Source organism: Kiloniella spongiae, assembly GCF_001026905.1.
GTDB classification, from domain to species: domain Bacteria; phylum Pseudomonadota; class Alphaproteobacteria; order Kiloniellales; family Kiloniellaceae; genus Kiloniella; species Kiloniella spongiae.
Genome location: NZ_LAQL01000018.1, coordinates 1 through 57,671 on the forward strand (window position 1 = coordinate 1; position 57,671 = coordinate 57,671).

Here is a 57,671-nt window from a genome sequence, read left to right on the forward strand (position 1 = left end):
CAGCAAGATCTTGAATTGGGTTCACACCCTAGCAATTTAGTGGATTGATAATTGATCTACTAAGTAGCTGAATTTAGAATCGAAATGTTTGAATAAAAATAGTGAAAGCATAGTTTTATTACATTTCAATGGCCCTGTTTCTGTGTGCTTTCATAGAAAGTACATTTTTATGTATTTTTTCACTTTACAGATTTGATGTAAGACCTTAGTAATTCGGCTATTCACTCATTGTGGAGAGTTGGCCGAGTGGCTGAAGGCGCTCCCCTGCTAAGGGAGTATACGTTAATCGCGTATCGAGGGTTCGAATCCCTCACTCTCCGCCATTTTCTTACAAGCGCTTTTAAGGCGCTTTTATTGTATCTGGTCTGTTCCACTCAATTCTGTGGTTTTTACAGTTTTTATCTCATTCGTGAATTAATTACTTTTTTTGAAAGAAGTTGATTGAGCGGGTAGAAAAGCTTAAATAGTAAGATAATTAAAAACTTAGGAATAGATTTGTTTATGTTATCTGCTTTGATCCTTTTTGTTCTCCGGGCCTTTCAATTTTCATCCGAGCCTGCACGGGCGGTTGTACCAGTGCGTATTAGACGTCGCAGTCAACAATCATCACAAAGATATTCTCGTGATCGCTAGTTACTAAAAACTCTATCATAGGGCGGTGTTTCTATTGATCAAGAGATCATAGTTTGATGATAAAGCTGACTTTCCAAGAGTCTCTATGAAAAATTTAGAGTTTCTGAAGCAAGCACAAAGGTTCTGGTCTTCAGATCATGAGATCCTTCGTTGGTGGCATTTGCTATTTACGTTTAAGCGGGCGAAAAACTCTCTTGCTAACCACTCATCCGGGATTGCTCGACTAATGCCTGTTTTATTACTCGTCGCGTTGGGCACGTTGTTTGCTGGCTTAACCATCCCAATTCTCAGGGTCGAGAAGTTTTTTCTTTTTGAAGATCTTATATCTATTTCCGGTGCGATAGGTCAGCTTGCCGATAGTGGTGAATATCTTATCGCTGTTATCATTTTATTATTTTCTGTGATTTTCCCAACACTTAAGATCCTGGTTGCGAACTATATCTGGCGGGCGCGTTCTGTTGACCATAAATCAGTTCGACGGGCTGTGAAGCTTATTGATCTTTTGGGAAAGTGGAGCATGCTTGATGTTTTTATTGTCGGCATGATTGTTATTTCCGCCAAATCATCTGGTATGGCAAATGCAACATCACAACCGGGAATGTACTATTTTGGGGCCTCTGTCATTTGTTCTATGGTTGCTGTTATTCTTCTCAAACGTTCTATTGATAAAGTAACGTCAGAAAGTTAGCTAACGCCCATTTCGATTGAGTTTACTTTCGAAATTTTTTCCAAAGCCTCCCGTCAATTGCGGATAGTCCGATGGCAATAAAGGCCATGCCGATGAAGTGAGAAATATCCAGTTTCTCATTTAAAAACAATGCGCCGAGTAAAATTGCTGAAACGGGGACGAGTAATGTCACGAGCAACAGGTTTGTCGCACCAGCCCTTTCCAGAATTTTGAAATAGAGAATATAGGCAACTGCTGTTGAAAGAAGGGCAAGTGCAATTAAAGACATCCATGTTTCATTTGAGACGGTTTGTAAAGACGGCACCCCTTCGATCATATAAGTAATGGGGACGAGCAGCACTGTCGCCCCTGTGACTTGCCCTGCTGCGGTTACGATAGGGTTTATTGCCATTGCTTTAAATCTGCGACCAAAAACGCCAGCAAATGCATAGGTCAGTGTTGCGCCCAGAATAGCGAGCTGTGCCAGGAAATTTTGGTTGTCATCAGGCAAACCAAACATGAGAACCACCCCGAAGAAACCGACGATAACCCCCACTACTTTTAAGGCCGTGGCCTTTTCGTCTGGTAAAAATAATGCAGCAACAATAACACCGAATAGGGGCGTGGTTGCATTTAAGATCGATGCGAGGCCAGAGGGAATGTATATTTGCCCCCACACGATCAGGGTAAAGGGGATGACATTATTCAACAGGCCCATAATCAATAGTGCTTTCCATGCCTTGATTGTCGTTGGCAAGGACATTTTGAGGGAAAAAATCACCGCCCATAACGCGACAGCAGCAAACCCAACGCGAATGGTTACAATCGTAAAAGGTGGGAGTTCGGATACTGCCACGCCGACAAAGAAAAAAGACCCGCCCCATAAAATGGATAGGATAATTAACATAATCCATTCGCTGATCCCCATAGAGGTCTTGATCGATGTATTCATGTAAATTTCCTTTTGGTCTATACTGGTTCAATAATGATCTAGAGCAATGTTTTAACCTAAACTATCTGTTTCTTGCTTTTATGTTTTTGGGTATAGTTAATGCCTGTGGATCATAGAAACGCGTTTCTTATCTAGCTTTTAGCACGGGGTAAATTATTGACCATTAACCAAAGCATCTTTCATATCATAATTTGGGGGTTGGCGAGAACAGTTTCAAAAAACTCTTTGAGTGTTATTGCGCTTGTCTGCTTGTTGTTATGGCCAGATTCTACCTATTCTAAGCCGCGGTTTATTATTTATTATAACAGTGATGCTTCTGCTTTAGTCGATGTTACCGAGGCTGATTATACCCATGTCATTTTGTCTTTCCTTGGGGCTGATATTAATGCGGATAATACAATTGTTTTGAACCCTCCTAAAAAGATGGCTGATCAGTGGAATACAATTAAAACGATAAGGACGAGAGGTGTTAAGGTACTTGTTTCTTTTGGCGGTGGTCTTGCGACATCAAAAGATTATGCGAAGTTTGTCGGGCGAGAAAAAGAACTGGCCATTGAGATTGCTACTTTTATTCGCGCAAAAAACCTTGACGGCGTAGATATAGATTTTGAAGCCAGTGATATGCTTCACAAAGTACGTAAAGCCGGTGTTGCTGATGGCAAAAGCTTTTTGGTCAAGTTGACAAACGCTCTAAGACGGGAACTCCCAAGCCCCACGTTTTTGATCAGCCATGCGCCGCAATCGCCTTATTTAAATCCCGAATGGCACGGTGGTCCCTATCTGGGTGTGTTAAGATCGTTGAGAGAACAAATCGATTGGATTACGATACAGTATTACAATAATCCCGGGCAGGATGGCCCTGTGGATACAAAGGTCGTAGGATTTAAAAAAGATGCTTATAGCACTTCATATAGAGGGTTAACCTCCAAGGGCGGAGTTCTGGCCTGGCCAAGTGAGAAAATTGTTATTGGCAAGCCGGTGTATAAGGCAGATGCCTTCAGCGGACATATCTCGCCGCAAGATATAATCAAACACATTATTAATCCCCTGAATGCACAATATGGTGATGCTTTTGGTGGTATTGCTGGGTGGCAATTTTCAACACATACAGAAGATCATCGGGATTGGAATAGTGAGATTGGTAAAGCACTGTTCAGATGAATTAATGTGTAATTTAAAGAGTATATTTTGTCAGTATTTCAGCAGCGTATCATTGTAGGAAGCGGCAGGTAAATTATATCTAAAGTGTTCAATTTTAATATCAAGAACTTAACATGATACGGAAGTTATCATGTTTTTCTAATAATTTACTGGATTTCTATAATGCCCTACGTGAATATAAAAGTTACTGATGAAGGCGTCACCAAAGAACAAAAAGCTCAGTTGATTAAGGGCGTCTCAGATCTTTTGCAAGATGTGTTGGGCAAAGATCCGAACACAACCTATGTTGTTATTGATGAAATTGCGCTTGAAAATTGGGGCACGGGTGGTTTGCAGACCGATGAGTATCGGAAACTTCATTCCTCCTAGCGGTCAAAATAAGCATTGGAATAAATAACAAAACGGCACAGAATGTTTTTAAAAGTATTGGGGCCGTTTTTTATATTGAATGTTTTTGGCTATATTTTCTGAGAATCTCTAATGAGACCCGCATTAATATGGTTCTAAAATCTGATATGTATTATGTGGTGCAGGTTTATTTTCCAGACCGCTTGCAAGAGATTTGATTATATCTACTGAAAGTTCTTCTGTGTAGTGTAGCGGGTCCCAATAATTCTCATCTTTGTTTGTTATTATAGATGGAATCATAAAGTCAATCAGGAAGGAGTTTTTATTGGCTGCACTGATTGCTGTTATACGCTTTTTACATTCTTTCCATTGAGCAGCAGATAATGAGCCTGGTGAGGCTTGTATATAGCTATGGTACGGAACGAACATTAGGATTTTCTTTGTCTCGGCAGGAGTTTGGTCTAGCATACTTTTCAGATAGTCGTGGCTTGGATAGCTAAAATTGTCAGCATTGTATCGGGCTATTTCGCTTGGAAGGTTTTTTTCTTTAGGTGTTTTTGAGCCGTAAATATTCATACGGGCTTTGCCTAAATCATACTCTTCAATTGAGGGAAGAAAATTTGCATATCCAGTTGGCTGGTATTTTGCGTCTTTAATCCCGATTAAATATCCAGCTTGTTTGCCTAAAGTTTCTAATGTTTTAAAGTTGAGCATATGCGAAATATCATTCCATGGATTGTCGTCGTACATCCATTCGGGAAAGGCGCGGAATGTATATTTATCAGCCGCTTTATCGGCGTTACACCATGTAATGTCCAGGCCAATGATTATGTTTTTTGGGGTTGAATGTGCTTTTATATATACGTCAAACAAGCGAGATTGTTCATAGGAAGTTGCACTGTTCATAGATAGATTGGCAAAATTCCCACCTATATATTCATTTAGGTTTTCGGGATTAAGCAGGCGGGTTGTTGATGTGCCAAAAACAGCGCTATCAAATCGATCTTTTCGGGCGATCGCTGGATAAGAAAAACGCTGATTACTTGCCATTGCTGTTCGTTTAAGATCAGGTGAAAATGGTAAATTATCATAAGGATCGATGATGGCTATCATGAGTAAAATGAAAGCCATTACAATAACAGAGGTTTTGCTTAAGACTGTCCAATAGGATTTCCAGATCATAACCTCGCCTTTAAAACTGAAAATAAATAAAGTCAGGATGTGTCTGTGATCCGACTTCTATTATAATTAATACCAGGGCTAGTGCTATTGGCGCAGCGATGAAGGGAGTGTTGTAATTCAATTTTAAAGCTATTTTTTGACTTGTTGGGCCGATAAGGGCGGTCCCAGCCGCTAAAACAAGAAGAAGAGGAGAGGCGCCATAATTACCTGTTACTACACCGAATTGATGCACTTCAATCAGGCTTTGAAGCATACCGATTGCAACATTAAAATCTGGGGCACGAAACAGTATCCAGGCGATCATGACAAAGAGTAAAGTGAATATCCAGCTAATGGTTTTGGGAAATTGGATATTTGTGGTTTGCCAGATAGTACACAACCCTAATGCGAAACCATGCATTAATCCCCAGACAACGAAAGTCCAACCAGCTCCATGCCATAAACCACCCAGGAACATTGTGATAATGAGAGCAATCATTTGACGAGAGATCCCGGAACGGCTTCCACCCATTGGTATATAAAGATAATCACGAAGGAAATGTGAAAGAGTGATATGCCATCTCCGCCAAAAATCTTGAATTGAAACCGCGCGATAGGGAGCGTTGAAGTTTATCGGTAACGTAAATCCAAACATTAACGCCATACCAATCGCCATGTCTGAGTAACCAGAGAAATCAAAATAAATTTGCACCGTAAAAGCAGCAGTCGCGAGCCATACGTCGATAAAGGGTAATTGGGTGATTTCTGCTGATTGAAATAATGGATTTGCGATTTTTGCTGCTGTATCTGCAAAGAAAACTTTTTTAATCAAACCAATAGTCAGTAATGTTGATCCTCGAGATAGCCGTTCATAAAGGCCTTCACGAATAGGGGAAAGCTTGAGTTGGTGAATGAACTCGTTATGTCGGACAATTGGACCTGCAATTAATTGCGGAAAAAAACATACGTATAAAAAATATTCCCGAAAACTATAAAGTGGGGCTTTTTCTTTATACCGGTCAATTAGATATGAGATTTGTTGAAATGTAAAAAAGCTAATCCCTAGAGGGAGAATAATGTTTAAGGATTGGTGTGTTTCCCCCTGAAACCAAGCGAAGGACTCTGCAAAAAAATCTGCATATTTAAAAACCCCGATGATACCTAGATTAACTATTATACCAATAATAACAGTCAATTTTTTTTGTGATGATTTGAGGGTCCTGGATAAAAGCCAATTAATGAGAATTGAAGTTATTAACAGAGGGATTAATCTGAAGTCCCAATATCCATAAAATACGACAGAAGCTAGAATTAACAACCATTCTCTAACTTCTGAGAGCTTTGATGTGTAATAATACCCCAATAAAGTCAAAGGCAAAAAAATTAACAAAAATATTTGGGAGTTAAAAAGCATTGGTTTTATGTACGGAAATTATTCAAATTTGAGTATAAGTATTTGAGTTATTATAAAAACACGGATTTTAGTAAAGCACACTTTCATGTATTGTTTTTAGAGATTTACATCTTAATTGGAAAGAACATTTGAGTATAAATTCGCATAACTCTGTCTCAAGAGATTTTTCTGAACTTTTCCCATTGTATTTCTAGGCAATTCATCGATAAAGAAAGTCGATTTTGGCTGTTTAAACCGTGCTAGCTGAACTTTTAAATGATCAAGAATATAATCTTCGTGTAAATCGCGTGTATTATCACCGATAATAACGGCAACAACGGCTTCACCGAAGTCTGGATGCTGGACACCAATAACTGCTGATTCCTTGACACCATCAATAGTATCAATAGCTTGTTCTATCTCTTTCGGATAGACGTTGTATCCGCCACTGATGATTAGATCTTTGGCGCGGCCGACAATAGCAACACGATTATCTGCGGAAATCGTTGCGATGTCGCCTGTTATAAAATAGCCATCTTCGGTGAACTCTTCTGCGGTTTTCTCGGGCATTTTCCAATAGCCTTTAAAAACGTTTGGGCCTTTGATTTCGAGAATACCTATATCTCCGTCTATGGTATCATCATCTGTTATATTTGGATCTGGGGTATCTTCGATTGTCGTGTTTTTTGATAATCGTGCTTCAATACCCGGAAGTGGATAGCCAACGGTTCCAGCAATGCGGTCACCATCTAGGGGATTAGAGGTAATCATGCCCGCTTCTGTCATGCCGTATCGTTCCAGAATGGTCATGCCGGTACGTTTTGAAAATTGCATAAAAGTATCTTCCAAAAGCGGGGCTGATCCTGAGATAAATAACCTTATGTTCTGGCATGTAACATCATTGAAATCCGGTTGATCCAGTAAACGGGTGTAAAAGGTTGGTACTCCCATCATAACGGTACTCTTGGGGATGAGATTAATCATCTCCTTCGCATCAAATCTTGGCAAAAACCACATCCCAGACCCATTCATCAGAACACAGTGGATCGCCACGAAAAGACCATGGACGTGGAAAATCGGCAAAGCATGTAATAGGATGTCATCTGGAGCCCATCCCCAATATTTGTGTAAAACCGTTGCATTACTGGCTAGGTTGTCGTGGGTGAGCATGGCTCCTTTTGATCGTCCTGTGGTTCCCGATGTGTAGAGTATTGCAGCGATGTCATCACCGGAAACATCCTTGATTTCATTATGGGGCAATGCCTGTTCAAACTGATCGATCAGGCTGCCCGTTTTCTGGTTGCTCAAGGTAAGAAGATGAGGAACTGAATTTTGCTTCGTGACGGCTTTAAGCTGTTTGTATTTTTCAGGCGTGCAAACCATGACATGCGGCTGTGCGTTCCCCATGAAGTAATCAAGCTCATCAGCGGTATAGGCTGTGTTCAATGGCAGATAAATAGCACCGATCCGTAAACAGGCCAAATAGAGAATAACGGCTTCTATTGTCTTCTCAACCTGAACAGCCACACGCTCACCAGCGACAACGCCCAGAGAGGATAGAGCCCCGGCCATTTGAGCGGTTTGTCGATCCAGTTCGCCGTAACTTAGGTTATTCCCATCGGGTGATTTAATAAAATCTGATGACATGTCATCAGGGAAACGCGACTGGAAAAGGGCATAGAGATTTTTAGACATAAATAAGCTCGTCGAAGAAAATACGTTTTAATTTGGTTATCTTAATCAGTGTGTCGAATTAAGCAGATTGATCGATCAAATCCATAGGCAGGCTAGCAAGAAAATCATTAAAAGATCCTCGTTGGACAGTAACGTGTGTACCCAAAAGCTGTTCCGCCATTTCTTTGTTGCCGCTTGTAATGGCTTCGGTAATTTCAGCGTGTTCCTGAAATGAGTTATTGAGACGGTTGCTTTGGCGTAGCTGAAGACGTCGATATGGGGTTAGCCGATTTCGCAGGCTTTTTGTTTGATCACTTAGGAAGTCATTATGGCTTCCTTTGTATATTGCTTCATGAAAAGCAACATTTGCCCGGTAATAGCCATCGTAGTCCTTGTTCTTGACAAGGGGCTCTGTAATCAGATGTAGTTCTTTAAGTTTATCGCGCTCTTCGTCGATCATACGATCAGCAGCCAATTTGCCACAAGTGCCTTCCAATTCCGCCATAACTTCAAACATGTCCACGAGTTCTTTGAGACTCATTTTTTTGACAAAAGCACCGCGTCTGGGGCGAATTTCGACCAGTTGCATCATACTGAGTTGTTGCAGCGCTTCCCGTACAGGGGTTCTGGAGACTCCAAATCGTTCCGTTAACGCAACTTCGTCCAATCGTGTGCCTGGTACAATTTCTCCAAGGACAATTTCATGCTCAAGCTGTCTTCTCAAGTCATTTGACGACATATTCGCCACGCGCAGGACTCCTGATATTTTATTGTTTTTGCTCTATTGCCTTTAAACAAACTTTATCTCTCAAAAGTAAAAGGAATGGAAACTATAATACAGGTTATTTTGTATATTTAAATATAAATATTGTATACAAGAATTGTTGACTTGTATTTTAAAGCTGGCTTATTGTGTTTAAAAATTGAAGTTGGAATTCTATAAAAACAACGGGTCATGTTCTCTGTTTTGGGGATTAATTGACCTAAACAGGGAGACGACCAATGAAAATTTCAAAAAAGGCGCTGGGCTTGGCGCTGGGCAGCTTTGTGCTGACAGGTGGGTTACTTGCTGAAACAGCAATGGCGAAAAGCTTGAAAGCTTCGCATCAGTGGCCCGGTGGCAAAGGGGATGTGCGCGATGAAATGGTTCAAATTATTGCGCGTGAAGTCAATGCAGCCAATGTTGGTCTGGATATCAAGGTTTATCCGGGCAAAGCACTGTTCAAGCCCAAAGAACAATGGGGAGCGATGGTAAAGGGGCAGCTCGATATTTCTGCTTTTCCACTGGCTTACGCTGCGGGACGTCACCCGGAATTTAACGCTACAAATATGCCGGGGTTGGTTAAAAATCACGATCATGCGACACGGTTGAATAAGTCAGCCTTTATGGCTGACATTAAGAAGATCATTGATGATGCAGGTGTTGTTGTCCTAGCAGATGCCTGGCTTGCAGGTGGTTTTGCGTCCAAAAAACAATGTATTCTCGGACCTGATACCATGAAGGGGCAAGTCACCCGCGCGGCCGGTAAATCTTTTGAGCAAATGCTGGTTGGGGCAGGGGCGTCTATTGCGTCGATGCCGAGTTCTGAAATTTATTCTGCGATGCAAACCGGTGTGCTTGATGCGGCTAATACCAGCTCCGGAAGCTTTGTTTCCTATCGTATCTATGAACAGGTCAAATGCCTGACTGCCCCCGGCGATAATGCACTGTGGTTTATGTATGAACCACTCCTTATGTCAAAGAAAAGCTGGAACAAGCTTAATAAGGAACAGCAGGATGCTTTGATGGCTGCGGGTAAAAAATCTGAAGATTTCTTTATTGATGCCGCCAAAGGGCTCGATACCAAGCTGGTTGATGCCTACAAAGGCGCTGGGGTTGAAGTTGTCACAATGAGCAACGATGATGCAGCTGCATGGCTCGCAATTGCCAAGGAAACGTCTTACAAGGCCTTTGCAGAAAAAGTGAATGGCGGAGAAGAGTTGATCAACAAAGCTCTTGCTGTTGAGTAAGTTCTCTATGCATGCCTCACAGTATAGCTGTGGGGCATCTTCTTTGCGTTGATTTGTTTTTTCGTCTGGTCAGTTCAGTATGAATTTGTTTATTGATCTCGTGCGCCAACTCTCTCGTGTGTGTGGTGTATTTGCTTCCATTCTTATTGCCTCGGCAATTGTCGTGGTCTGCCAAATGGTTGTTCTGCGTTATTTTCTACAGGCATCTACGGTATGGCAAACCGACTATGTTACCTATGCGTTGGTGGCGGCGACATTAATCGGCAGTCCCTATGTCTTGTTAATCAAGGGACACGTCAATGTCGATTTATTACCGCATTATTTAAATCTGTCTTCACGTAGAGTTCTGGCCTTTATCGCCAGTGTGTGCGGCTTGGCTTTTACGCTGTTATTGGCTTGGAAAGGTTACGAGCTCTTTGCCGAGGCATTGAATGGCGGATGGGTAACCGATACGATTTGGGAACTGCCTTTGTGGATACCCTATCTGTCTCTTCCTCTTGGTGTTGGCTTGTTATCCCTGCAGTATCTTGCAGATATTCTGGCGTTATTGAGTGGGCGGGATATGCCCTTTGCAATGAACAGTCACAGTTCATTTGAGGGGGAATAGCAATGGATCCACTTTATATCGGCCTGCTGGTTGCCATTGCGACTATTGTCGTTCTTTCTTCTGGAATTCCTGTCGCCTTTGGTCTTGGGTTGATCGCTGTTGTCTTCCTCTTTGCTTTCGAAGGTTTTGATTCTCTGGATGTCGTAGCTGAAACTTTCTTTTCCGGTCTGGCCGAGTTTGCATTGGTCTCAATTCCCATGTTTATTGTTATGGGGGCTGCAGTTGCTTCGTCACCGGCGGGGAAAGATTTGTACGCTGCACTTGATCGTTGGCTCAATCGTGTGCCGGGTGGGTTGATCATCTCTAACATTGGGGCCTGTTCGATTTTCGCGGCCTTGAGTGGCTCATCGCCCGCTACTTGCGCTGCAATCGGGAAAATGGGTATCCCTGAAATGCGTAAACGTGGGTATCCCGATGGCTTGGCGACAGGTTCAATCGCGGCGGGGGGAACCCTGGGTATCCTTATTCCGCCGTCTATTACCATGATTGTTTATGGTATCGCGACAGAGACATCTATTGGTCGCCTTTTTCTGGCTGGGTTGTTACCGGGATTACTTCTAACCGTTTTGTTTATGTGCTGGTCGCTCTACACGGCATGGCGAAATGGTTATAGTTTTAAAACGCAGATTGGCGGGTATAGCTGGCGTGAAAAGTTTGAGGTTTTGCCCCGTGTTTTCCCTTTCCTTGTCATTATTGTCGGGGTGCTTTATGTGCTCTACGGTGGTGTTGCGACCCCGTCAGAAGCCGCTGGTGTAGGGGCTCTTTTCTGTTTGGTATTGGTTGTTGTCATTTATGGTATGTGGCAACCGCGAAAGATCTGGGCTATCTTGTCTGATTCCATGAAAGAGTCTGTGATGATCCTGATGATTATCGGGGCCTCGGCATTGTTCAGCTATACACTTTCATCACTTTTTGTTACTCAGTCAGTAGCAGAGTACATCGCCAGTCTTGACATTGGAAAATGGCAGCTACTGATTATTATCAATCTGTTTTTACTGGTTGCCGGGTTTTTCCTGCCACCTGTTGCAGTGATCTTGATGACCGCGCCAATTCTTTTGCCAATTATTATTCAGGCAGGCTTTGATCCCTATTGGTTCGCGGTTGTCTTTACCATCAATATGGAAATTGGCCTTATTACACCGCCTGTGGGCCTTAATCTTTATGTGATCAACGGTATTGTTCCGGATGTATCGCTCCCCACCATCTTGAAAGGCGCTCTTCCCTTTATGCTCTGTATGGTTCTGGCCATCGCCATTCTTTGTGTCTTCCCCGAGATTGCAACATGGCTGCCCAATTACCTGATGGGTGGAGGATAGCAGCGGAAATCGCGATTTAATGAGTTGGTGATAAAAATCGGCTGATCGGTTTGGGTCAGCCGATTTTTTATTTTGAAATCCCTAAATATTTGAGCTGTGATATGTATGCAAAAAAAGTGGCGATTAGGAATACCTCATCGCCACATCAAGTTTGCACAGGGGGATAATCTAATATTTTTTAAACCGCGGTACGCTTATTAAGGTCGTCGATTAACTGATCCCAAACTTCAATATTGGCATGCAGGGAACGCCAGAAGCTCTGAGAACGACGACTTTCGAATTCTTCAAAATCTACATCTTGTTGTTCAACCCATGTGTAATAACCGAGATTGAAAATACGATTTCGTTCGGCACGATTGAGCTCTAACAATTCGCTGTTGTTTATGGCGCGTAGGTGTTCACCACATATTTCGGCGGCATCAACGGCTTCAAAAGTACCGTGGTATTTTTCATCAATGGTTTGATCGATTTGACTTTTGTACAGTTCGGCACTGTCTGTTGCGACAGTGACCACAATGTCATCTCCTTCAAGGTTGTGATGCCTTGCGTAACGACAAGCTGCGAGCACGTTGGCAACACCAGAAAGACCTAATTTGGACAGATCATTTAGCTCTTGTTCGCTAAGGCCCTGACGGGATTTCAGATAATTTCGACCGGCATCGGAATTAAGAAGCAGATACACACCATCACTTGATTGATCTGAAATACCAACAATGCAGTCAGTATTCATAACGTTATGGATATAGGGAATATGCTTGTCGCCAATTCCTTGTATGTTGTGCTCTCCAAAACCGTTATGCAACATGGTCGGACATTCGGTTGCTTCAACGGCGACGATATCTGATCCATGGTGCTCTTTCAGATAATCGCCTGCACCAATTGTTCCCGCGGACCCTGTTGCAGAGACAAAGGCACTTAGTTTTGTGTTCTCGTGTTCATCGCTCAGTGTCTGGAACAGGTGTGATGCTGCCCGTCCTGTGCAGTAATAGTGGCCGAGATAGTTACCGAATTCAGCAAATTGGTTGATAATAACATTCTGGGCATCTTTTGATTGTTTGGCACATTCATCATAGATTTCTTTGACGTTGCTTTCGCTACCATAGGTCCGGATAATATCGCTCGGTTCGGTGACCCATTCTTCCAGCCAGTCAAAACGTTCCTTGCTCATACCTTCTGGAAGCACAGCGACACTTCGACAGCCAAGAATGCGGGAAATGGCTACGCCACCGCGACAGTAATTTCCTGTAGACGGCCAAATCGCCCGGTGGTGTGTCGGGTCAAACGTGCCTTGTAATAAGCGAGGCACCAGGCATGTATAAGCGGGAAGGACCTTGTGAGCGCTGATCATTGGGAACTGATCCCCCAGCATGACAATGATACGGGCATTTACACCGCTAAAGGATTTTGGAATTTCGATATAATCCGGGGTGGCATTAAATTGTCCGGTATCATTGTTATTATACCAGTTGACCCGAAAGAGGTTCAGTGGGTTGGCTGAGTGACGATCAACAGAACGCAATTGATCAAGGATATCCTTTGAGATTGTCCAAGGCTCAGCCAGTTCAGAAAACTTGGGTAAACGTACGCCGCGCTCTTTGAGATACTGGACGATTTGTTCGGGAACTTGCTGGTGAATACTCATATGGAAAATCCTTGATTGATACAAATTGACTTATAGGTGCTTGGATTTTGTTGTCTTTGAATACGTTCATTATTTTGTATCAAGAATAATGTGATTAATTTAATCTTGTTTTTATTGATATGAATTGAATTTAGTTTTTCATTGGCTATTATCTTATTAATTATGGTTTTGATACTAGAGGTCAGGAGTATTACCTAACATTAATGGCATCCCTAGTTTCTGGGGTGATGGTCTTTTGGAGGTGCTAAAACCTGAATAAATGGGTTGCAATGAAGTCTATCTTCTTTATTGATTTGGACATTCACGGTTCTGTTCGCCCTGCTTGTTATAGTGCAACATCGAACTTGTTTCTGTTTCTGGCTAATTAAATGACTCTTGATACCATTGATTTTTCTGGAATTCTCGAAGAGATCAAAGAAGAAGTGTTCCCCTTTTTTGGCAAGAGCAAACAGGCTGATTATATACCTGCGTTGGCTAAGGTTCCTGGTGATAAATTTGGCATGGCTGTGCGAACTGTTGATGGACAAGAATTTGTTGTTGGGGATGCCAAAGAAGATTTTTCCATTCAATCGATCTCAAAGCTTTTTACCCTCATGCAGGTTTTGGGTTTAGGGGACGAAGATATTTGGCCGCGCGTTGGGCGGGAACCATCCGGAACAGCTTTTAATTCATTGGTCCAGCTGGAATATGAGCAGGGAATTCCCCGTAATCCCTTTATCAATGCAGGGGCTATTGTTGTAACCGATATTCTTGCGGGCCGTTCAGCAGATGCATCTCGTCGAATTGTTGATTATTACCGGATGCTCTCGGGCAATGAAGAAAATCGCCCCGATGAAGAGGTTGCGATCTCTGAAAAGGAATGTGGTTATCGCAATGCTGCCTTGGCGAACCTGATGTGCAGTTTTGGAAATATCCATACCCCGATTGCGGACCTGTTTGATGTGTATTTCAGACAGTGTGCTTTGACCACATCTTGTTTGGATCTTGCCCGTGCGGCCATGCCACTGGTTTGTGGGGGGTATTCACCGATTGCCGATGAACAGGTCATGACAAGCCGGGATGCTAAACGGATTAACGCATTGCTGTTAACTTGCGGTCTTTATGATGCAGTGGGGTCGTTTGCCTATACCGTTGGGTTACCCGCAAAAAGCGGTGTTGGTGGGGGCATTGTTGCGGTGTTGCCAAAGGCATTTTCTGTTGCCGTATGGTCCCCGGAACTGGATCGATATGGTAACTCCTTCGTTGGCGGAAAAGCGTTAGAGCTATTTACCACCAAAACTGATCTTTCTATTTTTTAAATCCGTCCTCTACTGCGTCCAATGGTCCCATTAGAGTTTTGGGTCTTTTAAGTTGACTTCGTTAGCTTCATCTATAAAGATATATTTTAAATGAATGTTAAAAAGGAAATCAGATGACTTTTCTACATTGGCTTGAAGTTGCGTTTCTGTTCCCTGGAAATGTTGTGGTTCAGAAGCTGGGGATTAGCCTTGAAGAAGACGGCGGTATTCTTCGGTCTTTTATCAATATGTGTGTTTGGGGTGTTGTTACAGGCACAATCGCCTTTTATGCGCTATAGGTTCTGAGATGATTTATCGTCCTGAAATCTTTGCTTTACCAACGTCATTATCTAGTGATGAGACGCATCAGGTTTTCGATAGGGCCACGTGTGAAGAACTTGGAATATGCCCAGATATAAAGAGTCGTAGCGATCAGAAAAACCCCAGAAGCAATAATTGCATCATCTGTGGTTCCAGATGCATTCTGTCCGTCAAGAAGTCCTAAAGCCTCTAATGTTCCCATGCCCAATAGTATATGGGCAACGTAAAGGGTCAGTGTCTGGCGACCTATATTATTACAGAGCCTGAGCCCCGCTGTTTTCGACAAGCCAATGGCTTTTGAACTGACCCATAAGCTAAAGGCAAGTACCATACAGGCGCTCGCCATCCCGGCGATCATATAATAGGGCATCGGCGGCAGAGGCTCTGTTGTTGCGATATCGAGTAAATCCTGTTCTGCACCGGCAAGCAGTGCGAGGGTTAAAAGTGATAATCCCTCGACAGTCAGCAACGCGATGAGGCCAAAAATAAATAGCTGTAGCTGTGTCTGGATCTGGTTCAGGGACAAACGGCTGAGAAGAATGCCGAACAGGAAGAAGGCCAGCCAGGGCACAACGGGGTGCCAACCATTAAAAAACAGGTTGCAAACAAAGCCTTCCAAGGTCCAGAAATTCTTGTAAGTATAGGTTTTCCAATCCCAACCCACATCGTAGTCCAGCGTGAGTAACATAATCACAAATCCCACGAGCAGGGCGACAATAGAAAAGATCAGTCCCGCGGAACTCATACGGATAAAAAAGACACCAAAAAAGAAATAGAGTGCGTAGTAATGCAAAATGTCGGCGTCAAAGATGAGACTGTTCAAAAGGCCAAGAGCAAGCAGAAATAAAGCACGTTTACTGGTGAGCCAAATCAGGTGATCATTAAAGTCGTGCTTATTTGCGGCTTTGTTTGCTGCCAAGCCAAGGCCAATACCCGCCAATACAACAAATGTCGCCGCAGCACGCCCTTCCAACGTGCCGACAAAAGTTGTCGCCAGAAAAGACCCTTGCCCTTCCGCCCCCATCGCGACCGTGAAGTTGACCAGTACCATGCCAACAAAGGCAATAAAACGAGCGAAATCTAATCCATCCAGACGTGCAGACGTTGGCATTAATCTTTCCTGTGTAATGACTTTAAGCAGTATCCCGATGTTGATCTGTTTCACAGAACAATTTGATAGGTATTAGATAGGTGTCATACGCGAACCAAGCTGACAGATTACTGACAACCAACAGGAAAGAACAATACCTCGGGTATAATTGATAAAGGCTTACATTTTTTAAGAGAGAGTGACTGCCCATATAACACACAAAAGCAACCATTTGAAATGGCTGCTTTTGTTCTGCAAATGTTAGATATTTGGTTGATTAGCCAGACTGGGCCAGAGTAATCATCGTTTCCATTGAACTTTTTAAAGTTTGTAAATCCGCGCCTTGTGGAATTGCCTGCTGCGTGCAGTTATTCAGGGCAACGACATGATCCATGAAGATACGGTTTTGTGGATACTTTTGATTATAAGCATTTACGACCGTATGTTTGTAAACATCCACTTGCTCTTGAAGTTTGGATGCTTTTCCTTGGTCGCCATTGCTGAATTTTAATAGACCGGGCGTAATGATTTCATTTTGTATATAACTGTTATAAACATCCAGACCATCCCGAACTTTGGCAATATCGGATGAGCCATAGGATGCCTGTTCAAGCTTGGCATCAATAAAGTCGATTAGAGCCTGACATCCTTGCATGTTATTGATGGATGGTTCTGCTAACGAGGGTTGACTTAGTGTTACAAGTGCACCGAAGGCGAGGGAAGAGATTGTTTTCATTGTGGTTTCCATTGTTGATAGAATAAAGAGATTGTGGTGAAAAATTTTAATTTTAAACAAAGCAATCCTGTTCACAAAAGATCGCGTGACTTTGTGATGAAAGAACTTTCCTAAACCGGGGGGTGGGGCTGTTTATACTAAAGCGGGGTTATATAATTGGAAGTGTTGGGTCTCCACCTAAGATAGGGTCTGAGCCTAAAACGGTTTCCAAAATAGTGCCTCCGCCAGTATGAGTGACAACTACAAAACCATCAGTACTTACGCTAGTTCCCGTTTCAGGATCTAATGGAGTAGTGGAGAACCCTGCACCTATTAAATCGCTCAAAGGTATAACTGACGTTGTGACCTCATCTGATACAGAGGTCTCATCTATCTGTTCTTCTTTCCCTATCGATAGAGGTGCGATGCTTAATAAATCAGTGGGGTCCAAGACCCCTTGTGTGCTCAATAGTTCAAGAATGGTGTCAATATTTTGATGGTATTGTCGTTCACTGTGACTATTTGTTTCTTCTTGCTCTAAGGCTGTTTCTTCTGGTCGGCCTGTTATGATCAGAGAGGCCAGCGGATCGTTAAGCTCCTCGTCCAGAAGGTTGAGTTCACTTACTTCTTCCAAATGCGGCAGGTTGTTGTTTAGAGCAATAGAAAGGTGTTCATCTCGAAGTTCAGAAAGCCGTTCATCCCTGTCTTCTTCGAGTTGGCCAAGCGGCCTTGTTTCAGTTAAAGCCAGATCTTCGTGATTTCGAAGGGTCGGGAACGTGTCGAATAGGCCTTCTACCCCTAAAATGACAAAAGCAGCATGCAGCTGATAGTCATAGGTATCGTTTTGTGTACTCTTCTGACGGTTTTTATAATAGAGAGATAACAGATCAGCTCTGTTTTGTCGCTCATCTCGTTTTGAATTTGATGTGATGACAGAAGAGCTTTGGTCCGAATTTGTGCTTTCTTGCGTTTTGTCTTTCTGGAGGTTGGAATTTGCAAAAAGAGCATCTGATAAATTATCTGTGTCATCAGAATTGTAAAATACAGGAGGGATGAACATAAAGATAAACTCTTCCCCAAGCTGTAGTTTCTCTTTCAGGCGTTTTCTCGCACGTGACAAGCGACTCATCACGGTACCAATAGGGACGGAAAGGCTTCTGGCTGCTTCTTCATAGCTATGGCCAAAGGAAACGATTTGTTCCAGAACTTCCTGATCCTTTTGCGGCAGGTTCTTTAGAACATCCTGCACACGGTTAAGGAGAGACCGGTGTTCGATTTCCTTGGCGAAACAGATGTTGTTCTGGAGATTATCATTTTCGATCTCTGTTTGGGATTGCAGCTCCTTTTGTCGCCGCTTGATTTGGTTGATCCAGAGGTTCTTCATAATAGGAAACAACCACTGTTCCATTTCATAAGCATCGTCATAAAGATGCTTTTTGGTATGGGCGCGGCCATAAGTTTCCTGAAACAGGTCCGAAGCAAGATCATCGTCTTTTGTTAAATACCGGGCATAGCGTTTAAGCTTTGGCATAGAAGATTCTAGTTTTTGCTCAAAATTCAATTGCTTGGGCCTTGTAATAATTGTTGTGTCTAATTCTATCTGCATGGGACCTGCGATTACACAGATTAAATAACATTTTTTGATAGTAAAATGATTGTTGCACCATACCTGCCTAAGCCAGAGTATCAAGTGCATTCTGGTTCAACATGTTGGTCAGGATGTCGGTATCAGAGGTGCCCGTATTACTACTCAGGTAAGATAGCGACATGTTCTCCAAAAAGATTGTATGATCAGTCGTACCATCTTGATTGCTATCAATATCAATGTTAACGCCATTCGTTCCCTGCCTAAAATCCAGATATTGATCTAGATTGGATACTGTTTGTGCAGTATTAAGCAAATCACCGAGATCAATGACATCATCTAGCCTGAAATCTTTGATGGTATCTGTTTCAGATGGACCATTGGTGGCTATATCCACCTGACGGAACACAAATCGATCATTGCCATCAACGCCGTACATCGTGTCATTGCCACGACCACCGGTAATGATATCGTCGCCGCCGACGCCATAACCGCTACTCATTGAATAAAAACGGCTATCTCCATAAATGATGTCGTCGCCATCGCCACCATCAATAATGTCGTTTCCCCCTTTGGCAAAGTTAAACCCGAAACCCTGAATATAAGCAGATTGAGTCTGGGAATCTCCATAGATTAGATCGTTACCGGCCCCGCCATTGATCACATCATCACCCCCTGATAGGGCGAGATTGCTTGAAAAACTAAGCAGGGTTTGTCCGTCGCCGTAGATGGTGTCATCACCGTCGCCACCATCTAATATATCATTTCCACCATTTGTATCAGAAACAACGCTGCCGTCGCCATATATTCTGTCGTTCCCGTTGCCACCTGAAATTCTATCGTTACCGAGTATCGATGAGTAAATCGTACCGGCATCACCGAAAATTAAATCATCTCCTGTTCCACCGGAAATCACGTCGTTCCCTGCAACAGAACTGTTAAAATAGCTTGTGTCTCCATAAATTATATCATCGCCACCTGCACCATTTATAATGTCATTTCCCGTGACAACATTTATTGGGAAAAGGTCGTCGCCGAAGATTGTGTCATTGGTTGACCCGCCCGTAATTTGGTCATCGCCGAAGGATGTCGAAGTTTGGTGCGTGATTGTCACAGACGATGACAACCCGCCACTTGTCGCCTGAATATTATAGTAACCCGTAGTCCAGGAGTTATCAGCGGAAAAAATAATGGAAGAAAAAGGTGTCGTTACTTCCCAGGCGGTTCCATTACTACCAGAAATCATGGTTCCCTGATTAAGGACGGTTCCGATGGGAAACCCCTGTAACAAAATAATTTCTGTCGGGGAAAGGTTGTGGGTAAAGGCAATTTCGTAAACATTATTGGCGCCATCACCAATTATAATACCGCTATCCACAAGAATATCGTTTCCGTCACCACCTCTCAAAGTGATTGGTTTATTACCATAGGTTCCCTGATCACGAATAGAGTAGGGCAACAGATTAAGTGACAGATTTAAAAACGGGATAGCTGGAGTATCTAGGTTGCCTGTATTCCCTTGATCCGTTGTATTAGGCTGGTTTGCAATCAGACCAAACTCTAACTCTGTTGGGTCAATAACGCCCTGTCGGTTTAACAGGTCGATTGCGTTTCCCAAGTCATCACTGTATTGACTGCCTCCGCCCCCAACGAGTGCTACGGCATCCCCCGCTGCCGTCTCGATGGGGGCCTGATCCAATATCTTGGCAAGCTCTTCTTTCTCTTCTTCCGAAAGGGCAGCAATTATCTCGGCAAAATAATCGGGATTACCCAATGCACTGGCGAATTCCACCAAGGTATCATCCGCGCTAACAGAAGCCTCAGAAGGCATCATATCGCTGGTAAGGGTGTCAGGCTTGATCAGGTGATTTAAACTTGCATCAAGCTCTTGCGAAAGGGTGTTTGTTTCCTGAGCAGCAACAGATTTTTTTTCAAGGCGTATCGTCATAGCTTTTTCCCGTAAATTCTTTGTCTGACAAGCAAACAAATTCGAAAGTTACTAGGACTACAGCCCGGATTTTTTTTTATTCCATTTTTTTTGTATTATTTTCTATGGGGGGAGAATTGAGCTTTTTTATTTATTGGTCCTGTCTTGGAAAGATGTTTCTAAATGAATTTGAAAAGCACGTTTTATATGTTGCTGGGCTGCTTTTTCTGCCGCTTCGGGGTTACGATTTTTAATCTCTTCAATTATACGATGATGTTCTTGATAAAGTGGATTTGGTCTATCTGAGGGAAGGTATTTCACTCCACGAAGTAGAGCCATAGAATCAGAAATTGCTTCAAAAGCTTTAATTAAAAATCGATTATGAGCTGCATTATAGATAGCGTGATGAAGTTCCCAATTGATTTGGTTTAAATCTCTGGGATCCTTTGCTTCGCGTCCTTTTGCCAAGATGTATTCCATATTTGCTATTTCCATATCTGAAGCATGTTGAGCGGCAAACCGTGCTGCGATGCCTTCTAATTGTTGGCGCAAAGCGTATAATTCGGCAACTTCTTGCGGGTTTAATTCAGCAACGATAGCGCCCCTTTGAGGTTCAAACGTCAAGCGTCCTTCGGATTGTAATCTACGAAAAGCCTCACGAACAGGTGTTCGGCTAACATTCAAAGACTTTGTAAATTCTGATTCTCGGATACGTTCCCCGGGATGGTACTGTCCATCGCGAATGGCCTGAAGTACTTCTTGGTACACATACTCACCTAGTGAAGGTTGAGCATTTTTGTTCTCTTCAATTTTGTTATTTTTATCGCTCATAATAGCTACGTTAACTTATTGTTTTCAAAAATAGAAGTTACGATAAATGAACTCGTTTTGCAATATGTTGACTTTAATGTATTTAAATGTATACAATTAAGTACATAATTAAACGTCCTTAGAAAAGGATTGTAAAATTTAGCAGGAGGTTTCTTTCCAATGAATGGTAGAATCAAAGTTGTCGCCTTAGTCTTAGCTTTGGCGACCGTATCAACAATACTCCCGTCTTTTGAATCAAAAGCGGCTGATTTTCCGAAAAAGCCTTTGGCAATGATTGTGGCTTATTCGCCTGGCGGTGGGACTGATACAGCAGCACGCGTGATTGCTAAATATGTTCAACCTCACTTGGGGCAAAGGCTTATTATCCAAAACAAGCCTGGCGCAGGTGGTCAAATTGGCTTTACGGCATTAGCAAACGCTAAGAATGACGGTTACAAAATCGGATTTATTAATATTCCGTCGATTTTTATGGTAAAAATGTTGCGTGATAATGTGCCGTATGAAATGTCTGATTATGAGGCTATCGCAAATATTCAACTCGACCCTGTTGTACTGACGGTTAAAGCTGATAGTCCTTATCAAACATTCGAAGAGTTTATCAACGCAGTAAAAAAGAACCCTGGTAATGTTAATGTTGGCGGTGATGGGCCTCAATCTAACAATCAATTACAAGTTGTTGTTGCTGAGGATAAACTGGGGGCCGACGTGAATTTTGTTCCATTCAACGGCTCTGGACCTGCAATTACGGCGACGCTAGGTGATCAGGTTGTTGCTTCTGTTCCATCAGCCAGTTCTGCCACAAGCCATATACAGAATGGTCGGTTACGGGCCTTAGCTGTTTTTGCCGATAAACGGTATAAATATCTTCCTGACGTACCAACGATTAAAGAGGCATCTGGTGTAGAAGTGCCGTCGATAGGTGCCTCGATGCGCGGTGTTGCGGTTCCTAAAGGTATGGATCCTGATCGTAAGAAAATCATAGAAGATGCCTTCGCAAAAGTAATGAAAGATCCTGAATTTATAGCGCATGCAGATAAAATGGGTTTACCGTTACATTATATGAATGCCAGGGATTTTGATGCTTATCTCAAAACGGCTGCTGAGTCTGTTGAGAGCTATATTTCGTTACTAAAATAGAGAAAATCTGAAGGGAGTATGTGATGCGTCAAGACGTTATGGATAAATTTTTTTCTTTATTGATGATAGTCTTTGCTATCACCAGTGGAATTGTGGCTTTTCAGTATTCTTATGAGTCGTCATATTTTCCACGTCTCCTTTCGGCATTCATTGCTACGATCGCGTTGCTCCTTTTAATCCGCCTTCAATCATCTTCAAATGCAGGTGAAGGTAGTATGGTTGAAGGGGCGAAGGACCAGATTATAGCCGGTCTTAGTGTTTTTGCAGGCATCGCGCTTTATACATTTGGCATACAAATTATCAATTTTGAACTTTCAACAATTATTTTTATTGCCGGGTTTGTCTTCTATCTCGGGTATCGAAATTTATTGATTATCTCTGGTGTTAGCCTTGGCGTGACGGCACTCCTTTACGGTATTTTCTTTGAATTCTTGGCGGTAAGTCGTCCTGAAAGTCTCTTTTTGGAATAAGGACGAAAGTTATGTTTGATAATATTTTGCTTGGTTTATCTGCACTTTCAGACGTTACAATGTTGGTTGCTATTGCCGCAGGTGTGCTCGGCGGAGTGATGATTGGGGTTTTACCGGGATTAAGTAGTACGATGGGTGTTGCTTTGCTTATCCCGGTAACATTTTCAATGCCGCCACAAGTCGGCTTGGCTATGCTGGGCGGTATTTACCTTTCTTCTACTTATAGTGGTTCCATAAGCGCAATTCTATTGAATATTCCTGGTACTTCAGCTGCGGTTGCCACGTTGTTAGATGGGCACCCTATGTCAAAGAGAGGGCAGTCCACGCGTGCAATTTCTTTGGCAACTTTCGGTTCTTGTATTGGTGGGTTAATTAGTGTTGTTGCTCTTCTCTTTATCGCTCCGCCATTAGCAGAATTTTCTCTAATGTTCGGTTCTCCCGAATATTTCTTGCTTGCTGTTTTTGGTATTACAGTTATTGCATCCTTATCCGCAGGTGCGATGGAAAAGGGGCTAATCGCAGGTGCAATTGGATTGATGTTAAGTACTATAGGCAATCATCCTTTGACGGGTGAAATGCGATATACTTGGGGTTTACCTTCTCTATATGACGGAATTCCATTAGTTGTATCGTTAATCGGTCTTTATTCAATTCCAGAAGTAATTGATATGATTGCTAAGCGTAACCAGACTGAACGCCCGCTTATAGACACTGATGCTTCCAATCCGTTCACATTTTTACCAGAAGTTTTAAGCCACAAAATAAACCTTCTCCGCTCTAGTCTAATTGGGATAGTTGTTGGGATTATACCTGGTGTGGGGTGTAGTGTAGGGGGCTTTTTGTCTTATGATGCTGCAAAGCGTATATCCAAGAAGTCAAAAGAGTTTGGCAATGGTTCTCCTGAAGGTGTTATCGCATGTGAAACGGCTAATAATGCAGTAACTGGAGGAACGTTAATTCCGTTGCTCACACTTGGAATACCTGGAAATCCTGTGACAGCGGTTTTATTGGGAGGGATCATGATTCATGGTTTACGCCCAGGTGCCGAGCTTTTCACACTGAACGCAGAAATTACCTATGGTTTTATTCTTAGTTTGTTTGTTGCCAATCTTTTGTTTGTACCTATCGGATTATTTATTGCGAAATATTGCGTGCGTATCATTCAAGTCCCGCGATCAATCCTGGCTCCGACAATTATGACTCTGGCGGTTGTGGGGGCTTACTCTATTCGCAACTCGTTAGAAGATATTATGATTATGCTCTTTGTTGGCGCCATAGGGTTTATCTTTCAGCTATTTAACGTGCCCAGAGCGCCCCTTGTGCTTGGTCTTGTACTGGGGACTTTGGCAGAAGGCGAGTTAGCCAGATCACTAGCACTGGTTCATGGTGATATCTTTGCTTTTGCCACTCAATTGGTAACGCGGCCTATCTCTTTTGTAATTCTGTTGTTTTGTTTCTATGCCTTATATCAAGGCATCGTACAGCATCGCAAAAAATCTAAAATTCTTGATGATTAATAACGTCTTTATTGACAGAGAGGAAGATTATGAAATCACTTTTCACAGCTTGTGTTCTTGCTTGTACTTTGTTGGTTAGTGCTTGTGGAACCACATCAATGCCAAATCCTGAAATCAATCTAAAAGGACCATTGGCGCTTGATGAAAAAGGAATGGTTGAATTATCTGGTAGTGGTTTTGTGCCAAATTCCGATGTGACATTGGTTTTTAGAACAATAGATGGTGTAGAAAGCGATATCACTTATGCCGTAGATCCTACGCCGAAAGCTGACGGTGAGGGCAATTGGGTCACGATGTGGTCTTACGGTCGTTTTGTGAAAAAGAAATTAGTTGCTGCTGGTGACTATACCTTGATCGCTGCAGATCCTGATTTTACGCCTTTGGTCCAAGAGGTTGTAAGCTTCCAATAATCCATTTGAATATGCACCTGTCAGAGAACTTGGCAGGTGTATATTTTTGCCTTGAGAAAAGTGAAAGATTATTCATGACCGACGTTAGTGCCATTCAACATTTTTGCCCCATTCGCCGTGTGGGAGAGGGTGAGTTACATCATTTCTTTGGGTATTATAATAAAAATGTTTGGGACCGTACTGGAAGGTATTTTTTATCAAACCAAGTACAGATGATGACACAGGATTTAACAGGCAAGGAGATAGCGAAGGTTGGGTATTTCGACCTGGAAGATAGTGATAAATATTTCCCTATTGGTTCGACTACGACATGGAATTGGCAAATGGGTTGTCAGCTGCAATGGTTAGAGGGTAAGAAAGGTCGCCATATTATCTATAATACACGCAGCGAAGACGGCGAAGGTACTGTTTATCCCAATTTCTGCTCTACCATTTATGACGTTGAAACAGGTATAGAGAAAAAACTACCTTTACCTATTTATGTTGTCGCTCCAAATAGCGAGTACGCTTTATCAGTTGATTATTCACGTTTTCAAAAAACACATCGTACTATTGGTTATAGTGCTACACATCAGGAACCTGAATTACCTTTGGCGCCAGATAATGATGGTATCTGGCGTATGGATATTGAAACAGGCAACTATAAGCAGATCCTGAGCTTAAAAGACCTATTTAATTTCAATCATGTGTCTTCCATGGATAAGGCAATTCACTGGGTCACTCATTTGGAAGTTTGTCCAAATTCTTCTCGCTTCTTATTTATTCATCGCTGGACAGAGCGTGTTGAAGATGAGTTTTGTTTTTTACATCGCTTATTTACGATTAATGAAGATGGTAGCGATCTGCGGTTATTGGAATGTACAGACCATCCAATTCCACAATTGGCGAAAGATTTTGATCCCGATGCTATCGGAACGTTTGATTATGAAAAATCGGAATACCAAATTTCCCATCCTGTTTGGAAAGATGACGATACTGTAATTGTATGGGGGCCGCATAAGGGGAAAATTCATTATCACCTTTATGATGATAAAACCAATCAAGTTAAGGTCCTGGGCAAAGAACATCTGACAGAAAATGGCCATATGACATTTTCAAAAGATGGCCGTTGGTTGTTATCAGATACATACCCTGACGATGTAACTAATGAGCGTTATTTAATCTTATATGATGTTGATAATAATCAACGTTATAACATTGGTAGTTTTTATACTCCGGTAGATCTTGGGAAACATAATCGTTGTGATCTACACCCAAGATGGAGCCCTGATTGCCAAAAGGTTTGCATAGATTCTGTTCATGAAGGTTCTCGTCAACGTTATGTCATAGATGTATCAGAGTTGGTGAATAGCTAGGTAATGAGGGGGTGACAAGTGGACGTTCATGTCGTTGTTATCATTGCGATAGGGACTTTCCTTGTCTCATCCTTTAATGCTGCTATTGGCCCAACGGGCGGCATTCAATTGGCGTTAGTCGCATCATTATTACCACCGCAAGTCTCTATTCCTGTACATGCTGTAATTTCTGGAACATCCAGCCTGACACGATTTTACCAGTTCAGATCTTCGGTCGACTGGCTTTTTGTCCTGCGTTTTTGTCTTGGTTCTATAATCGGTACCAGTGCTGTGATTAGTGTTTTTTTTCAAATTGATGAAGGTATCTTACTTATTGTTATCGGTAGCTTTGTTCTTTTTAATAATTATATTCCCTATAAAGAGTTTATCGGGGGTAAAGCTGTATCGTATCTGGATTTTATTATTGGATTAGTTACGGGTGTTTTAACTGTTTTTGTCGGAGCAACAGGCCCCGCAGTTTTTACATATATTGCAGCATCAAGGGGGCAGCGTGAAGCTGTTCTTGGAACTGATGCTGCCTGTATGTCATTTCAGCATTTCACTAAAGTTATTGGTTTTTCCGTATTGGCTTTTTTACCTCTAAAGTACATCCCTATTCTTTTAATTTTTGGTTTATGTGGGATCATTGGCACTGGTGTCGGTGTTATATTTGTTCGTAAAGTACCAGAAACTTTTTTTCGGTCTGCCTTTCGGTTCGTAACTACTTTAGTCGGACTTTATCTGATTGTATTAGGCTTGTGGTGAGTTATCTCATAATCAAATCAAGAAATTAGCCAAGATTTCATTGTTGGTGATGTCCTGAAACTGGATGCCGTTTTCGTGGAATTTTTCCATTAAAGTTTCGAAATTCTTTGGGTTTTTGGTTTCGATACCGATCAGGATAGAGCCGAAGTTTCGGGCGGATTTTTTCAGGTATTCGAAACGTGCAATATCGTCATCTTCGCCGAGCAGGAAGAGGAAATCTTTCAGCGCACCGGGGCGCTGGGGCATGCGCAGGACATAGTATTTTTTGAGGCCCGCGTATTTCAGGGCGCGTTCTTTGACTTCAGGCAGGCGTTCAAAATCGAAGTTCCCGCCAGAGGTAACACAGACAACATTTTTGCCTCTGATACTTTCGGGATCAAGGGATTGCAGAATATCAATGGTCAGCGCACCGGCGGGCTCCAGCACCACGCCTTCGATATTGAGCATGGTGATCATGGTGGCGCAGAGGCGGTCTTCGGGCGCAAGGAGAACGCGATCTGCAGGGAAATCCCTGAGAGCCTCAAAGTTATATTCCCCGATCAGGGCAACGGCAGCACCATCGACAAAGTTATCAACGCTTTTTAATTTGATACGTTCACCAGCGGTGAGACTTTCTTTCAGACTTGGTGCGCCTTCGGGTTCAACAAACCAGAAATCAGTGTCGGGGGATGTTTCTTTAAGGTATTGGGTCACACCTGCGGCCAAGCCACCGCCACCCGTTGGCATGATCAGGGTATCAAGGGGTGCACCGCCCAACTGTTCCATAATTTCCAGCCCGATGGTCGCCTGTCCTTCTATGATATCCGGATGGTCAAAGGGCGGCACCATAAAGGCATTTTCTTCATCGGCGAACCTGTGGGCGGCCTCGTAAGCCTCGTCAAAGATATCGCCAACCAGTTTCACATCAATATATTGACCGCCAAAGGCGCGTGTCTTGTGAATTTTCTGCTGCGGCGTAGTGGTCGGCATAAAGACCGTGCCGCGCTTTTTAAAGTGGTTGCAGGTATAGGCAAAACCCTGCGCATGATTTCCGGCAGAAGCGCACACAAATTGTTGGTCATCTGTTGCTCTATGACCCTTCTCAAGCGCCTTGCTGAAAAAGTTAAAAGCCCCACGGATTTTATAACTGCGAACCGGGGTCAGATCTTCGCGTTTCAGATAAACGTTACAGTCGTATTTATCCGACAGAAAACGGTTATGCTGTAGCGGTGTTTCCGAAAAAACAGTGGAAATATTCTGCCGCGCTTTCTGTACGGAACTCTTGAATGCAGTCATTATCTCTTAACCCTTGAAGAACAACAGCTATTTCTATACGCGCTCTTAGAGTTTTTGTATAGGGTATATGCGAATAGCTCTCATGCAAAAGCGGTAACTCTGTGAAGGCGTTGTCTGCTCATCAGTTATTATCTTCAATAATCAAAGAGTTTTAACATCAAGAAACAGGCACTGTTTGTAGGCCGCAAATGTTATGCTAAAGGGTGTATTTTGAGTTGGTTTCTATAATGCTTAGTTTCTTATCGCAGTTTCTGCTTTCGACCCAAGGAGAATTTTTTGAATGTTTAATTAAAATATGACGAGTAAAAGTACTCTCCTGGGCTCCGTTGAAAAAAAATCGAGGTAAATTAATACATGCAAGAATTCTGGACTGACTTACTTAATGGGGAACTCTACGCGGTTCTGTCTGCGTGTATTGCCTATGTTTTGCTCATGGGGATGGTTAGCATAACCACATGTTTTCGCATACGCCGCTGGCCTCAGACGATAGGAAAGCTCACAGAAGACGGAGTTTCGAGTATTGGAAGCTATGATGAGAGAATGCACACGGCACGCGTGAGGTATGAATATTCCGTCGACGACACACCCTATACCGGCGAGCGGTTAAGCCCGTTCATTTTGCGCGCCACTGGAACCACAATGGCGAAATGGCAGAAGAAAGGTATCCAAAGGCATGAAGGCGACCACGTTACTGTATTCTATAATCCTGCCTTGCCTCGCAAATCCTACCTGATCGTACCGACATTAACCGGAATTGGTGGAATATTTCTGTTAGTCGCGATTGTAGTGATTGTATTTTGGTTCGCTATGTAACTTCGACGTACCTTAAGTCGGGCTATGATTCAGCCCGCCTTGCCATCATTCACACATAATGAAAAAGGGCTCTGTTGCAATTATCTAAGAAAATTCACCGTTTCCTTTTTCCCATCGAGATTAAGCTGTGCCTCAACCGGGGCTGTTGTGCTGATAACCTTCCCGCGGCGTATGACAAACATGCGGGCAGGGCGCAGACGGATGGCTTCGATAGGGTCTTGAGCTTGTAAGATCACCAGATCAGCAAAGTTGCCTTTGGCGATGCCATAATCTGGCAGATGCATGACCTTGGCAGAGTTTTCAGTAACGGCTTTGAACATGGCTTTGGTTTCTGCAACGCCCGTCATTTGACCGACATGGGTTGCCATGTGGGCGACGTCGAGCATGTCGTGGCTGCCAAAGCTGTACCACGGGTCCATAACGCAGTCGTGGCCAAGGGCGACGTTAATACCCACGGTCGTCATTTCCTTGACCCGTGTCATGCCGCGTCGTTTCGGATAACTGTCATGCCGCCCCTGTAGCGTGATGTTGATCAGTGGGTTCGGGATTGCTGTGATGCCAGCTTCCTTGATCAGGGGCAGGAGCTTGCTGACGTAGTAATTATCCATGGAATGCATGGATGTCAGATGAGATCCGGCGACACGGCCCTGTAACCCCAAACGTACTGTTTCACTGGCCAGTGTTTCGATATGACGGGACATGGGGTCGTCGGTCTCATCGCAGTGCATATCAACCAGCAAGCCACGGTCCGCCGCAATTTCACACAGTGCCTTTACGGAACGGGCGCCGTCATCCATGGTGCGTTCGAAATGGGGAATGCCGCCAACGACATCAACGCCCATATCCAAGGCACGCTTCAGGTTCTCTGCTGCTTTTTCATATCGAAAATACCCGTCTTGTGGAAAGGCAACCAGCTGGATATCAATCCAGGGGGCGAGTTCTTTTTTTGCTTCCAACAGTGCGCCAACTGCAAGCAGGCGGTCGTCGCTAGTATCCACATGACTGCGTATCGCCAAGGTGCCACGGGCAATGGACCAGCGGGCGAGGGCGTGCACACGTTCTTTGATTGCTTTATGGGTTAGGTGAGGTTTTAGTTCCCCCCAAAGCTGAATGCCTTCCAGCAGTGTCCCGCTTTCGTTCAATCTGGGTTGGCCAAGACTGAGCGTGGAATCAAGATGGAAATGCGGATCAATAAAGGGCGCTGTGACCAGATGGCCCCTGGCATCAATGATCTCTGTTTGTCCTTCGACAATGCCGTCCGTAATGTTTGGATTGATTTCGACAATACGATCATTCTTAACGGCGATATCAACGCTGTTTTTTGCATCCGTAGTATCAGCAAGTCGGGCGTTTTTTATAATGAGATCAAACATGGGAATTTCCGTTAGTTAAATATATCTGTCGAAATCAGGTGTCGACATCATGTCGCTTCGCCTTACGTCCGCTCGCCTCTGCGGAAGGGAACCAATAGTGCTTTGGGATAGCTGGCTTTACGGGCCATGATCACCATTGCAACGATACTGAGAATATAGGGCATCATAAGGAAGAATTGATAGGGGATTAAAGCCCCTGATGTCTGCTGTGCACGTACCTGTAAGGCATCAAGCCCGGCAAACAGAAGTGCGCCTATCAGGGCTTTGCCCGGTTTCCACGACGCAAAGATAACCAATGCAATACAAATCCACCCGCGACCATTAATCATACCAAAGAAAAAAGCATCAAAGGCAGACATGGTAATAAAGGCGCCGCCCACAGCCATAAAGGCACTACCGACCATAACTGCCCCTGTGCGGATAGAAAGTACGTTAATGCCCTGTGCTTCGACTGCCATGGGGTTCTCTCCTGCCATGCGTACGGCGAGACCAAGCGGTGTTTTGTAAAGTACATACCAGACAACAGGCACAAGGATCAGAGCAAGGTAGGTCAGGGGTGTCTGGCTAAAGAGTGCTTCGCCAATAACCGGAATTTCTGATAGAAAAGGAACTTCATAGATTTGGAAAGGTTCGATCTTCGGTGGCGTGGTCGCATCCGGTAGCAGCATACGATAAACGTAATAGCTGAGCGAAGAGGCAAAGAGAGTGATACCTATCCCGGTCACATGCTGGGAAAGTCCGAGATAAACGGTGAATATGCTGTGGAGTAAGCCGAACATCAGCCCCATAAAGGCAGCAAACATAACCCCTGTCCATAGATCGCCGCCCATATAGACCCACATCCATCCAGACATGGCCCCCATAGTCATAATACCCTCAATCCCAAGGTTGAGAACACCAGCCCGTTCGCAGATAAGTTCACCGAGTGTGCCAAGAATAAGGGGACTTACAATCCGAATTGTTGCCGCCCAAAAGCCAGCTGAAACGAGTATTTCAAGAATATCCATCATGGCTTTATCTGAACCTCACGCGGTAGCGGGTTAGCATCACGCTTACAAGTATGGAAAGAACGGAAAGGCCGACAAGTACATCTGCGATATAGGTCGGTATATTAATCGCCCGGCTCATGGAATCTGCGCCGACATAAATCATGGAAATGAAAAGCGCCGAGAGGACCACAGCCAGCGGATTGAGTTGCGCCAACATGGCAACGGCAATGCCTGTGTAGCCAAACCCGGGGGAAATGTCGAGCGTTAGATAGCCCTTGAGTCCCGCGACTTCACTGACCCCGGCAATACCTGCAAATCCGCCACTGATCAGGGCGGTGCGGATTACAGTGGCGTTTACGTTAATACCCGCGAACTTGGCGGCAGAAGCATTAAGTCCGACAGCTCTGATTTCATACCCCCATACGGTGAAGCGCATCATGGCCCAACAAAGGACCGATCCGATAAGGGCAAAGATAAAGCCGAAATGAAGCCGGCTTTTATCAACAAGGCTTGGAAAAAGACCTTCGTCAATAATAGGTTCAGCCTGTGGCCAGCCCATAGACATGGGGTCTTTCAAGGGGCCTTCCAAAAAGTACCCGACAAAAAGCAGGATCACAAAATTGAGCAAAAGGGTTGTGACAACCTCATCCACTTTCAGGTGGGTCTTGAGCATAACAGGCACGGCAAGGGCCGCTCCCCCGGCCAAGGCCCCGACGAGCATCAGGAATGGGATCATTAACAAGGGCGGAAGAGTGATGAGGCCCGTACCAAAAAATGTTGCTGCCAAGGCCCCACAATAAAGCTGTCCTTCAGCCCCGATATTGTAGAACTTGGCGCGAAAGGCGATTGTCGCAGCTAGTCCGGTGAAAATTAGCGGAATTGAGCGTGTTAGTGTTTCCGTCAGGGCAAAGCTGGACCCAACGGCGCCTTTTACCAAAAGTACATAGGCTTCAAGCACGGGGGCACCGACCCACAGGATCAGGACAGATCCAATCAATAAAGACACAAAAACAGCGGCAACAGGTGCCAAGGCAATACGCCAGGGGGCGATATGTTCCCGAGGTTCAATTTGCATGGGGGTGTTCCTCGTTACCTGAATTTGTTGTTTCTGAATGACTTGAGTTTTCAGTGTGAGGTTGCTCTGAATGATTTGTATTCTTGGATTGTTGTCCGGCCATCATCAAGCCAACCTCTGCGATAGTCAGTGTTTTGGCGTCATAGCTTTGGGTCAAAGTGCCGTGATACATAACGGCAATTTGGTCGCAAAGGGCAAAGAGCTCATCCAGATCTTCGGAAATCAGGAGAACGGCTGCCCCGCGTTTTTTTGCGGCCAGAAGTTGTTCGTGCACATAAGCAATCGCCCCTTCGTCCAAACCACGCACAGGTTGATTGGCGAGGATGAAACCCGGTTTTGGGGAAAGAGCACGAGCGAGAATAAGTTTCTGCATATTTCCGCCGGAAAGCAGTTTGGTCTCTGCTTCGGGCCCTTCGCACCTGATATCAAAAGCGTCGATCAGTTTATTGGCCCGTTCAAGACAGGCCTTGCGATCGATTAAAACACCCGCTTTTGACACGGGGGCATGTCGCAAGTCTTCGCTGATGAGGTTTTCCCACAGCATCATATCGCCAACAACGCCCGAACTATGGCGATCTTCGGGGATACGCCCAACGCCCCGATGCACAATATCGGCGGGCGAGGCGCTGGTCACTTCTTGACCAAGGAGTGTAAAGGTACCTGCATCGGGCTTTTCCAGACCGGAAAGAAGATCGGCAAGGCTTGATTGACCGTTTCCGGCGACCCCGGCAATGCCGACGATTTCATGTTGGTGAACAGTAAGGCTAACCTTATTGAGTTTGGGAACACCGCTGGCGTCTTTGCTTTTGTCTTCTACGGTGACATTTTCAAGCTCGACAATTGGCTTTCCGGTTTCCATCTGTTCCAGAACCGGGCGTTCAACAGTGCGGCCAACCATCATTTCGGCCAATAGTTTTCGGTCGGCTTTTTCTGTTTCAATACTGCCAACAATTTTTCCACGGCGTAACACTTCTACCCGCGTGCTGATGGCAAGAATTTCGTGAAGTTTGTGAGAAATAAAGATAATGGCAAAGCCTTCTTTGGTCAGGCTTTTTAAAGTCTTGAACAGGCTGTCGGCTTCCTGTGGTGTCAAAACTGCTGTAGGTTCATCCAGTATCAGAACCCGGGCGTCCCGATAGAGTGCTTTTAGAATTTCCACCCGCTGACGTTCCCCGACAGACAGCTCTGCGACACGAGCATCGGGATCAACCTTTAGGCCGTAATCCTCTGACATCTGTGCCAGCTTTTCTTTGGCGGGAGCACGTTTTTGTCCAAGAGACCACAGGCTCTCTGTCCCTAACATAATGTTTTCAAGGACGGTCAGATTTTCTGCCAGGGTAAAGTGTTGGTGTACCATGCCGATCCCGGCATTGATTGCGGCATCGGTTTGCCCGGCGGGAAGTTTCTGTCCATCGACTTCGATATACCCTTTATCAGCTGTATAGTGACCGTACAGGATATTCATCAGGGTCGTTTTTCCTGCGCCATTTTCCCCGAGCAGAGCAATGACTTCACCTCTATCAAGTGAAAAGGAAATATCGTCGTTGGCGGTAAGGGAGCCAAAGCGTTTGGTAATGTTATGAAAGGCAAGCAAAGCCATGTTATGCCTCAAGAAATGCAAGAACAGAATTGTCTTGAAATAGCCGAAAGAAGAAAAGCTTGGATGATTCTTGGATTGATACTCAAACAAGGCTTAAGTATCAATAATAATTACATCTTTGTCTATTCGCCTAAATACGTTTTCGAAGAGAAAACTGATAAATTATCCTTCAAAAAAATCCCCGATCCCCCCAAATAGTTTGAGGAAAGAACAAGATCGGGGATGAAAGGTGGCTAATAGGTCGATTTGGGTTCGTTATCGTTGATCTCAACAACAAACTTACCCGAGAGGATATCTGCTTTTACTTGTTCGACCTTAGCCTTGGCATCTGCTGGTATCTTATCGTCGAACTCATAATAAGGGGCGAGGGAAGCTCCACCCTTTTGCATCATGGTCCATTCTTTATAATCAGCAGCAGAATAGGTTCCCGCTTTTACCTGGCTAATGGCATGTCCGATTGCTGATTCCATATGCCAAAGGGCAGAGGTGACAACAACGTCCTTACCATTTTCTTCCTTGTTCATATCGTTCACATTACCAAAGGCTAGAATGCCTTTGTCCCGTGCCGCATCTACAACACCTGCACGCTCAGCATAGAGAACATCAACACCTGCTTCGATCTGGGCAAAGGCGGCTTCTTTTGCTTTCGGTGGATCATACCAGGATCCGATAAAGTTCACTTTGAACTGTGCATTCGGGTTTACGGATCTTGCACCGGCCATAAAGGCGTGGAATAAACGGTTGACCTCGCCGATTGGATAGCCCCCGACCATGCCGATTTTGCCTGATTTGCTCATGCTTCCGGCCAGAATACCCATGAGATAACAGGGTTCATGAATATAGTTATCAAAGACAGAGAAGTTATCACCATGCGGTTTAAAGGGATCGCCCATCAAATAGGCAACATCTTTATAATCATCTGCAACTTTGCGGGCTTCGCGGCTAATGCCAAAGGCTTCCCCGACGATCAGATCGACTTTGCTTTCCGAATATTCTCTCAAGACGCGAACGTAGTCAGTATTGGCGACTTTTTCTGAAAAGACATATTCGATTTCGCCAGCTTCTTTTGCGGCAACTAAAGCCTCGTGAAGGCGTGCATCCCATTTTTGTTGAATAGGCTGCGTGTAGATGCCTGCGACCTTAATGGTCTTTGCAAAGGCACCTGTTGCGCCTAGCGTAGCACTTGCCAAGCCTGCTGCGGCAAGCGCAAGAACGGTTCTTCTGGATAAACCTGTCATGATGAAATCCCTCCCTGGATAGATGTAAAACAGCTCTGAAAGCGCCCAAATACAAGATCGGTATTTCACCGTTAGTCGTTGTTTATTTGCTTTCAGGAACTGTTGTTCCTGTTAGTCGACTTGTACAGAGCTCTTTACTTCTACAGTCAGGGCAGATTGTTCCACCTCTTTTAAACTGCTGATCAAATGCTAAATTTTTTTTATCACTTGGTCAAATAAAACAGTGAAAAATATTGAGATGTTTTGAACTCTGTACTTGGTTTAAGTGTGATTTACTTATCGTCATATTGTTAATATGTCAATTTTATCAGCGTTTTAGTTTCAAGCTCTTCCAAAAAGAGATGGCTGATCTGCGGGGCAAATAAACGGGAATACTTGACCTAAGCGCTCAAGTAGTTAAAAGAGGGCAACATATTTATGGCTGGGCATTGATCTTATTGTATAAGGATCATGCTATATTGGCCGGGCGGCAACGACCGCGATTCATCGTCAGAGAGAAATTAGCGAAGGCCAAGTTATGTCCCAAGCCTGCAATGTAGCCAAGAATGAAGCCAAGAGTACAGTCCGTGATGTTGTCGGGAAAGAAGCTGGTAGTGAAGCCAAGAATATCTTTTCCTATCGTAAGTACTGGGCGCAGCGTTTTGGCATTGCCCCGTTCCTTCCCATGTCTCGCGAGGAAATGGATCTGCTTGGCTGGGATAGCTGTGACGTTATTATCGTCACGGGCGATGCTTATGTGGATCATCCCAGTTTCGGCATGGCGATTATGGGAAGACTTCTCGAAGCACAAGGCTTTCGCGTTGGCATCATTGCACAGCCCGAATGGTCAAATGCTGATGCTTTCAAGGCGCTGGGCAAACCTAATCTTTATTACGGTGTAACCGGCGGTAACATGGACTCAATGATCAACCGCTATACGGCTGATCGTCGCGTCCGTCATAATGACAGCTACACACCGAATGATGAGGGCGGCAAACGCCCGGATCGTTCGGTTATCGTCTATTCTCAACGTTGCCGCGAAGCTTATAAGGATGTGCCGATTGTTATTGGTGGTATCGAAGCTTCCCTACGCCGCACAGCCCATTATGACTATTGGTCTGACAAAGTTCGTCGCTCTGTTCTGATCGATAGTAAGGCGGATATTCTGCTTTATGGAAATGCAGAGCGCGCCATTGTTGATCTGACCCACCGGGTTGCAGCGGGGGAAGCGCCAAAGGATATTGATGATATCCGCGGTACAGTTGTAGCCCGCAAGGAAATCCCCGAAGGTTGGACCGTTGCGGATATGACGGACATTGATGACGATAATGATCTTCATCATATCCCTGATCGTGCCGAAGCCCGTAAGAAACTGCGTGAAGCTGACAAAGATAAAACCGCTGTACGCTTGCCGTCTTATGAAGAAGTTATTGCAGATAAGGCCTTGTATGCACAGGCATCCCGGGTTGTTCATCTGGAAAGTAATGCAGGTAATGCCCGTGTCATGGTTCAAAAACACGGTGATCGCGATATCTGGATTAACCAGCCGCCGATCCCGCTGACCACGCCTGAAATGGATGGCGTGTTCGATCTGACCTATGCCCGTGCGCCACATCCGGTTTACGGTGATGCCAAGCTTGCCGCGTGGGACATGATCCGTTTTTCCGTGAATATCATGCGCGGGTGTTTTGGTGGCTGTTCTTTCTGTTCTATCACTGAGCACGAAGGACGGGTTATTCAAAGTCGTTCCGAAGAATCAATCCTCAAGGAAATCGAAGATATCCGCGACAAGGTTGATGGTTTTACCGGGCAGATTACCGATATGGGGGGGCCGACGGCTAACATGTATCGCATGGCCTGTAAGGATGACAAAATTCAAAAGGTCTGTCGCCGCCTATCCTGTGTTTATCCTGACGTTTGTAAAAACCTTGATACCAGCCACGAAAGCCTGATCCAGCTTTATCGTAAGGCGCGCGATATCAAGGGCGTCAAAAAGATCTCTATCCAGTCCGGCCTTCGTTATGACATCGCGGTCAAAAGCCCGACCTATATCAAGGAACTGGTAACCCATCATGTCGGTGGTTATCTAAAAATTGCGCCGGAACATACCGAAGAACGCGCGCTTTCCAAGATGATGAAGCCGGGTATTGGCACCTATGACCGCTTCAAGTCCATGTTCGATGCCGCTGCAAAAAAAGCGGGCAAAGAGCTATACCTCATTCCTTACTTCATTGCCGCACACCCGGGCTGCGAAGACGAAGACATGATGAACCTTGCTGTTTGGCTCAAGCAAAATGGCTTTAGAGCTGATCAGGTTCAAAACTTTATTCCATCCCCGATGGCGCTTTCCACAGCGATGTATCACAGTGAGCGCAATCCGTTGCGTCCGATCCGTCGTCACAGTGGTGAAGTCGTTCATACGGCAAAGGGCATGAAACAGCGTCGATTGCACAAAGCTTTCCTGCGTTATCACGACCCTGAAAACTGGCCTGTTTTGCGTGAGGCTCTGCGAAATCTAGGTCGCGCCGATCTTATCGGGCCAGGTAAAAAACATCTGGTCCCCGCACACCAACCTATTGGCACGGGCGATAACAAACCAGGCGCCAGAGGTTATGCGAAAAAGAAAGACGGCAACAGCGGTGGAAAGGCTTTCTTTACCACCCATGCTGGGCAGGGACGCCGTCGTGCACAAGATAAAGGGCCTGCATCGTCTTCTGCTGGGGCAGCTTCAGACGGTCCTGCTCGCGGTGCAACAGCACATGGCAAGGCGAAACCCGGCGGCAAACCCGCTCGTCGCAAACCGTCAGGCCAGCGCAGACGTATCAGGAGCTAAGCCGGATTTAATGAATGAAAAGCCTGGAATGTTGATAGCAACATTCCAGGCCTTTTTTGTTTAGGGCAGGTCGCGATACTTAGCCTCGATCAAATAAACGATCTCGGAATGGACACCGTTGATTTCGACGAAATGGGCATCGCCTGTGCGTTGGTTTTGTTCGACGCGGTGCCAGAATTCCTGATAGTGGCCTCTGATTTCGGTTTGAAAAACGCCGATTATTTTATAGTTGAAGCCTTTGTCATGGGCGTAGTTTGCAGCTTTGTTAATGGATGACAGGCTGGTTTGCAGAAAGAATATACACCCGTCTTTTTGGAGATGCCGGGCACTGAAATTAAAAAGATCCTGAATCATATCAATGCCATAGATCCCGCCGCTGAAAAATTCTTTCCCTGATGCTTTTACGGTGGGCAGAGAGGCGGGGTTAGAAATAATGAGGTCGTACTTTTCATCAATACCATGATCCGTAATCAAATAAGGTTGAAAGTTAGAACAATCATTTAGGTCAATGTTTCTATTGCTCAAATCTATCGCATCGGGATCAATGTCAAATCCGGTTACAGAGTGCGCCCCACGTTTTGCTGCATAGATACCAAGTACCCCGGTACCACAGCCAAAATCGCAAATCCGCTGTTGCGAAAATTCCAAGTTTTCCAGATAGAGAAGAAGAAATTCAGAATAGCGTGTGACACGAATTTTCTCGTTTTCGAGAATGGTGAGTTCCTGTAATCCCGCGCTGAATTTCTTCATATAAAATCACCGATGCTGTTGATCCGCTTTATTTATTCTTGACCTTCGATTGTTCTAATTTGTTCATTATAGCATATGGGGATGAATTCAGCTTTATCACCCCCAATCACGTATAGTTTAATACAACTGTTTTTTCAGGGTTTCCTGAACAGCCTGATCAAATGAGTCCGTCTTGCCTTGTTCTTTTGCTTTTTCGGCAACGTAGGCATCATACTTTGTGATCAGTTTGCTCATGCTTTTTTCAAGCTGTTCACGTTCCGCTAGCTTGGCATCTATATAGGCCTGTTTTTCCTGATCAGGTTTTCCTTGCAATTCTTTTGGCAGATCGCTGTCTTCTATTGCCTCAAGCTTGACTACACCGTTTTTGATATCGGCAACCAAATCGCCACCACCTGTTATGACTTCCTTGACCGAAGAGCGTTTGGAATAAAACTTGGAATTTTCCACCTGTACAGCGCTTGGGGCTGCTTCTTTTAACTCCATTTTATCCTGCACAGCTGATTGTTCTTCTTCTGATCCATAGGCAATCACGGTTTCATCAATACGCTTTTGCAGGATAATGATATCACCGTCAAAAGGGGTTTCAATAATCTTGATTTGCCCGCCGTCCTGTGGAATAGGGATATAGCGCCCGTTACCGAGTTGGGCGATTTCTTTCCAGATCTTTCTGGTTTCACTATCGCCGCCGGCCTGTACTGCATTGACAATAATGCCTTCTTTTCGGGCAGCTTTGATGACCTCGGGGTATTTCGGCGCGTTTTCATAATCCATATGCGGCGGGGCATCCCCGACAAGGAAAACAATGCGTTGGGTATCTTCACCCTCTGTCCAGTCCAGTTGGCGAACAGAAGCATCAAGGGCTTCGTTTACTGCCTCTGGGGTGTCACCACCACCATTGGCCTGAAAGTGAACCAGATTACCATAGAGACCCTGTATATCGGGACTCATGTCATAGGACTTGATAACGTAATCATCACCGATGTCGCGATAGCCGATCAGCGCCATTTCGATGTTGGCATCGGGATGAATATCCACGATGGTATTGGCGATGGACCAGATCTTTCGCTTTGCCCCATCAATCAGATCGGCCATGGAGCCGGTGGTATCCAGAACAAAAGCGACTTCTATGCGTGGTTGACCGTTTTGATTGTCTGCAAATGCTGTTGAGGCCAATAGGGGAGACGAAAACCCATAAAGTGCTGTTGATGTCAAAAGCCCTGTCGTTAATCCGCGTACTGATTTTTTCATCAGACCGTTCCTATCTTTTTGTGAGAATAAGTTTTCAGGGTGCGGGATTATTGTGGTGTAAAAGGGAGAGGAAAAAGGCAAGAAAAGGTTACTTTGAGGTACAAATAAGACCGCAGGATAGCCCCACGGCCTTATTTGGCAGTTTATAAAACACTGAGTTTATGTGGCAGGTCCCAAACAGCGAGCGTATTCCACATGATTGTTTGCTTCGGAAACCTCATCAATGCTCGCATGATAATCGGCAAAAAAGCCAAAGCTTACCAATGGGTGGGCTGTTGGTGACCAAGATACTGGATTAATTGGGTGTGACATTAAAAATTGTTGTCCAGGGGCGAGTGGGGGAACATTTAAGCTTTGTTGCGTTGGGTAACTATCATTCCAGGGTTGGCCAAGGGGAATATCAAATCCGACGCTTACAACGCTCGCCGGGGCCATTCCTGAACCGACATTTCTGATTATCCAGCGAATAGATTGATTACCGCCATTCCAGCTACCGCAATATCCAGTGTTCGGCATACCGTTTGTTCCCCCAGACGCAGGTAATACCACAAGGTCAGGCGTACCATTGGGCAGACCGTAAACTGGAACATTGCTTCGTTTGTTCAGGGATCTGGTCGGTGCGACGCTCTTTCTTTTTTGCACAATCGTTCTGGGTGCCGTGGGCCGAGGTGGTACAGCAACTTTGTAGTGTGTCTTTTTCACGGACAATGATTTTGCAGCGGCTGTCCGTGGTGATGTGGTTGTCGCCGACGCGTTACGACTGCAGTTTTTCTGTGCTGAAGTTTGCCCCGTAGCTTGAGTTGCACATTCTGCCATGACAGGCGTTGTTGCAAGTGTCAGATAATTTACGGCAAACAGGCCAGAAGTGATGGCGCAAAGGGTTTTGATTTTTTGGATGTTACTCATTTTTCGTACTCCTGCTAAATAAGAATCAGGGCGGAAATCAGAGCCTTTTCCATTCCAGATATTGTTGCCGGGTTTCCGCTAGATACCTAATAGGTCGGACGTACAAAACATAAGGTTCAATTTATCTTTGTCAGATTGACGATGGAATTATTCAAATCTTTGCAGATTGCTTTAACTGCTTTAAGAATAAATAGAATTATAAACCCCTTAACCCTTTAATAGTGGAATTCTGATGAAACTTTGTGGGATTGAGCTTAAAGGAAACGATGCCGTCTTAGTTGTTTTGGAAGTCAGCGATGAGGGACCAAAACACATTGATTTTCCGACACGAAAAATAGCATTGGGCGACAGTGATAATGCAGCAGATGTCATCTGCTTTCAAAAAGAGATCGCAGCATTCTTTGTCAGCAACAATATCTCTAAAGCTGTCATCAAAAAACGCGCCAAAAAAGGTAAATTTGCCGGCGGACCCGATACCTTCAAAATGGAAGCTTTAATACAGGTTATCCCGGATCTGGAAGTAGAATTGGTAACGCCACAAGCCTTAGCCGCCATGGAGAAAAAACAGGATATTATCTATCCAAACAGTCTGAAAAAGTATCAGGAAGTGGCATATTTGGTTGGTGTTTGGGTTACTAAATATTCAAAATATTGAATGATCTTATAGAAAAAACAATCGATTGTTCTATTGTGCAACCACAGTTTTATATTATATTAGACACAGAAGTTCTTCTTATGAGAGGAAGGTAATTGATTATGTCTGTTAAAGGTCAACATGTTGTCCCTAATGGTGGAAAATGGAGTGTAAGGAAAGCAGGCGCTGTACGTGTAACCGGAGTATACGACACACAAAAAGAAGCTGTCGATAAAGCTCGAGATATTGCAAAAAAACAACATTCAGAACTTTATATTCACGGACGTGATGGTCGTATTCGTGAAAGAAATTCATACGGGAAAGATCCTCATCCGCCAAAGGGTTAATTTTGCCTGAAAATGCTTTTGAGCGTAATGTTTTTATCAATTGTCCTTTTGATGAAGATTACGAGCCTATTTTACAAGCTATGTTGTTTTGTATTCTATATCTTGGATACAATCCTAGAATTGCGACGGAGAGAAATGATTCTGGTGAAAATCGTTTAGAAAAAATTCGCAGCCTTATTGAGGAATCTAAATTTTCTATCCACGATTTAAGTCGTTGTCAGGCATCTAAAAAAGGTGAAACCTATAGATTAAACATGCCTTTTGAGCTTGGTATTGATTATGGATGTCGCCAATATCATAACGGTTGTCGAGATAAAAAATTCTTGGTTCTCGAAGAGAAACAGTACCGTTATCAAGCCTCAATTTCTGATATTTCTGGGTGTGATATTCAGACTCATGCTAATGACTATGAAAAGGCTATTCGAAAAGTTCGTAATTGGTTAGTTAGCGAAGGTGATGCGGAAAAAATTGGACCAGCAAGGATTTTGGGCGCATATATCTATTTTCAACAATGGCATTATGAAAAACAGATAGAAGCAGGCTCTTCTGAAGAAGATATCCAAGATTATCCGACAGCTGAACTTTTTGATGCTATGAAAGAATGGCTTGAGCGAGCTGTTCCTGTTTAAACGCAACTGACTAATGTATTTTTATAAAGTCAATAAATCTTCTCTTATTATTTCATAGTTCTTTATCAAGATAACGGCCCCACATCCCTTGATGACCTTAAAGTTCATGGTCATGTGTCCACCAATCCGGAGAATGGTCGAATACATGATGCAGGATATGATTTTGAACCAAAAGTAGTGGCTATGCCCGAAGACGCAGATATAGTGGATAAAATCAGGATTGGTTCTAGAAATTTTTTAAATGAACGTGCGATAGAAGAGTATGGGAAGGGCACACCTTTTGAGATCGAATATCGCTATGAGGAAAATTATTTCATTCTCTCTACAGAGACAGGAGAAGTCCTCTTTTACAAATCCCGGGAAAATTTTGAAAGAAAACTTAAAAGATTGGGCCTCTTTAACACTTTCGAACTGGATTACACAGCTTTTAAGACCAGTTGGAAATATCTGTCCAATGGCTATCACAGAATTGATTGGGACGACTGTGAATTGACTAACGGTCGTCCCGGTGGGTGAGGGAATAGATTAACTATAGAGCTATTTAAATGTCCGTGTGGTTTTGAAAAAGCGCGAGGAGGCTGGAGTAGCTTTTGAATAAAGAGGTATGGATAGAATTTATGTTTGGATAGTAGATTTGATTAATCAGTCCAGTTTTAGCGGCAATTTGAAACTAAAGACAGAACCTTTGCCGATTTCGCTTTTTATTTCCAGTGTGGTTCCCTGTTTTTCCAACAGCTCCTGACAGAGGCGCAGGCCCAGTCCGGTACCGACTTCACCGTTGGTGCCGACGGTAGAGTTCTTTTCTTCAAAATCAAAAAGCTGTGCAAGTCTGTTTTCCGCGATGCCAACGCCAGTGTCGGATACAGAAACGATTATGAAATTGTCGGCTCTTTCCGTTGTGATTGTAATTTGACCATCATTCGGGGTGAATTTGATCGCATTGTTTATCAGATTACGGATCACAGCATTAATAACGTGCTGATCAGATAAAATGATTGCTCCATTTTCTGCCTCATACTGGATTGATAACGATTTTCTTTCTGCCAGCGGTACAAACAATGCAATGCTTTCCGACAGGATTTTATCCAGATTCAAGGCTTCTATATTTAACGATGTGCCGCCAATCTGAATAAGTGACCATTCCAGTAGATCTTCGAGAAGGTTGTAAACCCGGGTTGCGGACTGGTGTATATCCTGACTGTATTCTGTAATTTTTTTCTTATCCAGCCTGTCAATGTTGTTTGCCAGTACTTCTGAAAAGCCCATCAGCGTATTAAAAGGGCTTTTTAAATCGTGGGAAATAATGGAAAAGAACTTGTTCCTTTGTTTATTGATTTCTAGCAGCTTGTCCCTGTGGTCTTTTATTTTCTGTTCTGCGATATCGATTTCTTCAATCATTGCATCAAAAGTGGAAGCCAGTTGTCCCAGTTCGTCACTTGATTTGTAATCCGTTCTGTCCAGTTTGTTTCCCGACTGTCTGGCTTGCACAACATTCTGCAAAAGGGTGACAGGCCTTAAAATTACACGCTGTATGGCAAATAATACGGCGCATAGAATAAGTATGCTTAAGGCAAAGGTTGATGCCATGGCATAGTAAATACTTGTCGTTCCCTTGTTGGTTATTTCCCTGGGAAAAGTTGCTGTTATGACCAACGCTGGTTGATGTGTGATATCGTTTAAAGTTGTTTTCACCTCTAGGGTAGTTGGGTTTTTTTCACTAATATTATAACGGGACAGAGATAGCTCTTTGTGCTTTCTTTCTGTCAGCTTTAAGATTTCAAAATCTATTTTTGTGTCGTCTCTTATTTCCTGAATAACTGTTTGAGATAGAAACTGTGCAAAAATGACAAATCCCTGGGTCGGGCCGTGATTTCCCGACGACAGGACTGACCGTGCACTGATTAAAACAGGTATATTTTCGATCATTAAAAGACCGTGTACTGATTCCCCTTCATAGGCGTTTGTATCGGGGTAGACAGGGACACGAGGGAGGACGAGCGTTTTCAATCTGTTTTCAAAAGGGAAAATTGGCAGTTCACGCATATTGTCCAGGTCAAGTATTCTTCCCCATACCAGATTATGATCTGTGTTAAAGAATAACATTCCATTGAATTGCGCGTTATATTGGGTTTCTTCGACCAGATTTGACTGAATATAGGCTTGGTTACCATCATTAACAAACTTAACGGTATCATCCCAACTGGCCCAATCATTGTTTAACCGGTCCAGATAGTCCAGCCTAGCATCAATGGCTTCTGTAATTCGTTCGACATCTGTCTTTGCAAAGTTGCGTTCTAGTGTTTCAAAGTTGGGATAAATAATAAACTTCTGTACTGTCAGTTGCACAGCTACAAAGGCAATAAATAATGAAAGAAGGATCAGAATAATCTTTGCTTTCAGATGCATTATTAACCAGTTCCTTGTCCTTCAAGGGATAACGGAATAAAGCTGTGCAAACTTTTCTATTGCAGAAATAAAGCCTTTACAGCCTATTGTTGCATGGAAAATATGGTGAATTCGTTAATTCTGGCTAGGGATTAGAAGAATTATCCATCCACGATGATAATCAGGATACCTGCAACGATAATACAGGACGATAAGAGACGCTTGGTAAGGTTTTGTTCACTTAATAACAGGGCAGAAAGAATAACTCCCAGAGGGATTGATCCCAGACGGAGAGATGTAACCGCGGCTACATTAGCCCCTCTGTCGTAAGCTTCGAGAATGAAAATATAGGACAGATAGGAGAGGGTTGAGGCAGAGAGTATCCGCCAGGGGTGTTGTTTCCAAATAGTGCCTATTTGTTTCCCAAGGGGCATGTAACTCTGGGTTTTAATGGAAAAGGTAATCCAGAAAATCATGGTTAAGAGCGCATACACCCAGATAAGAAAAGTGGAGAGTTCTAGATCAGGTATTTGCGGGGCGGAACTGGCTTGCATGGCACTGGCATCTACAAGGCTATAGATCCCTGAGCCTGACATGGCTATTAGGGCAATCAATAATAACTTGGGCTCGGCGACCAGTTTTTTGGGCTTTGTATGGTCTTTTGGTATTGCTTGACGCTGGATAAGGAAAACCCCGCTGAGAACGGTGGCAATACCCAACAGTAAAATAATTGAATAACTGTGATCAAGCAATATCCAGCCAACCAGGACCACAAAGATTGGTGAGCTTCTGATAATGGGGTAATAGACAGAGATATCACCCTTTTCCAGGGTAAGAAGGGTACCATAATAATAAGCAAAAAGACCTATAGCAGAACCGAATACCTGCGGGATGTAATCAATAGGCAGGAATAGAGGAGCGTCTGTCACAAGAGCGTGCCCAGTGGCAAAGAGCATCCAGAAAAGACTTATGGAAAGATAACAAAGTCCCGGTGCATAAAGCCCTTTGAGTAAAATATCACGAAAGGGATGTAAGGCGGCAGACATAAGAACCAGAAGGAAAATCTCCCAAGTCATACTATTTTCCTTATTCTGATTTACTACAGTTCGTAACATTTCTGGGACTAGTAATCAGACACTCCTTGAGTTTGTTCCCATTCAGATCATCCCTTCGTCTAGTAATCGGGAAATTCTATCTGCTCCCCCAGAAAGTTATGGTCGTGGATTACCACCCGATTATCCCTCAAGAGAACCACAGCATAAGAGGGTGGTTCATCAGTAAAGATTACCTTCTCTCCTGTCAGTTTCAGGGCGACCTGGTGGCAGGTTGAACGTACTGTAGAGAAAGGGATACCCTGCCATGAGCCATGGATCGGGCGGTGTACGTGACCGCAGAAGAGGTGGCGCACGTTGTTGTGCTTTTTCAATATGGCTCCGAGTTCATCACCGTTATTCATATTGTATTGCTCGTCCAGCCAGGGAATGCCGATATCAAAGGAGACGTGGTGCACAAAGAGATAAACGGACTTTTGTGCTGCTCTGGCGCGGGCAAGACAGCCATCCAGCCAATCAAGTTGTTCTTTACTGAGATAGCTCGTATCCATATCGACGAGAGAGTCCAGTACTACAAACTGTCCGACCTCAGTTGCGAATTCATAATAGAGGTAACCGTCCGAACACCAGGGAAGATCAGGAAGTTCTTCTTTGGCGACATGACGCTCATCATGGTTTCCCATCAGGGCGTACCAAGGAATTGGTAACCTGTCGAGAATACGGATAAACTCTCGGTATGACTGCGGGTCACCTCTGTCGGTGAGATCACCTGTTATTATACAAAAAGCAGCATCGGAAAAGTCCCTTGAAATACTTTCAACTGCTACTTCCAGTCGGTCACAGGCATCAATTCCGATGATGGTTTCTGACTTTGGCAGCAGGTGGGTATCTGATAGATGAATGAACTTCATGGAATGGTTCCGTGTTAAATAACTATGAATAACCTATTGTTATGTTAGATTGGTTGCAAATATCAATTTTGTATGTGAATGATAACTTGTGTCTATGAATTTGTCTCAATTAAGGTGTTTTCATGCTGTTGCTTCATACCAGAGTTTTACCGCTGCGGCTAACAGTCTGAATATAAGCCAGCCCTCTATATCTGCTCAGGTTAAGCGCCTTGAAGAAGCTTATCAGGTTGAGCTTTTCTACCGTCATGGACGGCGGGTTGTGCTCTCTGAATTCGGACTGAACTTGCTGGAAATTACCCGCCAACTGTTTCAGTTTGAAGAGGCAGCCCAGCTTTATCTGGAAAGTATGGCTCAGGATGTCAACGGTCATGTGCGTATCGGGGGCGGTAGCCCTCCCTATGTCATGCCTGTTATTGCTGAGTTGCAGAAATTACACCCTGGTCTGACCTTTGGTCTCGAGTTCGGCAATACAAAGGATATCCTTGCATTGCTTCTTGATAATGAGATAGATGTTGCTGTTGTGCCTGCCAGTGTCCCCTATGATCCAAGGCTGGATTATGAGGTTTTGGTCGATGATAGTCTGGTTGCGTTGGTTGCGGCTGACCACCCACTGGCCTCAGAAGACCGTGTGGATTTGGGGCGCCTGTTGGAAGAACGGTTGTTAATCAGGGAAATCGGCTCTGCAACCCGGGTTACTATCGAAAAACTTCTGGACAGGGTAGGGCAGAAACCGGGGAATATCAGCACGATTGTATCGAGGGAAGCTGTAAAGGAAGCTGTGGCCTGCGGGTTGGGCGTCAGCATTGTACGTAACCTGGAAACTGGTAAAAATCCGCGTCTTGTCAGACTGAAATTGGACTGCGGAGAATTGTCGGATGATCTGTTAACCATGACGGAATACGTTGTGAGCCTGAAGAAGAAAAAAGACGCAAGCCTGATCAAAGCCTTTTATCATGCAGCAAGGTCGACCAGGATTTTGTAATTCAGGATATCCCCAACAGGGGGCAGCAATTTTTTGTACCACCTGTTGGGCTTTAAGATGGTTTCCTTATCCCTGATAAACCTTTTCGCCAGCCACATAAGTGGCTGTGATCGCTCGGTCGTCCCCGAGGACCATGAGTGAGAAAAGCACATCTTCAAGATTTTCTGAAACCTCCTGACGGCTTTCAAGTACGGGGGTGGCTTTAGGATCAAGAACGACAATGTCGGCGTATTTTCCTGTCTCCAGATTACCGATATCTTTATCTTGTTTGAGCTGTTTGGCATTGCCAAGGGTGGCCAGATAAAAAGCATCGTGAGCTGTTATCTTTCGGCCTTTGAGCATCGCAACTTTATAGGCTTCACCCAGGGTTTGCAGCATGGAATAGCTGGTGCCGCCGCCGACGTCTGTGGCAACGCCGACACCCACTGGGCGTTCTGGTTTTGACAGGTGGTCGATATCAAAAAGGCCAGAACCTAAAAAGTTGTTTGAGGTTGGGCAGTGCACCACGGTGGAGCCACTTTCGGCAAGGCGCTGGCATTCGCGTTCGGACAGGTGGATACCATGGGCAAAGAAAGAATTTTCGCCCAACAGGTTAAAGTGATCGTAAACGTCGGTGTAATCCTCGGACCATGGGAACTGCTTTTGTACAGTGGCAATCTCACCTGGGCTTTCCGATAGATGGGTTTGCATCAGACAATCTGGATTGTCTTTATAGAGATCACCGGTGACCTGTAACTGTGCATCAGTCGAGGTAACGGCAAAACGCGGCGTGATAGCGTATTTCAGTCGGCCCTTGTTATCCCACTTGTTGATCAGGTCTTGTGAGTCCCTTGCCGCAGTTTCAGGCGTATCCAGAACAGCATCGGGCGCCAGCCTGTCCATCATGGTTTTTCCCGTGATCATGGACATGCCGCGCTTTTCAGCGGCGGCGAATAGCGTGTCAGCACAGGTCTTGTGCACAGAACAAAAGGCGAGGGCAGAGGTGGTACCATTGGCAAAGAGGCGATCGAGGAAAATCTCTGCAGCTTTCGCAGCATATTCTTCAGAGCTGTAGCGACTTTCTTCCGGAAAAGTAAAGCGGTTGAGCCAGTCCAGAAGGTCTTTACCGGGGGCCGCAAGAATACGGTATTGCGGAAAGTGAATATGTGGATCAATAAAGCCAGCCATGATGATTTTATCGTCGTAATCATCGCACGGCAGGCCTTTAAACCCATCCGGCAGTTGGGCAAAAGCACCTTGCCAGAGAATACGCCCGCCTTCACTGATAACAATGACGCCTTTAGTCTCGTATTGGACCGAGTTATCATCCCCCTTGAGGCGAGGATTATCTGTAAAGTTAACGGTCGCACCGCGGAGTAGCTTGGCTGCTGTTTGATCTCTGTTTGTCATCATATGACCTTGGCATTATCAGCCGGAAAGCCGGCAGTTGATCTTCATTGCGATAATAGATTGCTCTGTTTAAGAAAGCGTGGACACTTTTGACCGTGACTTATGCACTACGAAATAGATGCCAAGCCTTTTTCCAACAGGCAAGTCTATAAGATCCAAGATTATTGACCTTTGCGGGTTTGCCCATAAGGTCGTTTATCTTGGGGCAGTAATTTCAATTTTTGTAATCTTATTTGGATGTACGAATGAAAAGGTAAGCCGTTTCGGCCCTGATCTTTTCGGTTATCCAGCTTTTTTTAAGCTTGTCTTTTCAGCTTAATTTATCCGGGTACCAACCCCTGATTTTTCAGGAGTTGGTAGTATCCCAGCGTTTTTCTCAAGGTGTTAAGTTACCCGACACCTTTGTAAGCCTTATTGTGGTAGTTGATCGTCAATGCCTTTGACGTACCAGTTCATGCCAAGGAGTTCACCAACGGCAACAGTTTCGCCTTCTTTAACAGCCACAGAACCGTCCTGTTTAGTGATTGGCCCCTGGAACGGATGTAGTTCACCGGATGCAATTTTTGCTTCGGTTTCCTGTGCCGCTTTTTTAACATCGTCAGGCAAGTTGGTGTAGTCAGCCATGACAACCATTTTCTCGTTCAGGCCACCCCAAGTGTCTTCAGATTTCCATGTGCCGTCCAGTGCAGCCTGTGTACGATTGATGTAGTAAGAAGCCCAGTCGTCAATAATTGATGTGTACTGAGCTTTGGGGGCAAAAGCAGCCATATCAGATGCTTGGCCAAAGCCGTGTACGCCTTGCTCTTGCGCAATTTGAAGTGGTGCGGTGGAATCAGTATGCTGTGTAACAATGTCAGCACCCTGACCGATTAGAACTTTGGCTGCATCAGCTTCTTTACCAGGATCAAACCATGAATTCACCCAAACAACTTTCAACTTGAAGTCAGGGTTTACTGACTGAGCACCCAGCATAAAGGCATTGATACCGCGTACAACTTCTGGGATTGGGAAAGATGCGATATAGCCCGCTACGCCGGATTTGGATTGTTTGGCAGCAATCTGTCCGATGATGTAACGACCTTCGTAAAACCGTGATGAATAGGTCGAAACGTTGTCAGCACGCTTGTAACCTGTTGCGTGTTCAAACTTTACATCCGGGAAACGTTTGGCAACTTTCAGGGTTGGTTCCATAAAACCAAAGGAAGTTGTGAAAATCAGCTTTGACCCTTTACGGGCCAGACGTTCAATTGCACGTTCCGCATCGGGACCTTCGGCTACTTTTTCGACATAGGTTGTTTCAACCTTGTCGCCAAATTTTTCTTCGATGGCTTTACGGCCTTGGTCGTGCTGATAGCTCCAGCCGTGGTCACCAACGGGGCCAACGTATACAAAACCGACTTTCAGTTTATCTGCAGCAGATGCCGGAACTATCGCTAAGGATAGTGCGATCGCGGCGGCAAATCCCAAGATTTTCTTCATTTGGGTTATCCTTCCCTGATTAACGAATTCTCTTAAGGGCAAGAGAACTCCTCGCGGCCGTTTTATTCTTTTGACGTCGGCGCTGGCCGATGTATGCACGACGTCCGTAATAATTCTATTTTCCCCGATTGTCCTGTATGACGTAAAGTCACGGGTATTTGGAGCAACTAGGGAATTCTATATTATCGATCCGGAACAAAGGTTTGACCGATACATGCTGGTGTATTTACACGAGTAAGTGTTTTGTTGCCAGAAATAATGACCAAAGCAATGATTGTCACAACGTAAGGCAATGACGAGAGGAACTGTGATGGTATACCGAAGCCGAGCGCCTGTACATAGAGCCCCATAATCCAGACTGCCCCAAAGAGATAGGCACCAATTGCAAGGCGTTTGGGCAACCAGGTCGAAAAGACCACCAAAGCCAAAGCAACCCAACCACGCCCTGCAGTCATGTTCTCAATCCACTGTGGTGTATAGGCAAGTGATAAATAAGCGCCCGCAAGGCCGGAACAGGCCCCGCCGAACATAATACAGGCATAGCGTACGGCGATAACATTGTATCCCAACGCATGGGCTGAATTGTGATTATCACCAACCGAGCGAATGATCAGGCCCACTCTTGTTTTGAACAGAACATAGGTGGTTGCAAAAATCAACGCGACAGAGGCATAGACAAGAATGTCCTGTCCAAAGAGTATTGGCCCGATAAAGGGAATTGTACTCAGGAACGGTATGGAAAGCTGTTGCAGCTTCACGCCAGGAAGCCCGACAAAAGATTCCCCGATAAGTCCTGATAATCCAAGCCCTAAGAGGGTAAGCGCCAGTCCTGTAGCAACCTGATTTGTCGCCAGTGTTTGCGTCAGAATAGCAAAGAAAAAGGCGAGGGCAACGCCCCCAAAAACACCTGCGAGTATGCCAATATAGGGGTTGCCTGTGGTATAGGCTGCTGCAAATCCGCAGACTGCCCCCATAACCATCATACCTTCGACACCCAAGTTGAGAACGCCGGATCTTTCCGTCACCAGTTCACCAATTGCCGCAAGCAGCAAGGGGGTCGAGGCGGTAATAATTGTCAAGATGACTGCTTGTGTTGCATCCATTGGTTTTACTCCGCCGCTACTGATTGTTGTTTTGTCGAGGTCAGCATTTTAATCCGATAGAGGATCAGAGTGTCACAAGCCAAAATAAAGAAGAGCAGTATGCCTTGAAAAACTTGTGCTGTTTTATCGGACACACCCAAGTCGATCTGTGCGGCTTCCCCACCGATATAAGTTATGGCAAGCATAACCCCCGCAAAGAGAACGCCAATGGGATTTAACCGTCCTAGGAAGGCCACGATGATCGCTGTAAAGCCATAACCGGGGGAGACTGTTGGTTGTAACTGCCCACTTGGACCCGCAACTTCACCAATTCCGGCAATCCCTGCGAGACCGCCGGAAAGCAACAAGCAGAACCAGACAATTTTCTTTCTGGAGAAACCTGCAAAGCGTCCTGCGCGTGGAGAGTTCCCGATAACCAGTATCTCAAAGCCTTTTAATGTTCTACTCATAAGGACTGTCAGAATAACAACAGCTATCACCGCCAGGATAATGCCGATATGTACACGACCATCCCCGAGGGTTGGGAATAACTGCCAACCTTCAAAGGCAATGGATTGTGGGAAGTTAAAGCCTTTGGGGTCTTTCCATGGGCCGCGAACAACCCAATCCAAAAAGAGTTGAGCGATATAGACCAACATCAAAGAAGTCAGAATTTCGTTTGCGTTAAACCTGTTCTTCAAAAAGGCAGGAATTGCGCCATAGAGCGCACCGCCCAAGGCACCAAGTGCAATCATGGCGACAAGAGTGAGCGGTGATTGCCAGGATGTGAAAACGATGGGAACAATTGATCCCACAATCGCACCCATGGTTAACTGGCCCTCTGCGCCGATATTCCAAACGTTGGCCATATAACAAACCGATAGCCCGGCACCGATGAGGATGAGGGGCGCTGCCTTAACGAAAACTTCTTCCAGTGACCACATGGATGTTAAAGGTTCGATGAAGTACACATAGAGTGCTTCGAAGGGGTTTAGCCCCTGGATGGCAAAAATAATGGCGCCTGTGAAAACCGTCAAGGCAATCGCCAGAAGCGGCGACATAAGGGTCATGAATTCCGAGTGTTCGGAACGTTTTTCCAACACGAGTTTCATGCGCTTACCTTCTCATCTGTCCCTGTTATCTCTAGGTTTTTCTTTTCGTGGGCGCCAGCCATTAGCAAGCCTATTTTCTCTAGTGTAAGATCACTTGCTGGGAAAGCCTCTGAGAGTTGACCGCGTGAAATAACTGCAATTCGGTCGGCGATTTCAAAAATTTCATCTAAATCTTGGGATATGACCAGAACAGCTGACCCCGCCAAAGCAAGATCAATCATTGCTTGTCTGATCAGGGCCGCAGCCCCGGCATCGACGCCCCATGTAGGCTGGTTGATGACGAGAACTTTTGGTTTACGATCCAGTTCGCGACCAACAACAAATTTTTGTAAATTACCCCCTGATAATGATCTGGCTTCCGGGTCTGGTTTGCCTTTGCGGACGTCGTAATCCCTTGTGATCCGTTCATTAATCGCAATGGCATTTTCGCGATCAATGAAACCGGATTTTGATAAGCCTGCATCATCGGAATGGCGTGTCAGAACGATATTCTCCGACAGGGAAAGTCCCGGAACAGCACCGTGGCCCAGTCGTTCTTCCGGAACAAAGCCAGCTCCATTGCGTCGACGTTGGGTAATTGTGTCTAAACCGCAATCTCGTCCGTCGATTTGAATGTTACTAGCCGTATCTGCTGTGCTTTCCCCCGAAATTGCATCAAAGAGTTCTGATTGTCCATTCCCGGCGACACCCGCAATGGCAACTACTTCGCCTGCTTTGACGTCCAGATTGATATCCACAAGGGAAACACCAAAGGGACCATCTGCATCTTGAGATAATTTGCTGAGTTTCAGCAGTGTCTCACCGGGATTATGTTCTCTGTTGGCATTAATCGCGTGAACATCTGCGCCGACCATCAATCTAGCAAGACTGGCGGCAGTTTCTTGTTGCGGATCAACCTGACCGACAACTTTGCCCATACGCAGGATCGTTGCATCGTGGCAAAGTCTTTTGACCTCATCCAGACGGTGAGAAATGTAAAGAACGGCGCAGCCTTCTTTTGCCAGACGTTCCAGTGTCAGAAATAGTTGATCGGCCTCTTGCGGCGTCAGAACTGCTGTTGGTTCATCCATAATTAACAGGCGTGGTTCCTGTAACAGGCAACGGACAATTTCAATACGCTGTCGTTCGCCGACGGACAAATCCGCAACCAAGGCTGTGGGTTCCAGCGGAAGACCGTATTCTTTAGAAACATCAGATATTTTCTGGGAAAGGTTTTTGATGTCTGTATCTTTGGGTAGGGCGAGGGCGATATTTTCAACAACACTTAAGGCTTCAAACAAGGAGAAGTGTTGAAACACCATTCCGACACCCAAATTTCGGGCTGCAGCGGGGTTGGCTATGGATACTTCTTGTCCCAGCCAATGCAGAGAACCTTTGGTGGGCTGTAATGATCCATAGATAATTTTGACAAGCGTTGATTTTCCAGCACCGTTCTCGCCGAGAAGGGCGTGAATTTCACCCGGGGCAAGCTTGAGCGTTACATCATCATTCGCGGCCAAATCGCCGAACATCTTGGTGATTCCGCGTGCTTCCAACAGATAATCTGTCGTCGCAGCCGTGCCGCCTTTTGTGGATACATGATCCCCCAATTGCTGGCCCTCCCAATAAGCCTATTTTCCCAGTTCAGTAAGTTTTTCAGTAAGTTTTTAACTCTCCGGTTTTTAACTTACTAGTTTTTATTCATTTTTTTGTCTTATTGGACAAACTTTGCGGTTTTTTCAACTCTATTCAAGTCTGTCATATGATCGGAATCCAAATCTGCTTCAAGTTTGGACACTTCCTCGTCTTTTATAAGTAATTCTGCTGTCACAGATGCGGCGATCGCCGCCGGATGTTTGGACTTTATACCGTCAATCCCAATAGGACAGATCAGTTTCTCTATGTTTGTCCTTTCCATTCCAAATGATTTCAAGCGGCTTTTAAAGCGCGCTTTTTTTGTATCTGACCCAATAACACCGACATAGGAAAAGCGTTCGGCCGTCAGGGCGGCATTGACTAAATCGAGATCAAGCGAATGGCTGTGGGTCATAATCACGATAAAAGCACCATCCGGAGCTTTTGCTAGTGTTTTTACGGGGGTCGGTGTGTAGATTTTTTCGACATTGCCGGGGGTAACTGATGGCAGAGCATTGTGACGGGAATCAATCCAGATAAGATCAAAAGGCAGCGCAGCCATATTGAGCATCAGCGCGCGGCCAATGTGCCCTGCACCATAGAGATAAACCTGACGTTTCTTTTCGCTGAAGCTTTCCAGAAGATTACCGTTGACATCAAAGCCCAGCTTCTGGTGTGTCTCATTGGTAACTTCACGGATAACACGATCAGAAGTAAAATGACCTAGTATCGAAAAGGGGCCCTTTCCTTCTTGGGCTGCCAGTTCTTTAACTTCGTGTAATTGTTCTTTCGTAAAGACTTCGATGAGTAATTTGACCGCGCCGCCACAGCACTGACCGAGTTCCGGACCGAGAGCATGTTGACTGAAGCTTAACAATGCCTTTTGGTTGCGCATGAGTTTCTGCGCTTCTGCCTGAACATGCCATTCGAGTGTACCGCCACCAATTGTTCCGTGAAAACCACCATCTGGGCGAATAACCATGCGCGTTCCGGCTTCTCGCGGGGCAGAGCCCAAGACTTCTGTCATGGTCACCATGGCGCAACAACCCGCGTCTTCCAGATGTTTTGCAATGAGTGACCAGACTTTCATGATTATGCTCCAGCCTTTCTGTCTCGTTTCTTCATATCTTGAACAGAACGAAGAATATTCTCTGGGGTGGCTGGTGTGTTTATTTGTGGGACTTGTCCGGGGGAAATCGAGGCTATGGCATTGGTTACGGCCGAGAAAACAGCCGTAGCTAACATGACCGGGGGTTCACCAACGGCTTTTGATCTATAAATTGTGTCCTCTCTGTTTCCACTTGAATTCCATAAGCTTACACGAAAATCTTCAGGTACATCGGAAGCCGTCGGAATTTTATAAGTAGAGGGCGCATGGGTCCGAAGACGTCCCTGATCATCATAGACCAGTTCCTCGGTGATCAACCAGCCCATACCCTGAACAAAGCCGCCTTCGATCTGTCCGATGTCAATGGCTGGGTTCAATGATTTTCCTACGTCGTGCAGGATATCGATCCGGTTGACTTTCATTTCGCCTGTCAGGGTATCAATGGTAACTTCTGCACAACAAGCGCCATAGGCAAAATAGAGAAACGGGCGACCATCTTTGGTGTCTCTGTCCCAGGTAATATGTGGTGTTGCGTAGTAGCCGGTGGACGAAAGGGATACACGTTCTAGAAAAGCCTGTTGTGTCAGTTCGGCAAAGGCAATCTCCTTATCTCCAACTTGTACTTTGTTGTTGGCAAAACGGACGGCGGTTTTCTCTACTTGATAAAGCTTGCTCGCGAGTTCGATCAGCCGATCTTTGATGGTTTCAGCAGCATGTTTGGCCGCCATCCCATTCATATCAGACCCTGATGACGCCGCTGTGGGGGCTGTATTGGGAACTTTATCCGTTTTGGTCGCCGTTATTCGAACATGCTCTAGATCAATACCAAATTCTTCGGCAACAACCTGTGCAACTTTGGTGTAAAGACCTTGCCCCATTTCGGTGCCGCCGTGATTAACCTGTACAGATCCATCAGTATAAACGTGGACAAGGGCGCCGGCCTGATTTAGGTGCTTAAGGGTAAAGGATATTCCGAATTTTACCGGATTAAGCGCGAGGCCTTTTTTAAGGAAGGGGCTTTTTTTGTTAAAGGCGTTTATTTCTTTGCGACGATTACGATAATCACTGGTGTTTTCCAACTCAGAAACAAGCTCATCAAGGATGTTATCCTGAACCTTCATGCCAAATGGTGTGATATTACGATCTTCATCGCCATAGAAGTTGATCTTCCGCACGTCAAGCGGGTCCATACCAAGTTTAATGGCAATGGTGTCCATCATACGTTCAGAAAAGACCATACCTTGCGGACCACCAAATCCGCGAAAGGCGGTGTTGGAAACGGTATTGGTCATTACACGACGGGATAGGATACGCGCTTGCGGATAGTAATAGGAATTATCCGCATGAAACATGGTGCGATCGTTAACGCCAAGCGAAAGATCTGCGGAACAGCCACAGCGGGAATTGAACTCTACATTTACCGCTGTGAGCTTGCCCTGATCATCATATCCGGCTTGCCAGTGACAGGCCTGATCATGGCGTTTTCCTGTCATAATCATATCGTCATCACGATCCAGACGCATCTTTGCCGGGCGTCCGGTGACATGGGCTGCGAGGGCAGATAATGTAGCCCATTGTGCAGCCTGTGATTCCTTGCCACCAAAGGCGCCACCCATACGGCGACATTCACAAACAACGGCAGCATCCTGAACGCCAAGCATTTTGGCAACGGTGTGTTGAATTTCTGTCGGGTGTTGGGTTGATGAATGAACCAGTATCTCCCCATCATCCCCGGGAATGGCCATGGCGATTTGGCCCTCGAGATAAAAGTGTTCCTGTCCCCCAATATGAAAACTATCTGCAATCTGGTTGGGGGATGATTTGATCACTTCATCCGGAGAACCGCGTAAAAACTCGTATGGTGGCAGTACAGATGCGTCTTTTTCTAGACCATCTTCCACAGTGACCATTGGTACGGTTTCTTC

52 protein-coding genes and 1 tRNA gene (1 of these 53 running past the window's edge) are annotated in these 57,671 nt (G+C 44.7%); 23 read left to right on the forward strand and 30 right to left on the reverse strand.

The annotated features are described in order from the left end of the window. Window positions 1–232 precede the first annotated feature (232 nt). Window positions 233–323: transfer RNA gene (locus WH96_RS18615), tRNA-Ser, on the forward strand. 395 nt (window positions 324–718) lie between these two features. Next, entirely contained in the window at window positions 719–1,321 is a 603-nt protein-coding gene (locus tag WH96_RS18620) for a paraquat-inducible protein A (RefSeq protein ID WP_082130585.1), read from the forward strand. 22 nt (window positions 1,322–1,343) lie between these two features. Here WH96_RS18620 and WH96_RS18625 read toward each other — a convergent pair whose 3' ends face one another. Further along, window positions 1,344–2,252, reverse strand: coding sequence for a DMT family transporter (locus WH96_RS18625; RefSeq protein ID WP_047765749.1), 909 nt, complete (start codon window positions 2,250–2,252; stop codon window positions 1,344–1,346). A gap of 156 nt (window positions 2,253–2,408) precedes the next feature. Here WH96_RS18625 and WH96_RS18630 point away from each other — a divergent pair, with 156 nt between their 5' ends. Together WH96_RS18630 and WH96_RS18635 are read left to right on the forward strand one after the other, a co-directional pair. After that, entirely contained in the window at window positions 2,409–3,413 is a 1,005-nt protein-coding gene (locus WH96_RS18630) for a glycosyl hydrolase family 18 protein (RefSeq protein ID WP_047765750.1), read from the forward strand. A gap of 162 nt (window positions 3,414–3,575) precedes the next feature. After that, window positions 3,576–3,782, forward strand: coding sequence for a tautomerase family protein (locus tag WH96_RS18635; protein ID WP_047765751.1), 207 nt, complete (start codon window positions 3,576–3,578; stop codon window positions 3,780–3,782). Between the two features lie 123 nt (window positions 3,783–3,905). Here the strand turns inward: WH96_RS18635 and WH96_RS18640 are convergent, their stop codons facing one another. From WH96_RS18640 to WH96_RS18655, 4 genes are all read right to left on the reverse strand, one after another. After that, window positions 3,906–4,943, reverse strand: coding sequence for a hypothetical protein (locus tag WH96_RS18640; protein ID WP_053006133.1), 1,038 nt, complete (start codon window positions 4,941–4,943; stop codon window positions 3,906–3,908). A 10-nt stretch (window positions 4,944–4,953) separates the two neighbouring features. Then, the gene (locus WH96_RS18645; RefSeq protein WP_053006134.1) at window positions 4,954–6,240 is read right to left on the reverse strand and encodes an MBOAT family O-acyltransferase; all 1,287 of its coding nucleotides are present in this window, start codon (window positions 6,238–6,240) and stop codon (window positions 4,954–4,956) included. 207 nt (window positions 6,241–6,447) lie between these two features. Then, complete coding sequence (locus tag WH96_RS18650; RefSeq protein WP_047765753.1) at window positions 6,448–8,010, reverse strand: malonate--CoA ligase; 1,563 nt, start codon at window positions 8,008–8,010, stop codon at window positions 6,448–6,450. 58 nt (window positions 8,011–8,068) lie between these two features. Then, window positions 8,069–8,728: a GntR family transcriptional regulator gene (locus WH96_RS18655; RefSeq protein ID WP_047765754.1), complete on the reverse strand. Its 660-nt coding sequence runs from the start codon at window positions 8,726–8,728 to the stop codon at window positions 8,069–8,071. A 263-nt stretch (window positions 8,729–8,991) separates the two neighbouring features. Between WH96_RS18655 and dctP the strand changes: the two genes are divergently transcribed. The 3 genes from dctP to WH96_RS18670 all read left to right on the forward strand — a co-directional run bounded on the left by dctP (window position 8,992) and on the right by WH96_RS18670 (window position 11,922). Continuing rightward, window positions 8,992–9,999, forward strand: a complete 1,008-nt coding sequence (gene dctP, locus WH96_RS18660; RefSeq protein WP_047765755.1) for a TRAP transporter substrate-binding protein DctP — start codon at window positions 8,992–8,994, stop codon at window positions 9,997–9,999. Between the two features lie 79 nt (window positions 10,000–10,078). After that, the gene (locus WH96_RS18665; RefSeq protein ID WP_047765756.1) at window positions 10,079–10,606 is read left to right on the forward strand and encodes a TRAP transporter small permease; all 528 of its coding nucleotides are present in this window, start codon (window positions 10,079–10,081) and stop codon (window positions 10,604–10,606) included. 2 nt (window positions 10,607–10,608) lie between these two features. Continuing rightward, window positions 10,609–11,922 (forward strand): TRAP transporter large permease, encoded by a 1,314-nt coding sequence (locus WH96_RS18670; RefSeq protein WP_047765757.1) that lies wholly within the window; start codon window positions 10,609–10,611, stop codon window positions 11,920–11,922. Between the two features lie 178 nt (window positions 11,923–12,100). On the opposite strand, the gene WH96_RS18675 is transcribed toward WH96_RS18670, so the two are convergent. Further along, complete coding sequence (locus WH96_RS18675; RefSeq protein WP_047765758.1) at window positions 12,101–13,564, reverse strand: pyridoxal-phosphate dependent enzyme; 1,464 nt, start codon at window positions 13,562–13,564, stop codon at window positions 12,101–12,103. 368 nt (window positions 13,565–13,932) lie between these two features. Here WH96_RS18675 and WH96_RS18680 point away from each other — a divergent pair, with 368 nt between their 5' ends. After that, complete coding sequence (locus WH96_RS18680) at window positions 13,933–14,862, forward strand: glutaminase (RefSeq protein WP_047765759.1); 930 nt, start codon at window positions 13,933–13,935, stop codon at window positions 14,860–14,862. Window positions 14,863–14,975: 113 nt separating this feature from the next. Then, window positions 14,976–15,140: a hypothetical protein gene (locus WH96_RS22370; protein WP_204248249.1), complete on the forward strand. Its 165-nt coding sequence runs from the start codon at window positions 14,976–14,978 to the stop codon at window positions 15,138–15,140. A 47-nt stretch (window positions 15,141–15,187) separates the two neighbouring features. On the opposite strand, the gene WH96_RS18685 is transcribed toward WH96_RS22370, so the two are convergent. From WH96_RS18685 to WH96_RS18705, 5 genes are all read right to left on the reverse strand, one after another. Further along, window positions 15,188–16,273, reverse strand: a complete 1,086-nt coding sequence (locus WH96_RS18685) for a heparan-alpha-glucosaminide N-acetyltransferase domain-containing protein (protein ID WP_047765760.1) — start codon at window positions 16,271–16,273, stop codon at window positions 15,188–15,190. A 256-nt stretch (window positions 16,274–16,529) separates the two neighbouring features. After that, complete coding sequence (locus WH96_RS18690) at window positions 16,530–16,988, reverse strand: hypothetical protein (protein ID WP_047765818.1); 459 nt, start codon at window positions 16,986–16,988, stop codon at window positions 16,530–16,532. 148 nt (window positions 16,989–17,136) lie between these two features. Further along, window positions 17,137–18,663 (reverse strand): sigma-70 family RNA polymerase sigma factor, encoded by a 1,527-nt coding sequence (locus tag WH96_RS18695; RefSeq protein WP_082130586.1) that lies wholly within the window; start codon window positions 18,661–18,663, stop codon window positions 17,137–17,139. Continuing rightward, a complete protein-coding gene (locus WH96_RS22700; RefSeq protein WP_053006136.1) occupies window positions 18,641–20,500 on the reverse strand; it encodes a type I secretion C-terminal target domain-containing protein in 1,860 nt (619 codons plus the stop codon). The genes WH96_RS18695 and WH96_RS22700 overlap by 23 nt, the downstream gene beginning before the upstream one ends. Before the next feature lie 126 nt (window positions 20,501–20,626). Then, entirely contained in the window at window positions 20,627–21,310 is a 684-nt protein-coding gene (locus tag WH96_RS18705; RefSeq protein ID WP_204248250.1) for a GntR family transcriptional regulator, read from the reverse strand. A gap of 159 nt (window positions 21,311–21,469) precedes the next feature. On the opposite strand from WH96_RS18705, the gene WH96_RS18710 reads away from it, so the two are divergent. The 6 genes from WH96_RS18710 (at window position 21,470) to WH96_RS18735 (ending at window position 26,943) form a co-directional block, all read left to right on the forward strand. Beyond that, window positions 21,470–22,447, forward strand: coding sequence for a Bug family tripartite tricarboxylate transporter substrate binding protein (locus WH96_RS18710; protein WP_053006137.1), 978 nt, complete (start codon window positions 21,470–21,472; stop codon window positions 22,445–22,447). A 23-nt stretch (window positions 22,448–22,470) separates the two neighbouring features. Then, window positions 22,471–22,917 carry a tripartite tricarboxylate transporter TctB family protein gene (locus tag WH96_RS18715; protein ID WP_047765762.1) on the forward strand — a complete coding sequence of 149 codons (447 nt, stop codon included), beginning with the start codon at window positions 22,471–22,473 and terminating at the stop codon, window positions 22,915–22,917. Between the two features lie 11 nt (window positions 22,918–22,928). Next, a complete protein-coding gene (locus tag WH96_RS18720) occupies window positions 22,929–24,434 on the forward strand; it encodes a tripartite tricarboxylate transporter permease (RefSeq protein WP_047765763.1) in 1,506 nt (501 codons plus the stop codon). 29 nt (window positions 24,435–24,463) lie between these two features. Beyond that, the gene (locus WH96_RS18725) at window positions 24,464–24,844 is read left to right on the forward strand and encodes a hypothetical protein (protein ID WP_047765764.1); all 381 of its coding nucleotides are present in this window, start codon (window positions 24,464–24,466) and stop codon (window positions 24,842–24,844) included. Between the two features lie 74 nt (window positions 24,845–24,918). Next, window positions 24,919–26,199, forward strand: coding sequence for a TolB-like translocation protein (locus tag WH96_RS18730; protein WP_047765822.1), 1,281 nt, complete (start codon window positions 24,919–24,921; stop codon window positions 26,197–26,199). 18 nt (window positions 26,200–26,217) lie between these two features. Next, complete coding sequence (locus WH96_RS18735) at window positions 26,218–26,943, forward strand: sulfite exporter TauE/SafE family protein (protein WP_047765765.1); 726 nt, start codon at window positions 26,218–26,220, stop codon at window positions 26,941–26,943. Between the two features lie 12 nt (window positions 26,944–26,955). Here WH96_RS18735 and ilvA read toward each other — a convergent pair whose 3' ends face one another. Continuing rightward, entirely contained in the window at window positions 26,956–28,218 is a 1,263-nt protein-coding gene (ilvA, locus tag WH96_RS18740) for a threonine ammonia-lyase IlvA (RefSeq protein WP_047765766.1), read from the reverse strand. Between the two features lie 354 nt (window positions 28,219–28,572). On the opposite strand from ilvA, the gene WH96_RS18745 reads away from it, so the two are divergent. Next, window positions 28,573–29,031: a DUF3592 domain-containing protein gene (locus WH96_RS18745; protein WP_047765767.1), complete on the forward strand. Its 459-nt coding sequence runs from the start codon at window positions 28,573–28,575 to the stop codon at window positions 29,029–29,031. A gap of 80 nt (window positions 29,032–29,111) precedes the next feature. On the opposite strand, the gene WH96_RS18750 is transcribed toward WH96_RS18745, so the two are convergent. From WH96_RS18750 to WH96_RS18765, 4 genes are all read right to left on the reverse strand, one after another. Next, window positions 29,112–30,404 carry an amidohydrolase family protein gene (locus tag WH96_RS18750; protein WP_047765768.1) on the reverse strand — a complete coding sequence of 431 codons (1,293 nt, stop codon included), beginning with the start codon at window positions 30,402–30,404 and terminating at the stop codon, window positions 29,112–29,114. Window positions 30,405–30,466: 62 nt separating this feature from the next. Continuing rightward, complete coding sequence (locus WH96_RS18755) at window positions 30,467–31,414, reverse strand: ABC transporter permease (protein ID WP_204248251.1); 948 nt, start codon at window positions 31,412–31,414, stop codon at window positions 30,467–30,469. Between the two features lie 4 nt (window positions 31,415–31,418). Beyond that, on the reverse strand, window positions 31,419–32,468 hold the full coding sequence (locus WH96_RS18760) for an ABC transporter permease (protein WP_047765770.1): 1,050 nt from the start codon (window positions 32,466–32,468) through the stop codon (window positions 31,419–31,421). Further along, entirely contained in the window at window positions 32,458–34,068 is a 1,611-nt protein-coding gene (locus WH96_RS18765; protein ID WP_082130587.1) for an ABC transporter ATP-binding protein, read from the reverse strand. Before WH96_RS18765 ends, WH96_RS18760 begins: the two co-directional genes overlap by 11 nt. On the opposite strand from WH96_RS18765, the gene WH96_RS18770 reads away from it, so the two are divergent. Then, window positions 34,048–34,266, forward strand: coding sequence for a hypothetical protein (locus WH96_RS18770; protein WP_156176860.1), 219 nt, complete (start codon window positions 34,048–34,050; stop codon window positions 34,264–34,266). The genes WH96_RS18765 and WH96_RS18770 overlap by 21 nt on opposite strands. A 35-nt stretch (window positions 34,267–34,301) precedes the next feature. Here the strand turns inward: WH96_RS18770 and WH96_RS18775 are convergent, their stop codons facing one another. Then, complete coding sequence (locus WH96_RS18775) at window positions 34,302–35,306, reverse strand: BMP family protein (RefSeq protein ID WP_053006138.1); 1,005 nt, start codon at window positions 35,304–35,306, stop codon at window positions 34,302–34,304. 517 nt (window positions 35,307–35,823) lie between these two features. Between WH96_RS18775 and WH96_RS18780 the strand changes: the two genes are divergently transcribed. Then, window positions 35,824–38,118, forward strand: a complete 2,295-nt coding sequence (locus WH96_RS18780) for a YgiQ family radical SAM protein (protein WP_245629512.1) — start codon at window positions 35,824–35,826, stop codon at window positions 38,116–38,118. A 60-nt stretch (window positions 38,119–38,178) separates the two neighbouring features. Here WH96_RS18780 and WH96_RS21595 read toward each other — a convergent pair whose 3' ends face one another. From WH96_RS21595 to WH96_RS18795, 3 genes are all read right to left on the reverse strand, one after another. Next, on the reverse strand, window positions 38,179–38,868 hold the full coding sequence (locus WH96_RS21595; protein WP_053006139.1) for a 50S ribosomal protein L11 methyltransferase: 690 nt from the start codon (window positions 38,866–38,868) through the stop codon (window positions 38,179–38,181). 117 nt (window positions 38,869–38,985) lie between these two features. Beyond that, window positions 38,986–40,116, reverse strand: a complete 1,131-nt coding sequence (locus WH96_RS18790; RefSeq protein WP_053006140.1) for a vWA domain-containing protein — start codon at window positions 40,114–40,116, stop codon at window positions 38,986–38,988. Between the two features lie 159 nt (window positions 40,117–40,275). Beyond that, the gene (locus tag WH96_RS18795) at window positions 40,276–41,022 is read right to left on the reverse strand and encodes a hypothetical protein (RefSeq protein ID WP_047765772.1); all 747 of its coding nucleotides are present in this window, start codon (window positions 41,020–41,022) and stop codon (window positions 40,276–40,278) included. Window positions 41,023–41,254: 232 nt separating this feature from the next. Here WH96_RS18795 and WH96_RS18800 point away from each other — a divergent pair, with 232 nt between their 5' ends. The 4 genes from WH96_RS18800 to WH96_RS18815 all read left to right on the forward strand — a co-directional run bounded on the left by WH96_RS18800 (window position 41,255) and on the right by WH96_RS18815 (window position 43,148). Continuing rightward, window positions 41,255–41,677 carry a DUF3010 family protein gene (locus WH96_RS18800; protein WP_047765773.1) on the forward strand — a complete coding sequence of 141 codons (423 nt, stop codon included), beginning with the start codon at window positions 41,255–41,257 and terminating at the stop codon, window positions 41,675–41,677. Between the two features lie 101 nt (window positions 41,678–41,778). Beyond that, window positions 41,779–42,003, forward strand: a complete 225-nt coding sequence (locus tag WH96_RS18805; RefSeq protein ID WP_047765774.1) for a DUF2188 domain-containing protein — start codon at window positions 41,779–41,781, stop codon at window positions 42,001–42,003. Window positions 42,004–42,005: 2 nt separating this feature from the next. Continuing rightward, the gene (locus WH96_RS18810; protein ID WP_047765775.1) at window positions 42,006–42,632 is read left to right on the forward strand and encodes a hypothetical protein; all 627 of its coding nucleotides are present in this window, start codon (window positions 42,006–42,008) and stop codon (window positions 42,630–42,632) included. Window positions 42,633–42,746: 114 nt separating this feature from the next. Continuing rightward, window positions 42,747–43,148: a hypothetical protein gene (locus tag WH96_RS18815; protein ID WP_156176861.1), complete on the forward strand. Its 402-nt coding sequence runs from the start codon at window positions 42,747–42,749 to the stop codon at window positions 43,146–43,148. Between the two features lie 126 nt (window positions 43,149–43,274). Here the strand turns inward: WH96_RS18815 and WH96_RS21600 are convergent, their stop codons facing one another. The 3 genes from WH96_RS21600 to WH96_RS18830 all read right to left on the reverse strand — a co-directional run bounded on the left by WH96_RS21600 (window position 43,275) and on the right by WH96_RS18830 (window position 46,980). Continuing rightward, a complete protein-coding gene (locus WH96_RS21600) occupies window positions 43,275–45,038 on the reverse strand; it encodes a sensor histidine kinase (RefSeq protein ID WP_053006141.1) in 1,764 nt (587 codons plus the stop codon). A gap of 140 nt (window positions 45,039–45,178) precedes the next feature. Further along, complete coding sequence (locus tag WH96_RS18825; RefSeq protein ID WP_047765777.1) at window positions 45,179–46,093, reverse strand: EamA family transporter; 915 nt, start codon at window positions 46,091–46,093, stop codon at window positions 45,179–45,181. Between the two features lie 98 nt (window positions 46,094–46,191). Further along, window positions 46,192–46,980, reverse strand: a complete 789-nt coding sequence (locus WH96_RS18830; protein WP_047765778.1) for a phosphodiesterase — start codon at window positions 46,978–46,980, stop codon at window positions 46,192–46,194. 94 nt (window positions 46,981–47,074) lie between these two features. Here WH96_RS18830 and WH96_RS18835 point away from each other — a divergent pair, with 94 nt between their 5' ends. After that, window positions 47,075–47,962, forward strand: coding sequence for a LysR substrate-binding domain-containing protein (locus WH96_RS18835; protein WP_047765779.1), 888 nt, complete (start codon window positions 47,075–47,077; stop codon window positions 47,960–47,962). 66 nt (window positions 47,963–48,028) lie between these two features. Here the strand turns inward: WH96_RS18835 and guaD are convergent, their stop codons facing one another. The 7 genes from guaD to xdhB form a co-directional block, all read right to left on the reverse strand. Further along, the gene (gene guaD, locus WH96_RS18840) at window positions 48,029–49,351 is read right to left on the reverse strand and encodes a guanine deaminase (RefSeq protein ID WP_047765780.1); all 1,323 of its coding nucleotides are present in this window, start codon (window positions 49,349–49,351) and stop codon (window positions 48,029–48,031) included. 411 nt (window positions 49,352–49,762) lie between these two features. Further along, window positions 49,763–50,830, reverse strand: coding sequence for a BMP family ABC transporter substrate-binding protein (locus tag WH96_RS18850; protein WP_047765782.1), 1,068 nt, complete (start codon window positions 50,828–50,830; stop codon window positions 49,763–49,765). Window positions 50,831–51,012: 182 nt separating this feature from the next. Further along, window positions 51,013–51,933 carry an ABC transporter permease gene (locus WH96_RS18855; protein WP_047765783.1) on the reverse strand — a complete coding sequence of 307 codons (921 nt, stop codon included), beginning with the start codon at window positions 51,931–51,933 and terminating at the stop codon, window positions 51,013–51,015. A gap of 5 nt (window positions 51,934–51,938) precedes the next feature. After that, the gene (locus WH96_RS18860; protein ID WP_047765784.1) at window positions 51,939–53,024 is read right to left on the reverse strand and encodes an ABC transporter permease; all 1,086 of its coding nucleotides are present in this window, start codon (window positions 53,022–53,024) and stop codon (window positions 51,939–51,941) included. After that, window positions 53,021–54,613, reverse strand: a complete 1,593-nt coding sequence (locus WH96_RS18865; protein WP_245629513.1) for an ABC transporter ATP-binding protein — start codon at window positions 54,611–54,613, stop codon at window positions 53,021–53,023. The genes WH96_RS18860 and WH96_RS18865 overlap by 4 nt, the downstream gene beginning before the upstream one ends. Before the next feature lie 104 nt (window positions 54,614–54,717). Next, a complete protein-coding gene (gene xdhC / locus WH96_RS18870; protein ID WP_047765785.1) occupies window positions 54,718–55,728 on the reverse strand; it encodes a xanthine dehydrogenase accessory protein XdhC in 1,011 nt (336 codons plus the stop codon). Between the two features lie 2 nt (window positions 55,729–55,730). Continuing rightward, window positions 55,731–57,671: the 3' portion of a xanthine dehydrogenase molybdopterin binding subunit gene (gene xdhB / locus WH96_RS18875; protein WP_047765786.1), read on the reverse strand. 396 nt of this gene lie beyond the right edge of the window; only the last 1,941 of its 2,337 coding nucleotides appear in the window; its start codon lies beyond the right edge, outside the window; its stop codon occupies window positions 55,731–55,733.

Bases quoted from the DNA above. Each gene is read 5' to 3' on its own strand.
- WH96_RS18680 (WP_047765759.1), top strand. From the start codon at position 13,933: ATGACTCTTGATACCATTGATTTTTCTGGAATTCTCGAAGAGATCAAA.
- WH96_RS18850 (WP_047765782.1), bottom strand. From the start codon at position 50,830: ATGAAGAAAATCTTGGGATTTGCCGCCGCGATCGCACTATCCTTAGCG.
- WH96_RS18685 (WP_047765760.1), bottom strand. From the start codon at position 16,273: ATGCCAACGTCTGCACGTCTGGATGGATTAGATTTCGCTCGTTTTATT.
- WH96_RS18695 (WP_082130586.1), bottom strand. From the start codon at position 18,663: ATGCACTTGATACTCTGGCTTAGGCAGGTATGGTGCAACAATCATTTT.
- guaD (WP_047765780.1), bottom strand. From the start codon at position 49,351: ATGACAAACAGAGATCAAACAGCAGCCAAGCTACTCCGCGGTGCGACC.
- WH96_RS18650 (WP_047765753.1), bottom strand. From the start codon at position 8,010: ATGTCTAAAAATCTCTATGCCCTTTTCCAGTCGCGTTTCCCTGATGAC.
- dctP (WP_047765755.1), top strand. From the start codon at position 8,992: ATGAAAATTTCAAAAAAGGCGCTGGGCTTGGCGCTGGGCAGCTTTGTG.
- WH96_RS18670 (WP_047765757.1), top strand. From the start codon at position 10,609: ATGGATCCACTTTATATCGGCCTGCTGGTTGCCATTGCGACTATTGTC.
- WH96_RS18805 (WP_047765774.1), top strand. From the start codon at position 41,779: ATGTCTGTTAAAGGTCAACATGTTGTCCCTAATGGTGGAAAATGGAGT.
- ilvA (WP_047765766.1), bottom strand. From the start codon at position 28,218: ATGACTGCATTCAAGAGTTCCGTACAGAAAGCGCGGCAGAATATTTCC.
- WH96_RS18665 (WP_047765756.1), top strand. From the start codon at position 10,079: ATGAATTTGTTTATTGATCTCGTGCGCCAACTCTCTCGTGTGTGTGGT.
- WH96_RS18720 (WP_047765763.1), top strand. From the start codon at position 22,929: ATGTTTGATAATATTTTGCTTGGTTTATCTGCACTTTCAGACGTTACA.
- WH96_RS18860 (WP_047765784.1), bottom strand. From the start codon at position 53,024: ATGAAACTCGTGTTGGAAAAACGTTCCGAACACTCGGAATTCATGACC.
- WH96_RS18715 (WP_047765762.1), top strand. From the start codon at position 22,471: ATGCGTCAAGACGTTATGGATAAATTTTTTTCTTTATTGATGATAGTC.
- WH96_RS18825 (WP_047765777.1), bottom strand. From the start codon at position 46,093: ATGACTTGGGAGATTTTCCTTCTGGTTCTTATGTCTGCCGCCTTACAT.
- WH96_RS18745 (WP_047765767.1), top strand. From the start codon at position 28,573: ATGCAAGAATTCTGGACTGACTTACTTAATGGGGAACTCTACGCGGTT.
- WH96_RS18690 (WP_047765818.1), bottom strand. From the start codon at position 16,988: ATGAAAACAATCTCTTCCCTCGCCTTCGGTGCACTTGTAACACTAAGT.
- WH96_RS18620 (WP_082130585.1), top strand. From the start codon at position 719: ATGAAAAATTTAGAGTTTCTGAAGCAAGCACAAAGGTTCTGGTCTTCA.
- WH96_RS21595 (WP_053006139.1), bottom strand. From the start codon at position 38,868: ATGAAGAAATTCAGCGCGGGATTACAGGAACTCACCATTCTCGAAAAC.
- WH96_RS18640 (WP_053006133.1), bottom strand. From the start codon at position 4,943: ATGATCTGGAAATCCTATTGGACAGTCTTAAGCAAAACCTCTGTTATT.
- WH96_RS18635 (WP_047765751.1), top strand. From the start codon at position 3,576: ATGCCCTACGTGAATATAAAAGTTACTGATGAAGGCGTCACCAAAGAA.
- WH96_RS18790 (WP_053006140.1), bottom strand. From the start codon at position 40,116: ATGAAAAAATCAGTACGCGGATTAACGACAGGGCTTTTGACATCAACA.
- WH96_RS22370 (WP_204248249.1), top strand. From the start codon at position 14,976: ATGACTTTTCTACATTGGCTTGAAGTTGCGTTTCTGTTCCCTGGAAAT.
- WH96_RS18675 (WP_047765758.1), bottom strand. From the start codon at position 13,564: ATGAGTATTCACCAGCAAGTTCCCGAACAAATCGTCCAGTATCTCAAA.
- WH96_RS22700 (WP_053006136.1), bottom strand. From the start codon at position 20,500: ATGACGATACGCCTTGAAAAAAAATCTGTTGCTGCTCAGGAAACAAAC.
- WH96_RS18770 (WP_156176860.1), top strand. From the start codon at position 34,048: ATGAAAGGCAAGCAAAGCCATGTTATGCCTCAAGAAATGCAAGAACAG.
- WH96_RS18730 (WP_047765822.1), top strand. From the start codon at position 24,919: ATGACCGACGTTAGTGCCATTCAACATTTTTGCCCCATTCGCCGTGTG.
- xdhC (WP_047765785.1), bottom strand. From the start codon at position 55,728: ATGAAAGTCTGGTCACTCATTGCAAAACATCTGGAAGACGCGGGTTGT.
- WH96_RS18760 (WP_047765770.1), bottom strand. From the start codon at position 32,468: ATGCAAATTGAACCTCGGGAACATATCGCCCCCTGGCGTATTGCCTTG.
- WH96_RS18830 (WP_047765778.1), bottom strand. From the start codon at position 46,980: ATGAAGTTCATTCATCTATCAGATACCCACCTGCTGCCAAAGTCAGAA.
- WH96_RS18750 (WP_047765768.1), bottom strand. From the start codon at position 30,404: ATGTTTGATCTCATTATAAAAAACGCCCGACTTGCTGATACTACGGAT.
- WH96_RS18725 (WP_047765764.1), top strand. From the start codon at position 24,464: ATGAAATCACTTTTCACAGCTTGTGTTCTTGCTTGTACTTTGTTGGTT.
- WH96_RS18625 (WP_047765749.1), bottom strand. From the start codon at position 2,252: ATGAATACATCGATCAAGACCTCTATGGGGATCAGCGAATGGATTATG.
- WH96_RS18775 (WP_053006138.1), bottom strand. From the start codon at position 35,306: ATGACAGGTTTATCCAGAAGAACCGTTCTTGCGCTTGCCGCAGCAGGC.
- WH96_RS21600 (WP_053006141.1), bottom strand. From the start codon at position 45,038: ATGCATCTGAAAGCAAAGATTATTCTGATCCTTCTTTCATTATTTATT.
- WH96_RS18855 (WP_047765783.1), bottom strand. From the start codon at position 51,933: ATGGATGCAACACAAGCAGTCATCTTGACAATTATTACCGCCTCGACC.
- WH96_RS18655 (WP_047765754.1), bottom strand. From the start codon at position 8,728: ATGTCGTCAAATGACTTGAGAAGACAGCTTGAGCATGAAATTGTCCTT.
- WH96_RS18705 (WP_204248250.1), bottom strand. From the start codon at position 21,310: ATGAGCGATAAAAATAACAAAATTGAAGAGAACAAAAATGCTCAACCT.
- WH96_RS18755 (WP_204248251.1), bottom strand. From the start codon at position 31,414: ATGATGGATATTCTTGAAATACTCGTTTCAGCTGGCTTTTGGGCGGCA.
- WH96_RS18780 (WP_245629512.1), top strand. From the start codon at position 35,824: ATGTCCCAAGCCTGCAATGTAGCCAAGAATGAAGCCAAGAGTACAGTC.
- WH96_RS18835 (WP_047765779.1), top strand. From the start codon at position 47,075: ATGAATTTGTCTCAATTAAGGTGTTTTCATGCTGTTGCTTCATACCAG.
- WH96_RS18710 (WP_053006137.1), top strand. From the start codon at position 21,470: ATGAATGGTAGAATCAAAGTTGTCGCCTTAGTCTTAGCTTTGGCGACC.
- WH96_RS18800 (WP_047765773.1), top strand. From the start codon at position 41,255: ATGAAACTTTGTGGGATTGAGCTTAAAGGAAACGATGCCGTCTTAGTT.
- WH96_RS18765 (WP_082130587.1), bottom strand. From the start codon at position 34,068: ATGGCTTTGCTTGCCTTTCATAACATTACCAAACGCTTTGGCTCCCTT.
- WH96_RS18795 (WP_047765772.1), bottom strand. From the start codon at position 41,022: ATGAGTAACATCCAAAAAATCAAAACCCTTTGCGCCATCACTTCTGGC.